A 57,671-nucleotide genomic window follows, 5' to 3' on the forward strand; every position below is an offset into this window, starting at 1 on the left:
AGCGTCGCCGTGCGGACTCGGTCGAGCACGTTCTGCCCGAGCGTCACGGGCGGCAGGACGCACGCCGAGTCGCCGGAGTGGATGCCGGCCTCCTCGATGTGCTCCATGATGCCGCCGAGATACAGGTCGCGGCCGTCGTAGAGCGCGTCGACGTCGATCTCCACGGCGTCTTCGAGGAAGCGGTCGATGAGCACGGGGTGGTCCGGCGTGATCTCGGTCGCGTTCTCGATGTAGCGGTGCAGGTTGGCCTCGTCGTAGACGATCTCCATGCCCCGGCCGCCGAGCACGTACGACGGGCGGACGAGGACCGGGTAGCCGATCTCGTCCGCGATGCGCTTCGCCTCGTCGAAGGAGACGGCTGTGCCGTTCTTGGGAGAGATGAGCCCGGCGTCGTCGAGCACCTTCGCAAAGGCGCCGCGATGCTCGGCGAGGTCGATGGCCTCGGGCGACGTGCCGAGAATCGGGACGCCCGCGTCGGCGAGCTGCTGCGCGAGCTTGAGCGGGGTCTGGCCGCCGAGCTGGACGAACACGCCCATGACGCCGCCCGTGCGCTCCTCCGCCGCGATGACCTCGAGGACGTCCTCGAGCGTGAGGGGCTCGAAGTAGAGGCGCGTCGAGACGTCGTAGTCGGTCGAAACCGTCTCGGGGTTGCAATTGACCATGACCGTCTCGAAGCCCGCCTTGCGGAGGGCCATGGAAGCGTGGACGCACGAGTAGTCGAACTCGATGCCCTGGCCGATGCGGTTCGGGCCTGAGCCGAGGATGACGATCGACGGCTTCGGGTGGAGGCCGACCTCGTCCTCCTCGTCGTAGGACGAGTAGTGGTACGGCGTGTACGCCGCGAACTCGGCCGCGCACGTGTCCACGGTCTTGTAGACCGGACGCACCCCGAGCGCCTGCCGCACGCCGCGGACGACGTCTTCGGAGTGGTGCGTGAGCGCGCCGATCTGCTCGTCAGAGAAGCCGTGCCGCTTCGCGAGCCGCAGGATGTCCTCGGTGAGCGCCGGGGCGGCCTTGATCTCCGCCGCGACCTCGTTGAGGAGCTGGAGCTGGTCGAGGAACCACGGGTCGATGCCGGTCGCGGCGTGCAGCTCTTCGACGCTCGCGCCACCGAGAAGAGCGCGCTGGACCTGCTTGAGGCGGTCCGTCGTGGGGCGCTTGGCCTTCTCGACGAGCTCGGCGACCTCCCACTCGGGCACGGGGGCGAACTCGAGCTGCGCGCCGCGCTGCTCGAGCGAGCGCAGGGCCTTCTGGAGCGCCTCGGTGAAGTTGCGCCCGAGGGCCATGGCCTCGCCCACGCTCTTCATCGTGGTCGTGAGCGTCGGATCCGCGGCCGGGAACTTCTCGAACGCGAAGCGCGGGACCTTGACGACGACGTAGTCGAGCGTCGGCTCGAAGCTCGCCGGCGTCTTCTGCGTGATGTCGTTCGGGATCTCGTCGAGCGTGTAGCCGAGGGAGAGCTTCGTCGCGATCTTCGCAATCGCGAAGCCCGTGGCCTTCGAGGCCAGCGCCGACGAGCGGGAGACGCGCGGGTTCATCTCGATGACGATGATGCGGCCCGTCTTCGGGTCGACGGCGAACTGGATGTTGCACCCGCCCGTGTCGACGCCGACCTCGCGGATGACGGCGATCGCGACGTCGCGCAGCTTCTGGTACTCGCGATCGGTGAGGGTCAGCGCGGGTGCGACCGTGATCGAGTCGCCCGTGTGGACTCCGACGGGGTCGAAGTTCTCGATCGAGCACACGACCACCACGTTGTCGTTCTTGTCGCGCATCATCTCGAGCTCGTACTCCTTCCAGCCGAGGATGCTCTCCTCGAGGAGCACCTCGGTGGTCGGGCTGTAGAGCAGGCCCTGGCCGACGATGCGGCGCAGGTCTTCCTCGGTGTACGCGAAGCCCGAGCCGAGCCCGCCCATCGTGAAGGACGGGCGGACCACGAGCGGGTAGCCAAGCGTCTCGGCGGCGGCGAGGGCTTCGTCGATGGAGTGCACGATCTCACTCCGGGCAGACTCGGCGCCGCAGCGCTCGACGACGCCCTTGAACTTCTCGCGGTCTTCGCCGAGCTCGATCGCCTCGATGTTCGCCCCGATGAGCTCGACGCCGTACTTCGCGAGGACGCCGTTCTTGTCGAGCGCGATGGCCGTGTTGAGGGCCGTCTGGCCACCCAGCGTCGGCAGGATCGCGTCGGGGCGCTCCTTCGCGATGATCTTCTCGACGACCTCGGGCGTGATCGGCTCGACATACGTCGCGTCGGCGAACTCGGGGTCGGTCATGATCGTGGCCGGGTTCGAGTTGACGAGGATGACGCGGAGTCCCTCCTCCTTGAGCACCCGGAGGGCCTGGGTGCCCGAGTAGTCGAACTCGGCGGCCTGCCCGATGACGATCGGGCCGGAGCCGATGACGAGGACGCTTGTGAGGTCTGTACGCTTCGGCATTACTTCGCTTCCTCGCTCTGAGAGGTCTTCTGGCTCTGACCGTCGCCCTCGGCGCCCGCCGAGCGCTGGCCTTCCATGAGGTCGATGAACCGATCGAACAGGTACGCGGCGTCGTGGGGGCCTGCCGCGGCTTCGGGGTGGTACTGGACCGAGAACGCCGGGATGTCGAGGCACGCGAGGCCTTCGACGACCTGGTCGTTGAGGCTCACGTGGCTCACCTCGACGCGCCCGTAATGCGCCTCGGGCGCCGTGGTCGGGCCATCGAGCGGGGCATCGACCGCGAAGCCGTGGTTCTGGCTCGTGATCTCGACCTTGCCGGTGCGGCGGTCCATGACCGGCTGGTTGATGCCACGGTGGCCGTAGCGGAGCTTGTACGTGCCGAAGCCGAGCGCCCGCCCGAGGATCTGGTTGCCGAAGCAGATGCCGAAGTACGGGATCTTCTCGTCGAGCACCGAGCGCAGGAGGCTGACCTGGGCGTCCGCCGTGGCAGGGTCGCCCGGCCCGTTCGACATGAAGAAGCCATCGGGGCTGACCGCCTTGACGTCGTCAAGCGTCGAGGTGGCCGGCAGGACGTGCACGCGCACGCCGCGCTCAGCGAAGCGCTGCGGCGTCATGGCCTTGATGCCGAGGTCGATGGCCGCGATCGAGAACCGGGGCTCGCCCTCCCAGCCGTGGTCGCTCGGCTCGACGGTGTATGCGCTCTCCACGCTCACTTCCTCGGCGAGACGCGAACCCTCCATGGGCGCGCTCGCGAGGACCTCGTCGACGAGCTCGCGGTCGGTGCGCTCGGCTGCCGGGCCCGAGAAGATGCCCGCGCGCATCGTGCGGTGCTCACGGAGGTGACGCGTGACGGCGCGCGTGTCGATTCCCTGGATGCCCACGATGCCCTGGCGGACGAGTTCCTCGTCGAGGCTGCCTTCAGCACGCCAGTTCGACGGACGACGCGCGGGGTCCCGCACAACGTATCCCGCGACCCAGATGCGGCGCGACTCGGGATCGTCGCTGTTGACGCCCGTGTTTCCGATGTGCGGCGCGGTCTGGACGACGATCTGCCGGTCGTAGGAGGGGTCGGTGAGGGTCTCCTGGTAGCCGGTCATCCCGGTTGCGAAGACGGCCTCGCCGAGCGTCGTGCCGACGGCGCCATAGGCGCGGCCGCGGAACACGCGGCCGTCCTCGAGCACGAGCACGGCCGGCGTGTTCTTCTGCGGCACCGACTTTCTGATTTCAGTCACCTTTACTCTTCTTCCTGGTCCTGCCCGGGCTCGGCGCCCCGAGGGCGCCCCACGGCAATGAGGTCTTCGATCGCTGAAACGAGGGCGTCCCGCTCGTCGGGGCGCCGTGTGCGGAAGCCCGTGTCGACGTCCTTCTCGCCGAGCTTCCAGCCGAGCACGACGAGCCCGCCCGGCTCGACGAACTTTCCGGCCATGCCGCCTTCGAGCCGCACGTCCGAGAGGTCCGCGGCGGGGACCCACAGCGGGCCCGAGCCGGACCTGTCGAACAGGACGCCGCCGTCGAACACGGCCGCGTCGGCCGGCGTCCTGAGGCCAAGCCCGTGTACGGCGATCCGGTCGAGCCAATCGCCCGCCGTCGTCGTCGTGACGTAGTGGCCCTCGGCGCGGAAGCGCTCCGCCCCCGGGTCGGCCGGGAGCGGCACGGGCACCGGGACGTCGGCCTGCCGCCGCTTGCGCCCGCGCCAGCCGACCCACAGGAGCGCGGCGATCGCGACCGCGGCGGCGAGCATGACGAGCGCCGGGAGCACGCGTTCCATCAGTTCTCCTCGGCCGAGCCTGGGTGAGGCTCGTTGAGCGCGCCGTCGAGCACCGTCGGGTGGCCGCGGAAGAACGTCGCGACGATGCGCCCCGGCAGCTCGCGGCCCGCGAAGGGCGAGTTGCGGCCCTTGGTCGCCTGGAGCGACGGGTCAACGGTCCACCGGGCCGCCGGGTCGACGAGCACGAGGTTCGCGGGCTCCCCCGCGGCGAGCGGCCGGCCCTGGTCGGCAACCCGCCCGATCAGGGCAGGGACCTCCGACATGGCGCGCGCGACGCCGCGCCAGTCGAGGAGGCCGGTCTCGACCATCGTGTGCTGGACGACGGAGAGCGCCGTCTCGAGGCCGGTCATGCCCATGGCCGCCTGCGCCCACTCGCATTCCTTGTGCTCGCTCGGGTGGGGCGCGTGGTCGGTGCCGACGACGTCGATCGTGCCGTCTGCGAGGGCGGCCCGAAGCGCCTCGACGTCCTCTTGCGTACGGAGGGGCGGGTTGACCTTGTAGACGGGGTCGTAGCTGCGCACGAGCTCGTCGGTGAGCCACAGGTGGTGCGGGGTCACCTCGGCCGTCACGGCAATGCCGCGCGACTTGGCCCATCGCACGATCTCGACCGAGCCCGCAGTCGAGACGTGGCACACATGCAGGCGGGAGCCGACGTGCTGGGCGAGCAGCACGTCCCGCGCGATGATGCTCTCCTCCGCGACCGCGGGCCAGCCGGGGAGGCCGAGGACCGCTGAGACAGCGCCCTCGTTCATCTGGGCGCCCGCGGTGAGCCGGGGCTCCTGCGCGTGCTGGGCCACGACGCCGTCGAATGCCTTGACGTATTCGAGGGCCCGCCGCATGAGGACGGGATCGTGCACGCAGATGCCGTCGTCCGAGAACATGCGCACGCGGGCCGCAGAGCCGGCCATGGCGCCGAGTTCGGCGAGCTGGGTTCCCCCAAGGCCCACGGTGACGGCACCCACCGGGCGGACGTCCACCCAGCCCGCACGGCGGCCGAGGCTGTGGACCTGCTCGACGACGCCGGCCGTGTCGGCGACGGGATTGCTGTTCGCCATCGCGTGCACCGCGGTGTAGCCGCCGAGCGCGGCGGCCCGTGACCCTGTTTCTACGGTCTCGGCGTCCTCGCGGCCCGGCTCGCGCAGATGGGTGTGAACGTCCACGAAGCCCGGGAGCGCCACTAGCCCGTCGGCGTCGATGACCTTCGCGCCATTCCCGTCGCCGAGCGCGCCGACGGCAGAGATCCGGCCGTTCTCGACGAGGATGTCCCCACGCTCGCCGCCGTAGAGGGCCGCGCCCCGGAGAAGGTACGCGGGCGCAGCGTTGGCATCGCGGGTCATGAGGCAAACTCCTTCGCAGACATGAGCAGATAGAGGACGGCCATGCGCACGGAGACGCCGTTGGCCACCTGGCGCAGAACCTGGGAACGCTCCGAGTCCGCGGCGGCCGAGGAAATCTCGAGGCCGCGGACCATGGGGCCCGGGTGCAGGATGACGGTGTCCTTGAGCTCGGGGGCGGAGAAGCGTGCGAACCGTTCGTCCCCGAGGCCCCACAGCCGCGAATACTCGGCCGTCGAGGGGAAGTAGGAGGCATTCATGCGCTCGGCCTGGACGCGCAGCATCATGACGGCATCCGGCGCGCCGGCGAGGGCGCCGTCGAGGTCGTAGCTCACGTTGCACGGCCAGTGCTCGACGCCGAACGGGAGGAGTGTGGGCGGGGCCACGAGCGTGACGTGCGCGCCGAGCGTCGTGAGGAGCCACACGTTCGAGCGCGCCACGCGCGAGTGGAGGATGTCCCCCACGATCACGACGCGGGTTCCCGCGAGGTCGGCGCCGGCCGAGTCGACGCCGGCCACCTGGGCGCGGTGGCGCCGAAGTGTGAACGCGTCGAGGAGCGCCTGCGTGGGATGCTCGTGCGTGCCGTCACCCGCGTTGACGACGGCTGCGTCGATCCAGTCCGTCGTCGCGAGCCGGTGCGGCGCGCCGGATGCGGGATGGCGGATGACGACGGCGTCCGCGCCGATCGCTTCGAGCGTCTGGGCCGTGTCTTTGAGCGACTCGCCCTTCGACACGGAGGAGCCCTTCGCGGCGAAGTTGATGACGTCGGCCGAGAGCCGCTTCGCGGCCGCCTCGAAGGAGATCCGCGTGCGCGTCGAATCCTCGAAGAACAGGTTCACGACCGTCCGGCCGCGCAGCGCCGGGAGCTTCTTGACCTCGCGGTCGTTGACGGCCGCCATCTCCTCGGCGGTGTCGAGGATCTGGATGGCCTCGGCGGCGGTCAGGTCACGCGTCGAGAGGAGGTGCTTCACGCGCGGGCTTCCTGTCCTTCGGCTGTGGCGGATGCCCGCGGCGCCTCGATCGCGACGTGGTCCTCGACGAATTCCGACCCGGGCGTTCCGTCGACTTCGGCAAGGCGCACGCGAACCTTCTCGGAGGCCGACGTCGGGAGATTCTTGCCGACGTGGTCCGCACGGATGGGCAGCTCGCGGTGGCCTCGGTCGACGAGGACGGCGAGGCGCACGATCCGCGGGCGGCCCAGATCCACGAGCGCATCGAGGGCGGCGCGGATGGTCCGGCCCGAGTAGAGGACATCGTCGACCAGGACGACGACTTTGTTGTCGATACCCTGAGGCGGGAGCTTGGTGCGTTCCGGCTGGCGCGTCGGCTGCCGCGAGAGGTCGTCGCGGAACATCGTGATGTCGAGCTGGCCGATGATCTGCTCGGCGACGACGCTCGGGTCGGCGGCCGCGAGCTTGTGAGCGAGGCGCACGGCCAGCGGATACCCGCGGCGCGGGATGCCGAGGAGGACGACGTCCTGCGGGCCCTTGTTGGCCTCGAGGATCTCGTGCGCGATGCGCGTGAGGGCGCGGTCGATATCCGCAGCGTTCAGGACGACGCGGCCAAGCGGCGCGGCGTGCGCCGAGGCGGCGGTCCCGGATGCTCCCTCGTCTGCAGTGGCGTGTGCCATGGCAGAACCCCTTCCCCGCCTCACAGGACGGAATTAAAAGGTTGAAACGGCTGAACCGCATTCCAAACTATCACAGGGGCCGGCGCTCCGATCCCGACGCCCACAAGCGGGAGCGTGCGCAGCAACGTGTCCGAGCCGCCGGTTAGCCTTGGGGCATGTCGAGCAACGCCCCCTGGCCCCCGCCGCCCCCGGGTCAGCGCCCTGGCCTTCCGCCCCAGGCGGTCTGGAACGTGCCTGTTCCGAGGCCGAGACGGCGCGAGTCCCCCGGCATCACGGCCCTCCTCCTCGGAGGCGGCGTCCTCGTCCTCGCGGGGCTCGCCCTCGTCATCCCCTTCCTGCTCTCGTCGACCGGGAGCGCGGGCTTCGCGATCGGCTTCGTGCTCTCGCTCGTCCCGCTCGCCGTCGTGCTCGGAACGGTCGCGATCGTGGACCGCTGGGAGCCCGAGCCCAAGCGGCTCCTCGCGTTCGCGCTCGCGTGGGGAGCCGTCGTCTCGATTGCCACGACGACGCTCGTGCAGCCCGCCTTCGTCGCGGTGTTCGGGCCCCACCCGGCCGGGCGGGACGCGACGCGGCTCTTCCTCGCGACGGTCGAGGCCCCCTTCGTCGAGGAGATCTCCAAGGGCCTGGGCCTGCTCGTGCTGTTCCTCGTCGCCCGCAAGTACTTCGACGGTCCGATCGACGGCGTTGTCTACGGCATGACGATCGCGGCCGGATTCGCGTTCACCGAGAACATCCTCTATTTCGGCCGCGCGTTCGACGGCGGGGACGGCTCGACGGCGGAGCTCGTCGTCGTCTTCATGCTCCGCGGAATCCTCTCGCCCTTCGCGCACGCGATGTTCACCGGCACCCTCGGCGCCGTCATGGGCTTCGCGGCGCGTCGCTGGAACGCGGCCCTCGGCATGGCCGCCTTCGTCGTCGGGCTCGTCCCGGCGATGCTCCTGCACCGGCTCTGGAACAGCTCCGGCGACCGCTTCTTCCTCGTCTATGCCGCGATCGAAGTCCCGCTGTTCGGCGTCGCGATCGCGTGCGTCTATCTCCTGCGGCGGTCCGACGCGCGGCTCACGCATCGCCGGCTCGCCGAGTACGCCGCTGCCGGGTGGTTCACGCCCCTCGAGGTGGACATGCTCGCGACGCCTCGCGGACGGAGCGCGGGTATGCGATGGGCCGTCTCGCGCGGGCGCGGCGACGCGATGCGCCGGTTCATCCGCGTCGCGACCGATCTCGCCTACACGCGCCAGAGGGCCGTGAGCGGGCGCGATGTGAGGGGGTACGTGCTGGCCGAACAAGAGCTCCTGCGCGAAGCGGGGCGGCTCAGGGAAGCCGTGGTAGCTCCCTGAACTGCCCCGCCGGGCGTTGCTTTCGGCCCGTCGTCAGGCGAGCAGCGTCGGCTTGAGCGTCTGCAGGGTGCCGAGCAGGCCGTTGACGAAGTTCGGCGAGTCGTCGGTCGACATCGTGCGCGCAAGCGCGACGGCCTCGCTCACGGCAACCCCGTCGGGCACGTCGTCGTTGTAGAGGAGCTCCCACGTGCCGATGCGCAAGATGATGCGGTCGACCGCTGGCATGCGGTCGAGCGTCCACCCGCGCGCGTAGGTGCTGATGATCTCGTCGATCTGGGACTGCTTCGAGACGACCCCGGCCACGATCTCCTCGGTGTACGGGTTGATCTGCTGTTCGGTCTTCTCGAGACGCCGCTGGATGACGTCGGAGGGCGCAGCCCCCCGCTGCTCAGCCTCGAAGAGGATATCGAGGGCCCGGCTCCGGGCCTTGCCGCGGGCGCTCACTAGTCGTTGACACGTCCCAGGTAGCTGCCGTCGCGGGTGTCGACCTTGACCTTGGTCCCGGTCTCGACGAAGAGCGGGACCTGGATCTCGTAGCCGGTTTCGAGCGTCGCGGGCTTCGTGCCTGCGGACGAGCGGTCGCCCTGGAGGCCGGGCTCGGTGTAGGTGATCTCGAGGACGACGCTCGGCGGGAGCTCGATGTAGAGCGCTTCGCCGTTGTGGAGCGCGATGAGGACCGTCTGGTTCTCGAGCATGAAGTTCGCGGCGCCGCCGACGGCCTCGGTCGAGAGGTGGATCTGGTCGTAGTCTGCCGTGTCCATGAACACGAAGTCCGCGCCGTCCTTGTACAGGTACTGGTAGTCGCGGCGGTCCACGGTCGCCGTGTCGATCTTGGCGCCCGCGTTGAACGTGCGGTCCACGACCTTGCCCGACGTGACGTTGCGAAGCTTCGTCCGGACGAACGCGCCGCCCTTGCCCGGCTTGACGTGCTGGAACTCGATGACGTTCCACAGCTGTCCGTCAATGCTGAGGACGGTGCCGTTCTTGATGTCGTTGGTCGTAGCCACGTATCCCTCTCTTCGTGCGTGCCGCGGCGCCGGCACCTGATGGGGGGCACGCGCGGAAATCCGGGGACTATTCTACCCGTGCCGCGAACGCGGTCCGGCCCGGGGCCGCCGACCGGCGGTCGGCGGCGCCGTCAGGCCGTGCCGAAGCGCTCTTCGCGGGCCCGGCCGAGCGCGACCGTACTCGAATAGATGAGGCTCGCGTCGGCGGCGTCCGCGACCCTCAGCTCAAGCGCCCTCGCGAACGCGTCCTCGGCGGCGGCGAAGTGGCCCCGCGTGAACTGGATCTTGCCGAGGTACTGCTGGGCCGTCGCCTCGCGGCGGGTCCCCTTGACCTCGGTGAGGATCTGGCGCGCGCGTTCGAGGGCTCGGTCGTTACGGTTGCCGAGGCGCAGCACGTCGAGCTCGAGGACCTTGAGGTGGAACGACTCGGGATCGGTGTACCGCGCCTCGACGATGAGCTCGGCGGCTTCGTTGACATGGCCGCGTGCGAGTTCGACGACGGCACGGTCCTCGAGCGACCCGCTCGCCTCAAGGGCGGAATGGCAGCGCTCCTCGTCGACGACGACGGCGTTGAGGGTTTCGGGGTCGACGGCGACCCCCGGAAATCCGGCGTCGGGCCATTCGCGGCGCTCGATCATCACGAGGCGATCTCCTGGTAGGCGGCGAACAGGAGCGACGTGTCAGGGACCTCGAGGATCCCGGGACGCGCGACGTCATCGAGGACAACGAAGCGAAGCAGGTCGCCGCGGGACTTCTTGTCGCGGCGCATGCCGTCGAGGAGGGCCTGCCAGCGATCGCCCCGGTAGGACGTGGGGAGGCCGAGGCCTTCGAGGATGGTCCGATGGCGGTCGGCAACGGCGTCGTCGAGCCGCCCCACGCTCCTCGCGAGCTCAGCCGCGAACATCATGCCGACGCTCACGGCCGCTCCGTGCCGCCACTGGTATCGCTCGGCCAGCTCGATCGCGTGCCCGAGGGTGTGACCGTAGTTGAGGATCTCCCGAAGTCCGCTTTCCTTGAGGTCGCTCGAGACGACGCTGGCCTTGACGGCGATGGCCCGCTCGATGAGCTCTCGCAGCGTCGCGGAGGAGGGGTCAACCGCGCCGGCGGGGTCTCGTTCGATGAGATCGAGGATGGCCGGATCCGCGATGAAGCCGCACTTCACGACCTCCGCGAGGCCCGAGACAAGTTCGTTGCGCGGGAGGGTCGCGAGGGCGTCGAGGTCCGCGAGCACAGCTGCGGGCGGGTGGAAGGACCCCACGAGGTTCTTCCCCTCCGCCGTGTTGATTCCGGTTTTCCCGCCCACGGAGGCGTCGACCATGCCGAGCAGGCTCGTCGGAAGGTGCACGACGCGCACGCCCCGGAGCCACGTAGCGGCCACGAAGCCCGCGAGATCGGTCACCGCTCCCCCGCCGACAGACACGATGGCGTCCGAGCGCGTGAAGTCGTTCTGGCCGAGCACCTGCCAGCAGAAGGCCGCCACCTGAATGTGCTTGCCCTCTTCGGCGTCGGGAATCTCGGCGGTGAGGGCCGTGAAGCCATCCCCCGCGAGCGACTCCCGCACGGCGTCGCCGGTCGCGCGCAGCGCACGGGGGTGGATCACGAGCACGCGTTTGACGCGCTCGCCCAGAATCGGCCCGAGCCGATCGAGGAGGCCGTTCCCGACGAGGACGTCGTAGTTCTCGCCGGGCTGCGATCCGGTGACCTTGATGATCGTGTCGGCGCCTGTCTGCGTGGTCTCAGTCTCGTCGCTCACGCGACAGCTCCTTCTCAACGGGTGAAAGCTCGGAGGCGACTCGGCGTGCAACGTCGTCGGCCGTCGCGTGCGCCGCCGAGACGCGGATGGTCGCCACCGATTCGTAGACCGGCCGGCGCCGTTCCATGAGCTCGCGCCAGCTACGCTCGGCCTCGCCGTGGAGCAGCGGCCGGTCCTCGCTTCCCGCGAGCCGCGGGGCGACGTCGTCCCAGTCGACCTCGAGGTACACGACATCGTGGCCCGCGAGCCGCTCACGGGTTCCTGCCCGCAGCACGGCGCCGCCGCCGAGGGCCAGGACGAGCCCCGACGGGTGGCATTCTGCGAGGGCCTCGGCGACGGCCTCCGCTTCAAGATCCCGAAACCCCTCTTCGCCGTGGGCGGCGAAGATCGCGGGGATCGGGCCGTGCTTGGAGACAATCCGCACGTCGGTGTCGACAAAATCGGCACCGAGGATCGAGGCGAGGGCCGCGCCTACCGACGACTTGCCGGACGCCATAGGGCCCATGAGCACGACGACGCGCCCGCCCTCAGGGTGCGGTGCGGGGGTCATCGGACAACCGAGTCCAAGGACGCCGGAATGCTGTCGAGGAACGAGGCGAGGTTGCGCTTCGTCTCCTCGACCGAGTCACCGCCGAACTTCTCGAGCACCGACTGGGCGAGGACGAGGGCGACCATCGCCTCGGCGACGACACCGGCGGCGGGCACGGCGCACACGTCGGAGCGCTGGTGGTGGGCCTTTGCGAGCTCCCCTGTGGCGATGTCGATCGTGCCGAGCGCGCGCGGAACGGTGGCGATGGGCTTCATCGCGGCCCGCACACGCAGGACATCGCCGATGCTCATGCCGCCCTCGATGCCGCCCGCACGGTTGGTCGAGCGGATGATCTTGCCGGACTCGTCGCGCACGATCTCGTCATGGGCCTGCGAACCCCTGCGGGCGGCAGTCCGGAACCCGTCGCCGACCTCGACCCCCTTGATGGCCTGAATGCCCATGAGCGCGCCCGCGAGGCGGGCGTCGAGCCGACGGTCCCAGTGCACGTAGCTGCCGAGGCCTGGCGGAAGCCCGTAAGCGAGCACCTCGACCACGCCGCCGAGCGTCTCGCCTTCCTTGTGGGCGGCGTCGACCTCGTCGACCATCGCCGTCGACGTCTCGGGGTGGAAACACCGCAGCGGGTCGTCGTCGAGGAGATCGACGTCGGACGGGAGCGGGAGCGGGGCGTCCTCGGGCACGGCCACGCCGGCGATCTGCGTCGTGTGGCTCACGAGCTCGATGCCGAGCTGGCGGAGGAAATTCGAGGCCACCGCACCCAGGGCCACCCGGGCGGCGGTTTCACGGGCGGACGCGCGTTCGAGCACGGGGCGCGCATCGTCGAAGCCGTACTTCTGCATGCCGGTGAAATCGGCGTGACCCGGCCGAGGGCGGGTGAGCGGGGCGTTGCGCGCGAGGCCGTCGAGCTCGAGCGGGTCGACCGGGTCCGCAGACATGACCTGTTCCCACTTGGGCCACTCGGTGTTGCCGACCTGAATCGCCACGGGGCCGCCCTGTGTGAGGCCGTGCCGCACGCCGCCGAGGAGCGTGACCTCGTCCTGCTCGAACTTCATCCGGGCGCCGCGGCCATAGCCGAGCCGGCGCCGGGCGAGGGCCCGGCGAATGTCCTCGCTCACAAGCTCCACGCCAGCGGGAAGCCCCTCGACGATTCCTACGAGTGCCGGACCATGCGACTCCCCGGCGGTCAACCAACGCAACATGCCATCCATCCTGCCACGGGGGCCAGCTACCGCGTGCGTCGCGGAAGGCCCACTGAGTCACACATCACATCTATGACTTCGCGCGAGCGCGCGTCGTCCCGTCCCGTGAAGAGGACGATTTGCTCGACGGCCTGGTAGACGAGCATCTCGAGGCCGTGCAGCACGCGCCCGCCCCGCTCCTCCCACGCGACCGCGGCCTTGCTCGGCCACGGATCGTAGGCGACATCGAGCAACACGCCTCCACCGAACGCGCCGCCGTCGTCGTCCGATCGCGGAAGGCTGGCCAGTTCGTCGGCGAGGCCGTCGGCGGCGCGCGGGGGCAGCGTGCTCACGGCGACGTCGGCCGCCGCGAGGGCCGCGGCCCCGCCCGCGATGCCTTCGAGCGCGACGGCGAGGCCCAGCCGCTCCGCGAGGCCAACAGCCTCCCCGGCGCGCGCGGGATCGCGCACGAGAAAGCGCAGCGAAGTGGCCCCGAGCTCGGCGACCGCTGCGACGGCAGCTAGCGCCGTGTTGCCTGCGCCGACGACGACGGGGCTCACCGCGCGCTCGACCCCCGCGTGGCGGAACGCCTCGACGATGCCGGCAATGTCCGTATTGTGCCCCACGAGCGTGGGACCCCCCGAGGACGAGCTCTCGAACACGACCGTGTTGAGCGCGCCGAGGCGCGCGGCGTGCCCGACGACCCTGTCGACGTGCTCGACGAGAGCCGACTTGAGCGGCATGGTCACGGACAGGCCGCACCATCCGGGCTCGCCGCGCACCCTGCGCACGAAGTCGCCGAGCTGCTCGGGGATGAGGTCGAACGAGCCGTAGTCGATGTCCTCGCCGAGCGCCGCATAGGCGGCACGGTGCAGCGCGGGCGAGCGCGAATGGCCGATCGGGTGGCCGAGCACGGCGGCCTGGCGCCGAGCAGCGGTCATTGGCACTTCCCGGCGTTCGCCGTGCACCACTGCTGGTACTGGGCGACGTTCGTCTGATGCTCGGCGTAGGTCGAGGCGAACTTCGTCTCCCCGGTGTCGAGGTTGACCGTGACCCAGAACAAGTAGCTGTTCGCGGTCGGGTGCGCTGCGGCGGCGACGGCCTTCGCGCCCGGCGAGCCGATCGGGCCCGGCGGCAGGCCCTGGTGGACATACGTGTTGTAGGGATTCCCGGCGTCGGCCTTCTGCGCGTCCGTGAGCTGGACCGTCTTGGTGCCGAGCCCGTACGTGACGGTCGCATCGGACTGGACGAGGCCACGGGTCTGGTCGTTGGGCTTGAGTCGGTTGTAGATCGCGCCCGCGACGTTGCCGTAGTCGGCCTGGCCGCCCTCTGCCTGGACGATGCTCGCGACGGTGAGCACCTCATACTGCTTCGCGGGGTCGGTGATGCCGTCCTGCTTGAGCTCGTCGAGCCGCGTGCTCACGAGCTTCGTCAGGATGTCCTTGGCCGACGTCCCCACAGGGAACTTGTACTCCCCCGGCTCGAGATAGCCTTCGAGGTTCTTCGCCTGCGTTGGCAGTCCGAACTGGGCAGGCTGGGCATTGAGCGCATCGAGATCCTTGCGGTCGATGTGTGCCGCCTTCGCGATCGCGTCGAGGGACTCGCTGATCCTGAGGCCCGCGCTGAGTGCGATGTACACGACCTTGGAGCCGTCGTCCGTGAGGATGGCAGCGGCGTCGGACGCCTTCATCTGCTTCTTGAACGTGAAGTCGCCTGGGTGGATGCTCGCATTCGTCGCGGCGAGAGCCTTGAGGAACGTGTCGACGTCCGCGATGACCCCCTGCTGCTGGAGGTCCTGTGCGACGGCGCGCGCCGCGGACCCGGGCTGGACCGTCAAGACGACCTGACCCGTTCCCGGGCCCGGGTAGTCGCTGACCTTGTCCATGCCCAGGATCGGCCGCAGGAGCGCCGCGCCCACGAAGCACGCGGTGACGATGAGCGCGAGCGCGATGCCCATCGTCACGAGGGCCTTGAACTGGCGCGAGCGCCGTGGCTTGGCCTTGACCACCTCTGCGTTCGCGAAGACCGTCTCATGCACGGTCGAGGGCTCGGGGTGTTGGGCAGCGACGTCCGGCGCGGGTTGGGCGCCCGCCGACGGGTGGGCCACGTCCGCGTGTGCGGTGAAGGCTGCCGCCGGGAGGCTCGCCGTGGCCGGGGCCTCGGTCGCGGGTTCGACGACGGCGACGGCCGCGCCGACGTGGTGGCCGAGCGCAGCGTTGCGGTGCCGGCCTTCGATCACGTCGGATGCGCCGCCGGCGAGGTCAGGTCCCGGGTCGAGCGATGTCGTGGACGCCGCGCCCTCAGCGGCTCCGCCGCGCGAGCGGGCCGAGCGGACCGCCTCCGCGCGCTTGAGCACCGAGAGGCCTGAATCGTCGGCAGGCGCCGCCCGCCGTCCGGACGCCGCAGGACCGCCAGGTCCGTAGAGGTCGAGCGCGAGGCGCTCCTCGACCTCGTAGACCGGCGCGCCCTTGACGGCGAGATGGGTCGCGGATGCCGGAAGCGGCGCAGGCCAATCGCCTGTCGCGCCGGCCCCGGCCCTGCCACCGACGGGTGTGCCGCCGTCGGTCGTTCCGGCGGGCGGTGCCGCAGAGGCGGCTCTCGCCTCGTCGGCCGCGCGGGCCGGAGTGGTCTCGCCGCCCGCCGCGGACGCTCTCGGAGGTTCCGCCGTCGCGCGCGACGACGAGGGCTTCGACGGCGAAGGTGCGGTGCGCTCGGAGGCCGAGAGCATGCGCTGCTGCGCCTCGGCCTGGGCACGCTCACGTGCCCTGAGCTCGCGTCGAGTCAGGGGTTGTTCGGGCGTGGACCGGAAATCCGTGTCCTGCGGGTCCATCCTGGCTACGTGCTCCTGTTCGGATCGTCTCGGTGGATCCCCCCATGTTCCTCCGCCGTCGGTGGCACGAGTTCTCCGACGTTGTCGTGACCTCGGCGAAGCATGGTGAGCGCGTGCTCGAGAATGCCGACGGCGGCTACTTGGTCAACCACTCTACGGTGGTCACGGGTCGAGAGGCCAGCCGAGCGGAGGCTTCGGTGCGCTTCAACGGTCGTGAGACGCTCGTCCACGAGGCGCACTTCGCACGCGATTCCGGCGTTAGCGAGACTGTCCGCGAGCCGCGCGGCGTAGCCGCGCGCGAGCTCTGCGGAGGCCGTCTCGGTGCCTTTGAGCGTTCGGGGCAGGCCGACGAACAGCTGAATCGCGTTTCGCTCCTCCGCTTCGAGGGTGATGAGGCGAATATCACGATTCTTCGCCGCGTCCCGCGAGAGCGTCCGCACGGGGCTCGCGAGGATCCCGTCGGGATCGCACGCCGCGAGGCCTACCCGCACGGCGCCGACGTCGACCCCGAGGCGGACGCCGCGCACGAAGCCCGTGGACTGCCCTTCGGGCGCAGAGGTGGTCATGGGATCGGGCTCAGCGGGTCGCGACGGCGTTCGCCACGGCGCCGAGGGCCTCGACGACCTTCGACGCGTCGGTGCCACCGCCCTGCGCGACGTCGTCCTTGCCGCCTCCCCCGCCGCCGAGCACGCCGGCCGCGATCCGCACGAGCGCGCCCGCCTTCACGCCGGCGGCGCGGGCGGCCTCGTTCGTCGCAACGAGGACGGCGGGGCGCCCGTTGGCGACACCCGCGACGGCCACCGCCGCGGCGCCCGCGGACGCGCCGTCGAGGCGCCCGCGCAGATCGAGGGCAAGGCCGCGCAGTTCGTCGGCCGAGCCGATCTGGCCGGCGTCGTGCGTGATGAGACGCACGCCGCCCACCTCCTTGGCCGAGCTGACGAGCGACGCGGCGGCCGCTGCGAGCTTCTCCTTGCGCAGCCGGTCGAGCTCCTTCTCGGCGTTCTTGAGCTTCGCGAGGGTGGCGCCGATGCGCTCGGTGAGCTGGCCCGCGGGGACCTTGAACATCTCGGTGAGCTCCGAGACGAGTGCGCGCTCGGCGGCCTGGTGGCGGAACGCATCGAGGCCGACGAACGCCTCGACGCGACGGTTGCCCGAACCGACGGACTGCTCCCCCAGGAGGGTGAGCGAGCCGATGAGTGCGGTCGTGTCGACGTGCGTCCCGCCGCAGAGTTCCATGGACCATGGGCCGTTGATCTCGACGACGCGCACGCGCGAGCCGTAGTTCTCGCCGAAGAGGGCCATGGCGCCGGCCGCCTTCGCCTCGGCGAGCGGCATCTCCGCGGTGTTGACCGTGAAGTTGTCGCGGATCGCGAGGTTCGAGACCTCCTCGATCTCGCTCTTCGCTGCGCCGCTCAGCTGCTCGCCCCACGCGAAGTCGAAGCGCAGGTAGCCCGCTTTGTTGAAGGAGCCGCGCTGCACGGCCTCGGGGCCGAGGATCTGCCGGAGGGCAGCGTGGACGAGGTGGGTCGCCGTGTGGGCCTGCTCGGCGGCGTGGCGGCGTTCGCGGTCGACGGCGGTGCGCACGAGAGCGGTCGAGGGGAGCTCGCCTTCGCGGACGATCGCCTTGTGCACGCTGAGCCCCTTGATGGGACGCTGGACGTCGAGGATCTCGACGACGAAGCCATCGCCCGTGATGAGCCCGGTGTCGGCCGCCTGGCCGCCCGCCTCCGCGTAGAACGGCGTCTCGTCCAGCACGATCTCGACCTCGGAGCCAGCCCCGGCACGATCGACCCGGGTTCCCTTCGAGAGGAGCCCGCGGACGCGCGACTCGCCCTCGAGCTCGGTGTAGCCCGTGAACACGGTCTCGCCCTGAGTCAGGAGCTCCTGGAACACGGTGAGATCGGCGTGGCCGCTCTTCTTTTCCTTCGCGTCGGCCCGCGCACGCTGGCGCTGGTCCTCCATGAGCGCGCGGAAGCCGGTCTCGTCGACCGCGACCCCGGCCTCTTCCGCCATTTCGAGCGTGAGGTCGATCGGGAACCCGTAGGTGTCGTGGAGCGTGAAGGCCTCGTCGCCCGAGAGCGCGGCGCCTTCGGCCTTCGCGACCCTGACGGCCTCGTCGAGCCGCGCCGTGCCGGCCGCGATCGTGCGGAGGAACGCCTTTTCCTCGCCGTAGGCGATGCGGCTGATGCGGTCGAAGTCCTTCTCGACCTGCGGGTAGACGCCCTTCATTGCGTCGCGCGACGCCGGGAGCAGCTCGGGCAGCACCGGCTTCTCGACGCCGAGGAGGCGCATGGCGCGCACCGCGCGGCGGATGAGGCGGCGGAGCACGTAGCCGCGGCCTTCGTTGGACGGCGTCACGCCGTCGGTGATGAGCATGAGGGCCGAGCGCACGTGGTCGGCCACGACGCGCATGCGCACGTCGTCGGCGTGGTGCGGGTCGTCGTCGGTCTCTGCGGACGTGTACTCCTTGCCCGAGAGCTCGGCGGCCTTGTCGATGACCGGACGCACCTGGTCGGTCTCGTACATGTTCTCGACGCCCTGGAGGATCATCGCGAGGCGCTCCATGCCGAGGCCCGTGTCGATGTTCTTCTTCGGCAGCTCGCCGACGATGTCGAAGTCGACCTTCGAGCGCACATTTTCGATCTGGTACTGCATGAACACGAGGTTCCAGATCTCGATGTAGCGGTTGTCGTCCACCGCCGGCCCACCCTCGACGCCGTAGGCGGGGCCGCGGTCGTAGTAGATCTCGGAGCACGGGCCGGCCGGACCGGGCTGCCCCGTCGACCAGTAGTTGTCGCTCTTGCCCATGCGCTGGATCCGCGAAGCGGGGATCGACGTGTTCGCGAGCCACAGGCGCTCGGCCTCGTCGTCCTCCTCGTAGACCGTGACCCACAGCCGCTCGGCAGGAAGTCCGTAGCCGCCGTCGTCCACGCCCTTGGTGAGCAGATCGAACGCGAACCTGATCGCGTCCTCTTTGAAGTAGTCCCCGAAGGAGAAGTTGCCGCACATCTGGAAGAACGTCCCGTGGCGGGCGGTCTTGCCGACCTCGTCGATGTCGCCGGTACGGATGCACTTCTGGACGCTCGTCGCGCGCGGGAACGGCGGCTCCTCGCGGGCCGTGAGGTAGGGGATGAACGGCACCATGCCGGCCACGGTGAAGAGCAGCGAGGGGTCGCTCGAGACCAGCGACGCCGACGGCACGGCCGTGTGCCCCTTGCTGACGAAGTAGTCGACCCAGCGTCGGGTGATCTCGTGCGACTTCATAGCCTGTGCTTCTACCTTCCGAGAATCCTGTCGTTGCCGCGCTCGCGCGGTTCCGGCCGCCGGCGCGCCGTACGCACACCGCGACGTTCTATTCTGCCCTGAGTCTGCCCTGAACGGAGCACTCTCCGCGAACGGCACGGGCCCTACACGTCGAGCCCGAGGCCCTTTCGCAGCTCGGCCTCGCGTTCTGCCATCGCGATCCTGACGTGGTCGGCGAACCGGGCCGTCGAGTCGGCGACCCCGTTGAGCGCCCGATTGAGCCCGCCTTCGGCCGGAGCCGCCCTCAGCTGCTGGACCTTGCGGTAGGCGATCGCACCGACGACGCCGCCGAATGCGAGCCAGAACAGCGGTTTCACGAGTTGCCACCTTCTGTGGATGCCTTCATGGGCTGCGTCCTAGCGGCTCCGCCGGCCCGAGGGCCTCGAGGAATCCTCACGCTGGGACCATGCGGTGCGGACCCCGTACGTGAAGGATGCGACCTTGACGAGGGGAGAGCCGATCGTCGCCGCGACGAGGGACGAGAGCGCGGAGACGTTCGCGGTGGCGTCCGAGACGTTGGCCGCGATCCCGTCCACCCTCTTGAGCTGCTCGTGCGTCGTGGACACCGTCGAGGTAACCTCGTCCATGAGCGGCGTCGCGCCGTCGGAGAGGGTCCGGATCGAGCTGCGCAGCTCGTCGAACACCCGCCCGAGCTTCACGATCGGGACGGCGAGCAGTGCCACGAGCACGGCGAACACGCCTGCCGCGATCAGGCCGGCGATGTCGGAGCCGGACACATTCCCTCCTCACGGGCATCGCTGCGCACGACGCCCCTTGGCTACCTTACAGGCGACGGCGGACGCGCGCTCACGTGCTGCTCCGGCCTCTCTGGGCACGGGAGACGGCCGGAGGTCGCCGAAAGCACGGAAGCCCGCGGCACGAGGCCGCGGGCTTCCGTGATGACGGCCCGGAGAGGCCGCCTGGGTCAGCGAGCGTAGTACTCGACGACGAGCTGCTCTTCGCAGGTCACGGGGACCTCGGAGCGCTTCGGGCGGCGCACGAGGCGGGCCTGAAGGGACTCGAGCTTCACGTCGAGGTACGCCGGGACGGCCGGGAGCACGTCGCGGTGGGCACCGGCGGCGGCAACCTGGAACGGCGCCATCGTCTCGGACCGCTCGTGAACGCCGATGAGCTGGCCCTCGGAGACGCGGAACGACGGGCGGTCGACGCGCGCGCCGTCCACGGTGATGTGGCGGTGCACGACGAGCTGGCGGGCCTGGGCGATGGTCCGGGCGAAGCCGGCGCGGAGCACGAGGGCGTCAAGGCGCATCTCGAGGAGCTCGATGAGGTTCTCGCCGGTCAGGCCCTTGGTGCGCTTGGCCTCTTCGAACGCGCGGGCCATCTGAGCCTCGCGGATGCCGTACTGCGCGCGGAGGCGCTGCTTCTCGCGAAGGCGGACGGCGTAGTCCGAGTCCTGCTTCTTGCGGGCGCGACCGTGCTCACCGGGGCCGTACGGGCGGCGCTCCATGTACTTGGCGGCCTTCGGGGTGAGCGCGAGGCCGAGAGAGCGCGAGAGGCGCGTCTGACGGCGGGCACGAATGCTCGACACGTGGGTCCTTTCATAGTGCGGCGGTTCGGTAGATCCTGGCCTCCAGGTGGGAGAGCTTCGGCCCGCTGCTGCCATCAGCTGCCGTCCGGTTCCGCTCGCGCCCGGCCCAGAGGTGCCTGGGCATGGACGAGCGTCCGGGACGTGCCAGACGGTCATCTAGCCTACCACGTGCTGAGCGTGCTCAGGTTCCCCTGATGATCGAACGCAGCCGCTCGAGCCGCGCGGCGATATCCCGCTCCGCCCCGTTTCCGGTCGGAACGTAATAGTCGCGGCCCACGAGGTCGTCGGGCGGGTACTGCTGCTGGGCCACCGAGTGCGGAGCGTCATGTGAATAGACGTAGCCTGCGCCATGGCCGAGCCTTCCTGCGCCCGCGTAGTGCGAATCGCGCAGGTGGGCGGGAACACCGGTTCCGAGGCCGGCCCGCACGTCCGCGATCGCGGCGTTGATGCCCATGTACGACGCGTTGGACTTGGGCGCCGTCGCAAGGTGCACCACGGCTTCCGCGAGCACGATGCGCCCCTCGGGCATGCCGATGAGCTGGACCGCCTGGGCCGCGGCGACGGCGGTCTGGAGCGCCGTCGGATCCGCCATGCCGATGTCCTCGGCCGCCGAGATGATGATGCGGCGGGCGATGAACCGCGGGTCCTCCCCCGCCTCGATCATCTTCGCAAGGTAGTGCAGGGCCGCGTCGACGTCGGAGCCGCGGATCGACTTGATGAACGCGCTGATGACGTCGTAGTGCATGTCGCCCTGGCGGTCGTAGCGGACGGCATGCACGTCGAGGGCCTTCTCGGCGTGCCGCACCTCCACAGTGACGGGCGCGCCGTCGTCCTCCGTGCCGTCCGCCTCCTCGGCCTCCGGGGACTCGGAAGCCCGCACTGCCTCGTCGAGGGCGACGGCGGCGGCCGCCTCGAGCGCCGTGAGGGCGCGGCGCGCGTCCCCGCCCGCGAGGCGCACGAGGTGATCGGCGGCGTCGTCGGAAAGGGCGACGGCGTCTCCCAGCCCGCGCGGATCGGTCACCGCGCGCACGAGGAGCCCGCGGATGTCGTCCTCGGTGAGGGGCTGAAGCGTCAGGAGGAGCGATCGCGAGAGGAGCGGCGAGACGACCGAGAACGAGGGATTCTCCGTCGTGGCTGCGACGAGCACGACCCAGCGATTCTCGACGCCGGGCAGGAGCGCGTCCTGCTGGGCTTTCGTGAACCGGTGGATCTCGTCGAGGAAGAGAACGGTCGTGATGCGGTGGAGGTCCCGCGCCGTGAGCGCTTCGTCCATGACACGCCGAACGTCCTTGACTCCCGCGGTGATCGCCGAGAGCTCGACGAACTTGCGCCCGGGGCCGCGCGCGACGACATGCGCGAGGGTCGTCTTGCCAGTCCCGGGCGGCCCCCAGAGGATGACGGAGCTAGGCCCCGTCGGACCGTCCGACGCCCCCGCCGCGAGCTGGCGCAGGGGCGATCCGCGGCCGAGCAGATGCTGCTGGCCGACCACCTCGTCGAGGGACCGCGGCCGCATGCGCACGGCGAGGGGGCTCCGCTGGGCATCGCGCGCCGCCCGAGCGGCCCTCGCCGCCGCGTCGTTCGCCTGCGCTCTCGCGGGGGACGACCCGGCATCCTCCGGCACGTCGTCCGAGGCCTCGAGTCCGAACAGATCTTCCATCGCCCTCTACGCTACCGCCGTACAGTCTAGATTTAGTATTGGCAACCGAATTGTAGTGAAGGGACAGTGGTATCGGAACGACAACTGCGAGGAATCAACGTGAAACTCATACACGCGCCTCTGTTTCAAGTGGCAGGCTTTCAAGATCTCTCTGCCGTCTTGCGGCCGACTCTGCAACCCGCTGATCCCATTCGAAAATCCTTCGCCTAATGTTGTTTACGCGGTCGTCCGAGTAACGAGCCTTTCCAACAATTACACGCGCAACGTCCATTCCGAGCGAAGTGAGACGCAATACGGGCTCATCCGCCCAACCGACTTGCACGCGTCGAATCAATTGCAGCTTGCCAAGTTCCGAGGCATTATTTACTGAGAAAAGGCCTATTCTACCGCCTGATTCGGCCCGTTCCGCCTCAGCTTGATCATTCGCCAAATGCCGCATCGATGACAACTCGATGTCTTCGAGTTTGTCCGCAATTTCGATCGCCTCCTCCAGTCGGTCAGAGGGAATTGCAGCGTCAAGGAAGCTATCGAGTTCTGGCTCGTGCAATGACCGGGGGTGGGGCACCCGCTCGGCTGCGGCCGTTGCCCGCACCGATGATCGGAATATTTCTTTCGCCCGGGCCGTGAGTTCTTCGGAAAAGCTGCTATCTGGCTCAGCAGCGGTGGCCATCTGCGCCTCGGGAATAGCTTTGCTGATCACCATATCGATCAACTTCTCGCTGATGAGACCTACGGCTTCCCTGGTGCCTTCAGCCTTCTCCTCGATAGCAGTCAGCGCGCGCAGCGTTCGCGAATATATTTCGGCTGAATTGGCCGCCTGCTTCGCCGCCGCATCGCCCTGGACAATAAATACGATAATTTGTACAACAAATGCGATGATAGCCAGCGCGAGAGCAACTACAGAAAGGGTATCTGCATCTCGCAAAGTCGCGACAACAGCTAGACCCACGAGTCCCGTCAGCGCCAACACAGAAGCTGCCCCTGCGATTGTGCGCCATGAGACGTTCATAGAAGCTGAGTTGTGTTCGGCCATTGTTCCCCTCGTCGAGAAAGCGCCCAAGGGCGACATCCGAATTCTAATGCGCTGGCACTTTCATGCCGTCACCCGCGTTGGTCTCCCGGGGTCAGGCGTTCGCAGCCCGGCCCGCGTCCTTGCCCGGCTCCGGCTTCGCATCCACGCCGGCCTCCTTGCGCTGCTCGGCCGTGATCGGCGCGGGCGCAGCCGTGAGCGGGTCGTACCCGTTGCCCGTCTTCGGGAACGCGATGACCTCGCGGATCGAGTCGACACCCGCGAGCAGCGCGACGACGCGGTCCCAGCCGAACGCGATGCCGCCGTGCGGCGGGGCGCCGTACTTGAACCCCTCGAGCAGGAAGCCGAACTTCTCCTGCGCGGCCTCGTGGTCGATGCCCATGACCTTGAAGACGCGTTCCTGCACGTCGCGGCGGTGGATACGGATCGAACCGCCTCCGATCTCGTTGCCGTTGCACACGATGTCGTACGCGTAGGCGAGGGCGCTCGCCGGGTCGATGTCGAACGAGTCCATGAACTCCGGCTTGGGCGACGTGAAGGCGTGGTGCACGGCCGTCCACGCCGAGTAGCCGAGCGCGACGTCGCCAGCGGCCTTGACCGCCTCGGCCGGCTCGAAGAGCGGTGCGTCGACGACCCACACGAAGGCCCATCCGTTCGGATCGATGAGGCCTGTCCGGTGGCCGATCTCGACGCGGGCCGCGCCGAGCAGCGCGCGGGACGCACCGACCTCGCCCGCGGCGAAGAAGATGCAGTCGCCGGGCTGGGCGCCGACTGCTGCCGCGAGCCCCTCGCGCTCGGCCTCGGTGAGGTTCTTCGCAACCGGGCCTGCGAGCTCGCCGTCCTCCTTGTAGAGCACGTAGGCGAGTCCCTTCGCGCCGCGCTGCTTGGCCCATTCCTGCCACGCGTCGAGCGTGCGCCGGGGCTGAGACGCGCCGCCGGGCATGACGACGGCGCCGACGTAATCCGCCTTGAAGACGCCGAACGTCGTGTCCTTGAAGTACTCCGTCAGGTCCGTGAGCTCGAGGCCGAACCGCAGATCCGGCTTGTCCGAGCCGTACTTTGCCATCGCCTCGGCGTAGGTCATGCGACGGATCGGGGTCTCCACCTCGACGCCCGCGAGCTTCCACACGGCGGCGACGATCCGCTCGCCGAGGGCGATGATGTCGTCCTGCTCGACGAAGCTCGCCTCGATGTCGAGCTGCGTGAACTCAGGCTGCCGGTCGGCGCGGAAATCCTCGTCGCGGTAGCAGCGTGCGATCTGGAAGTACTTCTCGATCCCGCCCACCTGGAGGAGCTGCTTGAACAGCTGCGGCGACTGCGGGAGCGCGTACCACGAGCCTGGGGCGAGGCGGGCGGGCACGACGAAGTCGCGGGCGCCTTCCGGAGTCGACCGCGTGAGCGTCGGCGTCTCGACCTCGGTGAAGCCCTCGTCGTGGAGCAGCTCGCGGGCCACGCGGTTCGCCTCGGAGCGGAGGCGCATCGCGCGGGCCGGGCCCGGGCGGCGCAGATCGAGGTAGCGGTGGCGCAGGCGCGCCTCCTCGCCGACCTCGACGTGCTCGTCGACCTGGAACGGGAGCGGCTCCGCCGTGTTGAGGACGGTCACTTTCTGCGCGATGACCTCAATCTCGCCCGTCGCGAGATGCGGGTTCTCATTGCCCTCAGGACGCTTCTCGACCGTCCCTTCGATCTGCAGAACGTATTCGTTGCGGAGACCGTGGAAGACCTCCTCCTCGCGCACGACCACCTGCGCGACGCCAGACGCATCACGCAGGTCGACGAACGCAACGCCGCCATGGTCGCGGCGGCGGGCCACCCAGCCGGCGAGGGTGACGGTCTGTCCAATGTGCTCGGAACGGAGCGAACCGAGGTCATGTGTGCGCAGCACAGCGCTCCTCTTCAAATTCGGGCCAAGAACGTGCCGGCCGTCGATAGGATCGGATCGGCCAGCCGTCCGCGGAGCCGTGCCCCCACGGCGGGCGCCGATCCCGGACAGGCTCGACCTGTCGGATATCCCTGAAAGTCTACCCGCCGCGGAGCACCTCTCCCGGATCGGCCCGAGGAGGACTATGACCGCCCAAGGAGGCCTGCGCCGCGAGCTCGGCACGTTCGACGCGACGGCGATCGGGCTCGGGTCGATGCTCGGCGCGGGCGTCTTCGCCGCCTTCGGACCTGCCGCGGCGCTCGCGGGGCCATGGCTTCTCGTGTCGCTCGTCCTCGCGGGGGCCGTCGCGTACTGCAACGCGGTTGCCTCTGCCGCGCTCGCCGCCCGGTATCCGCACAGCGGCGGGGCGTATCTCTACGGACGCCGCGAGCTCGGCGAGTGGGCGGGATTCCTCGCCGGCTGGGGGTTTGTGACAGGGAAGTCGGCCTCGTGCGCGGCCATGGCGCTCACCTTCGCGCGGTACGTCGCGCCCGAGGCTGCGGTTCCCGTGGCGATCGCCGCTGTCGCGGGCCTTACCGCAGTCAATCTGTTCGGCGTCGCGCGCACGGCATTCGCGACCAAGGTGCTCGTCGCCGTCGTGCTCGTAGTGCTTGCCTTCGCGACGGCAGCGGGGCTCAGCGTCCATGTGGCCCCCGCAACGACGGCCGACGACGGCGCAGGGCCGCCTTGGCCGGGCACGCTGAGCGCCGCCGGGGTGCTGTTCTTTGCCTTCGCCGGGTATGCGCGCATCGCGACCCTCGGCGAGGAGGTCCGCGATCCGCGGCGGACGATCCCGCGCGCCATCCTCGGCGCCCTCGCCGGCGCGCTTGCCGTCTACGCCGTGCTCGCCGTCGTCCTCCTGCGCGGCCTCGGACCCGCCCAGCTAGCCGGCTCTGCCGCGCCTCTCGCCGATCTCGTGGCGCCGCTCGGCGGATGGGCCCGGGCTCTCGTCGGCTTCGGCGCCGCGTGCGCGTGCCTCGGGGCTCTGCTCGCCCTCGTGGCGGGAATTGGCCGGACGTCGCTCGCGATGGCGCGGGAGGGAGATCTGCCGCGCCCGCTCGCGTCGATCGGGGCACGCCACTCGGTCCCGTGGGTCGCCGAACTCGCGGCGGCCGCCGTCGTCGTCGTCGTCCTTGTCGCGACGTCGGACCTTCTCACCGTCGTGAGCTTCTCGGGCTTCGGCGTGCTCGTCTACTACGCGGTCGCGAACGCTGCGGCGTTCCGCCTCGGCGCTCGGCCCGGCTATGCGCCGCGCTGGCTCGCGGCAACAGGCTTCGCAGGCTGCGTCATCCTCACGGTGACGCTCCCGTGGCGCTCGGTGCTCGCGATGGCAGCGGTCCTCGCAGCGGGACTCCTTGCCCGGGCCGCGGTGCTCGCGTTGAGGCGCCGCCGCGGCTGACCGCCGTCAGCCTGCTGTCGTCGCGCTGGCGCCTGCGGGGCGGATCTGGGGCACAACGTCCTCGGCCGGCGGCATCCATGTGGCCGGATCCGCGGGAAGCTGCTCGCCCGAGCGGATGTCCTTGACCTCGTGGCGCCCGTCGTGGTGGGTGAACCATACGAACGGAATCCCCCGGCGGTCGGCGTACTTGATCTGCTTGCCGAACTTCTCCGCGGTCGCCGCGACCTCGGTCGAGATGCCGCGCGAGCGGAGCTCCGAGGCGACGGCCTGGGCGGCTCCCCACGAGTCGTCGTCCGTGAGGGTCACGAGCACGGCAGTGGGCACCGAGCGGCTCGCGGCGGCGAGCTCGGCGCCGAGCATCCGGCTCACGAGGCGCGTGACGCCGACCGAGAGTCCGACGCCGGGGAACTTGCGGGTGCCCTTCGTCGCGAGCGCGTCGTAGCGGCCGCCCGAGCAGATCGAGCCGAGGTGCTCGTGGCCCACGAGGACTGTCTCGTAGACGGTTCCCGTGTAGTAGTCGAGGCCGCGTGCGATGCTCAGATCCGCGACGACGGTACCCGGAGCGGCGGCCGACGCCGCGGCGATGACCTGCTCGAGCTCGGCGAGGCCCTCGTCGAGCAGCTCGTCTTCGACCCCGAGATCGCGCACCCGCTGCACGAAGGACGCATCCTCCGTCCGGATCGACGCAAGCTCGAGGGCGGCCTTCGCCTGCTCGGCGCTCGCGCCCAGCTCCTCGTGCAGCAGCTCGGCCACGCGCTCGGGCCCGACCTTTTCGAGCTTGTCGATGCTCCGGAGCACGCCCGCCGTGTCCGTGAGGCCGATACCCCGGTAGAAGCCCTCGGCGAGCTTGCGATTGTTGACGCGGAGGCGGAACGGCGGGATCGGAAGCGCCGAGAGCGCCTCGACGATCACGAGGGCCAGTTCGACGTCGTAGCGGAAGGGAAGGCTGCCGTCCCCGACGACGTCGATATCGGCCTGGGTGAACTCGCGGGCACGGCCTTCCTGGGGCCGCTCCCCGCGCCACACTTTCTGGATCTGGTACCGGCGGAACGGGAAGGCGAGATAGCCCGCGTTCTCGACGACATAGCGGGCGAACGGCACCGTGAGGTCGAAATGGAGGGCCAGGGCGTTGGCGTCAGTCCTGCTCGCGGAATCCTCGTCGTCCTGCAGCCGGCTGAGTCCGTAGACCTCCTTGTCGATCTCGCCCTTCCGCAGGAGCTGGCCCACCGTCTCGACCGCGCGCGTCTCGATCGACGAGAAGCCGTGGAGCTCGAACGTGCGGCGGAGCGTATCCAGCACGTGAAGCTCCACGAGACGCTCCTGCGGAAGCCACTCGGGGAATCCGGACAGGGAGGCAGTACGTGCCATGGGGTGCTTGCTCCTTGAATGCGTTCGCGTGCGTAGACTGACCGATGACCCAGTCTATGCGGTAGCCAGGGAGGTCAATCCGCGTGTCCAAGCGCAACGCCCAGGAGGCGCGCCGTCGCGTGCAGCTCATGGAAGCCAAGCAGTCGCTCCGTCGCGGCCAGGAGTCCCGGCGTCGGCGAGACAACCTCATCGCGTCGGCCGCGGTAGTACTCGCGGTCGCCGTCGCGGGGGTCCTGCAGGGGACCGTGTTCGCGTCCAATCCGACGGCCGCCGAGTACGAGGCCGTCAAGGCCGGGCTCCAGACGCCCTCCACGAGCCCCAGCGCTTCGCCGTCGAACGGTCCGGGCGTGCCCGCCGCAAGCACCGCCGCGGGCAAGACATTCTCGGGAAGCCTCGTGCTCAACGGCGCGAGCGTCGGCGTCTCGATTGACGGGACGAAGGCGCCGCAGGCCGCGGCGGTCTTCAAGGCCATCGCGGATCAGGGGCTGTACAAGGGGCGCGCGTGCCACCGCCTCACGACGGGCCAGACGGCGTCCATCCTCCAGTGCGGCGCGGAAGACGCCTCGGGCAAGGCTGATCCGAGCTACACGTGGGGCCCCCTCGAGAACACGCCCGCCGATCAGAAGTACCCCGCCGGGACGATCGCTGTGGCCCGCACGTCGAACAACGCGTACGGGAACGGCCAGCAGCTGTTCATCGCGTACAAGGACTCGACGTTCCCGAACGATTCGGCTGGCGGCTACACGGTGGTCGGCCACGTCACGTCGGGGCTCGACGTCATTGCCAAGATTGGCGCCGCGGGTGTCGCGCCCGGCGGATCGACCACGGATGACGGGGCCCCGGTGACGCCTGTCACGATAGACTCGTTCACGTTGAACTAGCCGCGGGCGATGGCCCGTACCCACGTACATTCCAAGCGAAAGACTTCTAGCGGTGACCGAAAGTCAGAAACCCGACGACACCGCAGCCCCCGAGGCTGCATCCACACCTTCCGTGCCTTCTCCCGCCGCGTTCGCGAAGGCCAAGCCCGGGCCTGTGGTCCCGGTGCAGCCCCCGGCTGCGCCGGCGGCGCTCGTGCCGGTCAACCTCGACGAGGCCCGCAAGTGGGGCCGTGTCGAGGGTGACGGCCACGTCTTCCTGACGGTCGACGGCGAAGAGCACTCCGTGGGCCAGTACCCCGGGGTCTCCGAGGATGAGGCCCTCGCGTACTTCGCGCGGAAGTTCGAAGACGTCCAGGCCCAGATCGCCCTCCTCGAGCAGCGCGTCGCCTCCCACGCGGCCGCGAGCGACGTGCGCAAGGCCGTCGGCCATCTGCGGGCGCAGCTCGCCGAGCGCGCCATGGTGGGCGACATCCGCGGAGCCGAGGGGCGCCTCGACGCACTCGATGCCGCGCTGACCACGGCCGAGGCCGAGCAGAAGGCAGCCCATGAGCAGGCGCGCGCGGAAGAGCTCGCGAACCGCGAGGCCATCGTCGCCGAGGCCGAGGCGATCGCCGCGCAGGATCCGCAGCGCACGCAGTGGAAGTCGAGCGGCGCGCGGATGAACGAGCTCTTCGACGCATGGAAGAACTCGCAGAAGTCGGGACTCCGGCTCGGGCGCACGGCGGAAGACACCCTGTGGAAGCGCTTCAGGGCGGCGCGCACCCAGTTCGACCGCCATCGCCGGGCCTACTTCTCGCAGCTCGACAACGCCAACGCCGCGGCGAAGGCGGTCAAGGAGCGGCTCATCGAGGAGGCCGAGGCCCTGCAGACCTCGACCGATTGGGGCTTCGCGGCTGGCGAGTACCGCCGGCTCATGGACGAGTGGAAGTCGGCTCCCCGCGCCAACCGCAAGGACGACGACGCGCTGTGGACTCGCTTCCGCGCTGCCCAGAACGTCTTCTTCGAGGCGCGTCAGGCTGCCAACGCGGCGATTGACCTTGAGTTCTCCGCGAACCTCCAAGTCAAGGAGGCCCTCCTCGCTGAGGCACAGAAGCTCCTCCCCATCACGGATGCCGTGGCGGCCAAGCGCGCGTTCCAGTCGATCCGCGACCGCTGGGAGGACGCCGGCAAGGTGCCCCGGGCGGACATGGGCCGGATCGAAGGCGCGCTCCGCAAGGTCGAGGACGCTATCCAGCAGGCCGAACACGAGACGTGGCGCCGCACGGATCCCGAGATCCAGGCCCGCACCGACTCGGCCCTCTCCCAGCTCGAGACCTCGATCGCGGGGCTCCGCGAAGATCTCGAGCGAGCCGAGCGTGCGGGGAACGCCCGCGAGGCGGCCAAGGCGCGCGACGCGCTCGCCGCCCGTGAGGCGTGGCTCGAAACGCTCCGGAAGTCGGCAAGCGAGCTCGGCTGATCCCGCCCGAGGAGGCCCCGCCAGCGTCCCCCCCCGGACGCCAGGCGGGGCCTCGGTCGTTCTCGGGCTGAGTTATCCACAACGGCGCGATCGCGGTCGCGGGTGCCCAGCGCTCCACGGCAGAATGCTGGAATGCACAGCACGCCCCCGCCACGCGGCAGTGTCCGGCCCCCGTCGCCGCCCGATGCGATCCTGACTCCCGGGCTGCCCTTCACCCATGCCGAGCTGAGGGCGATGGCGATCGACGGCGTCGTCCGCCGCGTCGTGGGCACCGCGTACGTGCCCTCCGCGCACGAGGAGACGGCTGCCCTGCGGGCGGCCGCGCTCCGGGCGACTCTTGACGGCGCCGTCGCGTCGAAGACCGTGGTGGGGAGGCTGTCCGCGGCGTGGATCTACGGGTGCTCCTCCGCGCCTGAGGCCCCGGTCCTGCTCGTGCCCTCACCCCGGCGCCTCTCGTCCGCCAAGGGGTCCGGAATCCTGCTTCACGAGGTCGCGCTCGGCGATTTCGACGTCGTCGACCTGGGGTCGGTCCACGTCACGAGTCCGCTGCGCACCGCCGTCGACGTCGCTGTGCACTCCGAGGCGAGGTTCGCCCTCCCCGTGCTGCGCCGGCTGTTGGCCCGTCCCGGCCTCGGGCTCACGCTCTCGCTCATCACGAGGGCCCTCGAGTCACTCCCCCGGCAGCCGCACAAACGCCGAGGGCGGGATGTGCTCCGGCGGCTCGAGGTGGGCTCGGCCGGTACGGCCTGAGGTCACGTGCGGCGGCGGTTGCCCGTTGTCCGGTACACGTCGAAGACGCCGTCGATCCGCCGGACGGCGCTCAGGACGTGGCTGAGATACTTCGGATCGCCCATCTCGAACGCGAATCGCGAAAGGGCGAGACGGTCGCTCGACGTGTTGACGTGGGCCGAGAGGATGTTCACGTGGTTCTCGGCGAGGACCCGCGTGACGTCGGAGAGGAGGCTCTTGCGGTCGAGGGCCTCGACTTGGATCTCGACGAGGAAGACGCTCGACTGCGTCGGCGCCCACTCGACCTCGACGATCCGATCGGGCTGGGCGCGCAGGCTCGCGGCATTCGTGCAGTCGACTCGGTGCACCGAGACTCCCGAGCCGCGGGTCACGAAGCCGAGAATCGGATCGGGCGGAACCGGAGTGCAACATCGGGCGAGCTTGACCCACAGGTCGTCGACGCCGCGCACGATGATGCCCGAATCGGAGTACCGCGGGGGGGCTGGTGTTGTGGGCGCGATGGTCTCGGCGATGTCCTCGGCCGTCCCCGCGGCGCCGCCGAGGCTGTCGACGAGCTTCTCGACGACGGACTGGGCCGATGCGTGGCCGTCGCCGATGCCCGCGTACAGGCCCGCGATGTCCTGGTACCGGAACTCCTGTGCGATGGCGAGGAGTGCGTCGTGGCTCAGGAGGCGCTGGAGCGGCAGATTCTGCTTGCGCATCGCGCGCGTGAGCAGCTCCTTGCCCTTGTCGATGGCCTCTTCGCGCCGCTCCTTGCTGAACCACTGGCGGATCTTGTTGCGGGCGCGGGCGCTCTTGACGAAGTTCTGCCAGTCCTGGCTCGGGCCGGCTCCTTCGGCCTTCGAGGTGAAGATCTCGACGACGTCGCCGTGGTTGAGCTCGCTGTTGAGCGGGACGAGCTTGCCGTTCACGCGCGCGCCGATCGTGCGGTGCCCCACCTCAGTGTGGATCGCATAGGCGAAGTCGACCGGCGTCGAGCCGGCCGGGAGCGCCATGACCTCGCCCTTCGGCGTGAAGACGAAGACCTCCCGCGCGTTGATCTCGAAACGCAGGGAGTCGAGGAACTCCCCCGGATCCGACGTCTCCTGCTGCCAGTCGACGAGCGACCGCAGCCAGCCCATCTCGGCGGCCTTGCCGTTCGGCGTGTGGGCGTTCCGGTTGGGCTGGTCCTTGTACTTCCAGTGCGCGGCCACGCCGTACTCGGCCCGGCGGTGCATCTCGTGCGTGCGGATCTGGATCTCGACCGGCCGCCCGTTCGGACCGATCACGGTCGTGTGGAGCGACTGGTACATGTTGAACTTCGGCATCGCGATGTAGTCCTTGAACCGGCCCGGGAGCGGGTTCCAGCGAGCGTGCATCGCCCCGAGCACGGCATAGCAGTCCCTCACGGAGTCCACGAGGATGCGGACGCCCATGAGGTCGTTGATGTCGTCGAACTCCTTCTGGCGGACGATCATCTTCTGGTAGATCGAGTAGTAGTGCTTGGGGCGCCCGGTCACCTCGGCCCGGATCTTGGCCGCCCGGAGGTCCTCGACGATCTGGTCACGGATGACGCCCAGCTGCTTCTCGCGTTCGGGGGTCCGTGCGCCGACCATGCGTACGATTTCCTCGTACACCTTCGGGTACAGGGCCGCGAACGAGAGGTCCTCAAGCTCCCACTTGATCGTGTTCATGCCGAGCCGGTGGGCGAGCGGGGCGAAGATCTCGAGCGTCTCGCGGGCCTTGCGGGCCGAGGATTCCGGCGAGACGAAGCGCCACGTGCGAGCGTTGTGGAGGCGGTCGGCGAGCTTGATGACGAGGACCCGGATGTCCTTCGCCATCGCGACGACCATCTTCCGGACCGTCTCTGCCTGCGCGGCGTCGCCGAACTGTACCTTGTCGAGCTTCGTGACACCGTCGACGAGCATCGCGACCTCGGGGCCGAAGTCCTTGCGGAGCTGCTCGAGCGTGTACGACGTGTCCTCGACCGTATCGTGGAGCAAGGCTGCGGCGAGCGTCGTCCCCGTCATGCCCAGCTCGGCGAGGATCGTCGCGACCGCGACGGGATGCGTGATGTAGGGATCGCCGCTCTTGCGCTTCTGGCCCTGGTGGCTGCGCTCCGCGACCTCGTACGCGCGCGTGATGAGCTCGAAGTCCTCGCGCGGGTTGTTGGCGCGCACGGTGCGGAGAAGCGGTTCGAGGATCGGCGAGTGCGCGCTCACGCCTCGGCCTGTGAGCCGGGCCAGCCGCGAGAACGTGCGGTCACGCCTGCCGAGCAGCGGCCGCTCGAGCAGGCTGTTGGCCCCCTGGGGCGGCTCGGACGACGTCACGAGCGGCGAACCCGACGCCCCCTGTGCTAGGGCCGGGCCGGGAGCGGGCGACGACGGCGACGCGCCGCCCGCGGCCATCTGGCTTTGAGCACTCGAAGGCTCCGGCTGGGCACTGCCGGCTGCCTCCGCGGGACGCGGGGCACCAGAGTGAGCCGGAACAGGCGTCGGGCGCTCCTCCACGCTAGCCTCCTGAACGGTCTGAGGATTCATTCAGTCTATGCCCGGGTAGAACGCACGGAGCAATCCCCGCCATTCCCCCGGCCGCCGCGTGTTCGGCGACGGCGCCGCCCGGATCCCGCGGACCCGGGCGGCTGGGCCCGTGCGGGCGTCTCAGACTGCGGCCTCGGCCCGTCGCGACGCGACCTTTTCCGCCTGCTTCGAGAGCGCGGGCTCGCCCTCGCGGAGCCACGCGTACATCGGAGCAGCGATGAAGAGCGTCGCCGCGGTTCCCGCGAGGATGCCCACAAAGAGCGCGAGCGAGAGGTCGCGAAGCGTGCCGGCGCCGAGGAGCCCGGCACCGATGAAGAGGATCGCGGCGACGGGCAGCACGGCGACCATCATTGTGTTGATCGACCGGACGAGCGTCTGGTTGACGGCGAGGTTGACCTCTTCCGCGAACGTGCGCCGCGACGATGTTGTGATATCCGCCGTGTTCTCGCGAATCTTGTCGAACACCACAACGGTGTCATACAGCGAATAGCTCAGGATCGTGAGGAAGCCGATGATCGCCGACGGCGTGATCTCGAAGTCGCTGATCGCGTACACGCCCTCAGTCACGAAGATCGTGACGATCATGCCCGTGAGGGCAGAGAGCGACATCTTCCACGTTCGGAAGTAGAGCGCCATAAGGACGGCCGCGAGGCCGACGAACACGACGAAGCCGATGAGCGCCTGATTGGTCACGTCAGCGCCCCACGTCGGGCCGATGAAGGTCGAGGTCACGTCGTTGGGCGTCACGCCGTACGCGGCCGCGAGCTTCTCCTTGACCTGGAGTGTCTGCGTATCAGAGAGCTGGTCGGTCTGGACCTGCATCGTGCTTCCGGCGACGTTCGTGACGCGCGGCGTGCTCGCAGGAACGATCGAGTGCACGGCGTTCTGGCCGATCACGGTGTCGTTGGACTTCGCCTGCGAGACCGTGAACTGGGAGCCGCCGCGGAAGTCGATGCCGAGGTTGAAGCCTCCCCTCAGAACCGGAACCACGATGGCGATGAGGACGGCGATCCCGGCAATGAGGAACCAGAGCCTCTTCTTGCCCACGAAGTCGTAGGAACGCTTGCCGGAGTAGAGCTCATTGCCGAAGCGGGCGAGGGCGGTCGTCGACATCAGTTCTCCTTCTGCGAACGCTCGGCCCGCTGACCGGACTTCGTGGCACCTGCGAGGTCTGTCTGCTCGGCCTCTGCAGCGCGGCGCTCTGCGATCGTCATGCGGCGTCCCGCCTCGCGTGCGGCCGCGGTGTTCTTCGGCTTGAGGGAGCCGCGCGCGGCCTCGGACGCCTCGCGGAGGCGGCCAGCGCCGCGGTAGAGCGGGACGGCGCCGAGCTGGACGGGATCGAGTCCCGAGAAGCGGTGGCCCTCGCCGAAGAACTTCGTGCGCGCGATGAGCTGAAGCGTCGGGTGGGTGAACATGAACACGATGATGAGGTCCGCGATGGCTGTCAGGCCGAGCGTGAAGGCGAAGCCGCGGACGTTGCCGACGGCCACGAAGTAGAGCACAACGGAGGCCAGGAGGTTGACGGCCTTCGAGGCGAGCACCGTGCGCTTGGCACGCCGCCACCCGTTCTCCACGGCCGAGACGAGGCCACGTCCCTCGCGCAGTTCGTCGCGGATGCGCTCGAAGTACACGATGAATGAGTCCGCGGTCTGGCCGATGGCCACGATGAGGCCCGCGACGCCCGCGAGCGAGAGGCGGTAGTTCTGAGTCCATCCGAGGATCGTGATGGACAGGTACGTCATGAGGCCCGCCACGACGAGCGACGCGATCGTGACGAAGCCGAGCGCGCGGTACTGGAACAGCGAGTACACGACGACGAGGAGCAGGCCGATGATGCCCGCGAGGAGGCCCATTTGGAGCTGCTGCGTGCCAAGCGTCGCTGAGACCTGTTCTTCGCTCTGGATGTCGAAGCTGATCGGCAGCGCGCCGAAGCGCAGCTGGTCCGAAAGCGTGCGCGCAGTCGTCTGCGTGAAGCTGCCCGTGATCTGCGGGCGGCCGTCGGTGATGACGGCCAGGGCCCGCGGCGCCGAGAGCACCTTGTCGTCGAGAACGATCGCGAACTGCGCCCGCGCGTCGTTGCCGTTCTCGCCGCCGGCCTGGACGTAGAAGCCGTTGAGCCGCTGCGTGACGTCCTTGAAGATCTTGGTGCCGTCACCGTTGAACTGGATGTTGACGGCCCACTGGTTCGTCACGGCGCCCTGCTGGCCTTGGACGAGCTGGTAGGTCGACCCGGAGATGTCCGTGCCCGGAATCTCGACGGGACCCAGGATGTACTTCACCGCCGGGGTGCCGTTGGCCGCGGGCTGGCACGTGACGAGCGGCTTCTTCGGGTCAGAGCGCTGCGTCGTCTCGGCCTGAGGCTGCGTGCAGTCGAGAGCCTCGAACTGCTTGTAGACGTCAGCCGTGACCCAGTTCGTGTCGCTCGCATTCGCCGGAGCGGCCGTCGGCTTCGGCAGCTGGTCGTCGGGGACGAGCTTGTCCTTCGCGACGGCCGCCGGATCCCCCGCCGCGAGCACCGGGCGGAAGTTCATGTCCGCCGACGCCTGGATGAGCTGGCGCGTTTCGGCCGACGGGACGCCGGGAAGGCTCACGACGACGTTGCGGCTCGACTGGGTGCTGATCTCCGCCTCGGAAACGCCGGATCCGTCGACGCGCTGGCGAATGATCTCGACCGCCTGGTTGAGCTGGTCCTGCGTCACCGCCCCGCCCCCCGTGACCTTCGGCGCAAGGATCATCTGGGTTCCGCCCTCGAGGTCGAGCGCGAGCTTGGGCGCCCACGACGCCTGGGCTGCGAGGACTCCGCCGCCAAGCGTGGCGACGAGCGCGGCGAACAGGGCGGTGAGCCAGACGAGGGTCCTGAGTCCCGGCCGCTTCATGCGGGATCGAGCCATGGGTTCCTTACTCCTGATGGGACGGCCTTGCGCGCGAGCGAGCCGTGCGCGGGGCGGGCATGGGGGTGGGGAGCTACTTGCCTTCGCCGTTGAGGCGCTTGAGGGTCTCCTCAGGGGTCTCGCCCGGACGAGCCTCGGCGTTCGTCGGGGAGGACTCGCCCGACGGCATGTTCGGCTGCACGTCGGCTGCCGGCTCGTCTTCGACGGTCGCCTCGGAAGCGGCCTCGACCGGCGTCTCGACGACCTTCGAGATGGCCTGCTTGTGGACCGTCGCCGTCGCCCCCGGGGAAAGCTCGAGAACAACCTTGTTCTCGTTTTCGTCGACGGACACGATGCGCCCGAAGAGCCCGAAGCTCGTCATGACCTCGACACCGGGGACGAACTTCGAACGCATCTCGGCCTGCTGGGCCTGGGTCTTCTTGTTCCGCCGGAACATCGTGAAGATGAAGAACGCAAAGACGACGAGCAGGAGGATGGTTATCGGATCGAAGGGCATGGTGAATCCAATCTCTTGGGATGGCGCGCTACTGGGGACACGCGCCAGACCCGGATCGTTCCGGGCACGGCATGTCGGCCCGCCGGAGGCAGGTTCTCCCCTTCAGTCTACGGGCAACGAGACACAAGAGTTCCCGACGGCGCGCCCCGTGGGTGGCGGGGCGTTCACCGCCATTCGGCGAGGACGTCGTCGTCGCCCGCCTCGTCCGCGGGAGCAGACCCCGGCCCGAAGAGCGTCGAGCTGTAGGCGAACGGAGCATCGGGCGGCACCGGCAAGCCCAGATGCTCGTACGCGGCGGGCGTCACGATGCGCCCGCGCGGAGTACGGCCCATGAGGCCCTCGCGCACGAGATATGGCTCCGCCACGGTCTCGACCGTCTCGGGCTCCTCGCCCACAGCGATCGCCAGGGTCGAGAGGCCCACGGGCCCCCCGCCGAACTTCGTGGCAAGCGCCGTGAGGACGGCCCGGTCGAGCCGGTCGAGACCCCGCGCGTCGACCTCGTACATATCGAGCGCGGCGGCCGCGGCCCGCGCGTCGATGCGCTCGATCCGGTGCACGAGGGCCCAGTCGCGCACCCGCCGGAGCAGGCGGTTGGCGATGCGCGGAGTGCCGCGCGATCGCCCCGCGACCTCGGTGAAGCCCGCTGACGTCACGCGGAGGTCGAGGAGCCCCGCCGAACGGCGCAGCACGAGCTCGAGCTCTTCGACCGAGTAGAACTCGAGATGGCCCGTGAAGCCGAAGCGGTCGCGAAGCGGACCCGGCAGGAGACCCGCGCGCGTCGTCGCCCCGACCAGCGTGAACGGCGGGAGATCGAGCGGGATCGCCGTCGCGCCCGCGCCCTTGCCCACCACGATGTCGACCCGGAAATCCTCCATCGCCATGTAGAGCATTTCCTCGGCAGGCCGCGACATGCGGTGAATCTCGTCGAGGAAGAGGACTTCGCCTTCGGACAGCGAGGAGAGGATCGCGGCGAGATCGCCCGCATGCTGAATCGCCGGCCCCGAAGAGATCCTGAGCGGAGCGTTCATCTCCGCCGCGATGATCATCGCAAGAGTGGTCTTGCCGAGCCCCGGCGGGCCCGAGAGGAGCACATGGTCCGCGCTGCGCCCCCGCAGGCGCGAGGCCTCGAGCACGAGCGAGAGCTGGCGCCGGACGCGCTGCTGCCCCACGAAGTCGTCGAGGTGCTTGGGCCGGAGCGCGGCCTCGATAGCCCTCTCCTCCGGCTCCTCGCCCGTCGAGACGAGCGACGGCTCAGCCACGCGATCCCGCCTTCACGGGGGTCCGCGGCCCTTGGCCGAGCCAGCGCAGCGTCGCACGCAGGATCTCCGGGACGTTCCCCGCGTCCGACAAGTCGGGCCGGTCCTCGAGGGCGCGCCCGATGCTCGACTCTGCATCCTTCTCCGACCAGCCGAGGGAAGTCATGGCCTCGATCACCTGCGGCTTCCACGCCGCTTCCGCGGGAACGGCGGACGACGGCGCGAGGCCCCCCGGCGTGCCCAGCGGCACGAGCTTGCCCTTGAGCTCAAGGACGAGGCGCGCGCCGACCTTCGGCCCGATCCCCGGAACCTTCGTGAACGCCTTGGCGTCCTCGGAATGGGCCGCGACGCGCACCGCCTCAGGGCTGTGGACTGCCAAGACGGCCAGGGCCAGCCGCGGCCCGACACCCGCGACGCCGAGCAGGACCTCGAACACCTCGCGCTCGTCGACCGACGCGAAGCCGTACAGCGTGAGGGAGTCCTCGCGCACCACCATGAGCGTGTGCACCGTGCCGACCTCGCCGGTGCGGAGACCGCCCAGCGTCTGTGGCGTCGCGGCGAAGGACATGCCAACGCCGCCCACATCGATCACCGCCGACGAGAGCCCAACATGCGCCACCACGCCGCGGAGGAAACTGATCATCGCGGAGCGCTCCTTCTGCCGTCCGAACACATCTACGAATAACTTAGCGTGCACGGCCGACAGAACGCCTCAGCGCTTACGGCGCGCCCTGGACTCCGCTGCTGGCCATTCTTCCGCACGCTCGGGCTGGCTCAGCGCTTATGGCGCGCCCTGGACTCCGCTGCTGGCCATTCTTCCGCACGCTCGGGCTGGCTCAGCGCTTACGGCGCGCCTTCGACTCCGCTGCTGGCCATTCTTCCGCACGCTCGGGCTGGCTCAGCGCTTACGGCGCGCCTTCGACTCCGCTTCCACCCACACCCGCTGGGCCTCCGTCATCGCCGAGGCGCTCGTCGTCGTCCGTCCCACGGCGGACGGCGAGCCGGGTGCCGCGCCACGCCACGCGTGGGCGAGGGCGAGCGCGAGCGCGTCCGCGGCGTCGGCCGGTCGCGGCGAGGCGTCGAGGCGCAGAATCTTGGTGACCATGCGGGTCACCGCGTCCTTGTCGGCGCGTCCGCTCCCCGTCACGGCCGCCTTGACCTCCGACGGCGTGTGAAGTGCGACCGGGATGCCGCGCCGGGCAGCGGCCGCGATCACGACGCCCGAGGCCTGCGCAACGCCCATGACCGTGCTCACGTTCAATTGCGAGAAGACGCGCTCGACGGCGACGACCTCAGGCTCGTAGCGGTCGAGCCACTCGTCGATCGCCGTCGCGATGACGAGGAGGCGCGCGTCGAGCGGCTGGTCCGCCGACGTGCCGACGACCCCGACGCCCACAAGCGACGCCCGGCGATCCTTCGCCACGTCGACGACGCCCAGGCCGCACCGGGTGAGGCCCGGGTCGACGCCGAGCACGCGGAGGCTGGCGGAGGCGGTCACGGCGCGGGTCACTCGGCCTCGAGGGCCGCCATGACCTCCTCGCTCATGTCCGCGTTCGTGTAGACGTTCTGGACGTCGTCGAGATCCTCGAGCGCGTCCACGAGGCGCACGAACTTGCGGGCGCCGTCGGCGTCGAGCTCGACCTCCATGGACGGCACGAACTCGGCCTCGTCGGTGTCGTACTCGATCCCCGCGTCCTTGAGCGCGTCGCGGAGGCCCTGGAGGTCGTTCGGCTCCGAGTAGACCACCCAGTTCTCGCCCGCGTCCTTGACCTCTTCGGCGCCGGCTTCAAGGACGGCCATGAGGACGTCGTCCTCCGAGAGCCCGTTCTTGGGCAGGCTCACGACGCCCTTGCGCGTGAAGAGGTAGCTCACGGACCCCTGGTCTGCCATCGACCCGCCGTTGCGCGTCACGGCGAGGCGCACGTCCGCGGCCGCGCGATTGCGGTTCTCGGTGAGGCACTCGATGAGGAGCGCCGAGCCCTGGGGACCGCGGGCCTCATACATGATCTCGGTGTACTCGATGGCCTCGCCGGTGAGGCCGGCGCCGCGCTTGATCGCGCGGTCGATGTTGTCATTCGGGACCGAGTTCTTCTTGGCCTTCGAGACGGCAAGGTCGAGGGCGGGGTTGCCGGACAGGTCAGGCCCGCCGAGGCGCGCCGCGACCTCGATCGTCTTGATGTACTTGGCGAACGCCTTGGCGCGCTTGGCGTCGATGACCGCCTTCTTGTGCTTCGTGGTAGCCCATTTGGAGTGGCCGGACATGCCTACGCTTCTCCCTTGATCATGCGGATGAAAAGTTCATGGACTCGCCGCTCGCCTGTCACTTCCGGGTGGAAGGATGTCGCGAGCAGGTTTCCCGAACGGACTGCGACAATTCTAGACTGGCCGCCCAGCGTCGCCGTGTGGGACGCGTGCTGGGGGTCGACCTCTGCGAGCACTTCGACGGACTCCCCCACGCGCTCGACCCACGGGCCGCGGATGAAGACAGCATGCACGGGCCCGCCCGACTGGTCGATGTCCTTGAAGTCGAGATCGGTCTCGAAGGATTCACGCTGGCGTCCGAACGCATTGCGCCGCACTGTGATGTCGAGGCCCCCGAACGACTCCTGCGGCCGCCCCGCGAGGTCCTCAGTGGGATCCGCGATCTCGTCGGCGAGAAGGATCATGCCCGCGCACGAACCGTAGACCGGGAACCCTTCCGCGATCTTGCGCCTGAGCGGCTCGGACACGCCGAAAGCGCGCGCGAGCTTGTCGATCGCCGTCGACTCGCCGCCCGGGATGACGAGCCCGTCGAGGCCCTCGAGTTCCTCGGGCCGCCGCACTTTCACAGCCTCCGCGCCGAGGGATTCGAGCGCGGCGACGTGCTCTCGCACGTCCCCCTGGAGGGCGAGCACGCCGACGCGCAGCGCGGGCGGCTCGGACCGAGGGGCGGGCGGGAGGGACGAAGTCCGATCGGCGCGGGAATTCACCCATCCAGTCTAGTCGGGGCCAAGAGGCCACATGCGAACGCCCGCTCACGTCCCAGGCGCGCCCCCGGGCGTGGAGGCCGCACCGGTAGCATGGACGCCGGACCGTGTTCGACGACAGATTGAGGATTGCCCGATGTGCGGTATCGCCGGCTACTACGGTTTCGGTCAGGATCGGGCGCTGCTCGAGACGATGAACAGCTGCATCCAGCACCGAGGCCCGGACGGCGAGGGCTACTACCTTTCTGAGTCCACCAGTGCAGATTCCAACTCCGTGGGGTCCGTGGGCCTCGCCCACCGGCGCCTCGCGATCGTGGACCGCGCCCATGGCCAGGAGCCCATGGTCAGCGCCGACGGCCAGACGATCCTCATCTACAACGGAGAGGTCTACAACTACAGGGAGCTCCGCGCCGAGCTCGAGGGACTCGGGCGCGCGTTCACGACGGTCTCGGACACCGAGGTGGTGCTCCAGGCCTATGAGGAATGGGGCACGGACGCATTCGACCGGTTCAACGGCATGTTCGGCCTCGCCATCCTCGACCGCGCGAAGGGACGCCTCGTCCTCGCACGCGACCACTTCGGCATCAAGCCGCTCTACTGGGCCAACGCCGGCTCGGAGCATGAGCCCCAGCTCCTCTTCGCGTCCGAGATCAAGCCCATCCTCGCGACGGGGAAGATCGAGGCCAAGCCGAACGAGCGGATCCTCTACCGCTACCTCCGGTACCGCATCCACGACGACACGGCCGAAACGTTCTTCGAGGGCGTCAACAAGCTCCTTCCCGGCGAGATGATGACTGTCGATCTCGGGACGGGGCGCTTCCGCATCTCGAGCTTCACCCGGCTGCGCGAGGAACTCGAGGAGCTTTCCAAGGTCGGCACGCCCTACACGCCCGACGTCGTCGACGAATACCGCCGCCGCTTCACCGAGGCCATCCGCCTCCGCCTCAACTCCGAAGTACCCGTGGGAAGCGCGCTCTCGGGCGGCCTCGACTCGTCCGCGGTCGTCGTGACGATCAATCGGCTCATGCAGGAAAAGGCAGAGGGCCTCGAGGCGGTCGGCGCGAAGCAGAACACGTTCAGCGCCGTCTTCCCCAACGCGATCAACGACGAAGAGGCGTACGCCGACGCCGCGATCGCGGTCTGCGAGGACATCGAAGCCCACAAGATCAAGCCCACGCCCGAGAGCTTCGACGCGGACCTCGAGGACTTCGTGCGCACCATGGAGGAGCCCATCATCTCCTCCGGTCCGTATGCGCAGTACTGCGTCATGCGCGAGGCGGCCAAGCACGTCACCGTCCTGCTCGACGGCCAGGGGGCGGACGAGATGATGGCGGGGTACATCCCGTATTACTTCGCGTACCTTCGCCAGCTCAAGGACGACGGCGACGTCGCGACGCTCGCGCGGGAGTCGTCGTCGAGCCTTGACATCTTCTACCGGCTCGGCCGCTTCCGCCTCAAAGGCATGGCGAGCGGCAAGAAGGCCGTCTCGATGGCCACGCTCCTCAAGCGCGACTGGGCGCAGAAGTTCAGCGGCGAGTCCTTCGGGAACATCCCCGCGAACCTCAAGCTGCGCCTCATCGACGACCTCTTCGCCAAGTCCCTCCCCTCGCTTCTGCGCTACGAGGACAAGAACACGATGCGCTTCTCGCTCGAGGGCCGCGTGCCGTTCCTCGACAAGGAAGTGGTCAAGTACCTCTTCAGCCTCTCGGATGAGGCGATCATCAAGGAGGGCTGGAACAAGCGCGTCCTCCGCGACGCGACCCGCGGGCTGCTGCCCGAGATGATCAGCAACCGCCGCAACAAGATCGGCTTCACGACGCCCGAGGCGGAGTGGTTCAAGCTCATGAAGGAGCGGATCTACAAGATCTTCATGTCGAACTCCTTCTACAGCCGCCCGTACTGGGACCGCGAGCAGGTTCTCACGGCGTTCGAGGAATACCTCAACGGGAAGAACGACGCGGACACGATGATCTTCTGGCGGCTCCTCAACGTCGAACTCTGGTTCCGCGAATTCATCGACAAGAACGAGGCGCCGGCGGACGTCAAGGCGGGCAAGAGCGACTACGAGGCCAACCCGGGCAAGGAGCTCGACATCGTCTCCGGCGGGGTGAGGTTCCGCCGCTACCCCCTCCAGACCGATGTGTTCGCCCGGAGCACCGAGCTCGCGCCGGCCGTGTCGGCCTACGTCGAGCGGTTCTTCTCAGGACTCCCGGAGGCGCCCGAAGAGGCCCGCAAGGCCGTCGAGGGCCACCCCTGGTATCTGCTCGTGAGCGAGAAGATCGTCGCGATCACGCAGGGCCGCTCGTTCCCGGTGTGGGAGATTGAGGTCTCCCCCGCCGCGCGCGTCCTGAGCAAGTTCGTGACCCGCACGCCCGCGGGCATCGGGCTCGGGAGCCCGTGGTCGATGCAGATCGCGATCAACGAGGTGGGCCTCCCGCTCATCGTCAAGGCGGCTGCGGCATCCGTGGTCGGCAAGTTCCAGGGCAAGAGCGGCGTCTTCTACGACGTCGTGGGGCACAACATCAATGCGATCGACGGCGCGACGCCGTACAGCCTGGGCGCCGCGAGCAATTCCGTGAAGCTCGCGCCCAAGGATCCCGACGTCGTCGCCCGCTCCCTCAGTGCCGCTGTCCGGGCGCTGCTGCCCGCTGACGTGACGGCGACGTTCGGCGGCACGGCGATCATGGACGCGAACGATCTCGGCGTCGTCGTCATGGGCCACGACACGGCTCTGCCGAAGGAGACTATTGCCGGCATGTTCAAGGACAACCCGCAGGGCCAGGGCTCGCAGGCCACGCCCATGTCGCTCGTCTTCGCCCAGGACGCTCCGGCCGAATAACCCGGGCGAAGAACGCGGCCGAAGAACGCGGCGCGCGCCCCGCAGCCCGGATCCTTGCCCGGGGCTGCGGTGCGTGAAAGGCTCCTTTCATGGCCAACCCGCTCCTCACCCGCAGCACCCTCCCGTACGCCCTCCCGCCGTTTGCCGAGATCCGCGACGAGCACTATCCCGAGGCGATCGACGCCGGAATCGCTGCCCATCTGAGGGACATCGATGCCATCGTCGAATCGCCCGAAGCCCCAGACTTCGAGAACACGGTCGAGGCCATCGAACGCAGCGGGGCGCTGCTCAACCGCGCGGTCGCGGCTTTCATGACGATGGTCTCCTCGCACGGCACGGATTCCATCCGCGCGCTCGAAACGCAGATCACGCCCAAGCTCAGCGCCCATCAGGACGCGATCCTCCTCAATCGCCGCCTGAGGGACCGCTTCTCGGCGGTCGACACCACCGAGCTCGACGACGAAGCCGCGCGGCTTGTCGACGAATGGCTCAACGACTTCCGCCGGGCCGGAGCAGATCTCGACGACGACGGGCAGCGCAGGCTCCGCGAGATCAACGCCGAGCTCTCGCGCCTTGGGACCGAATACGGCCAACGGGTCGCCAAGGCCATCAATGAGGCGGCCGTCCTCGTGACCGACGAAGCCGAGCTCGCTGGCCTCCCCGACGACGACCGCGCGAGCGCAGCCCAGGCCGCTCGGGAGGCGGGGCACGAGTCGGGGTGGCTCCTCACCTTCGTCCAGCCGACGGGCCAGCCGGTGCTCGCGGTCCTCGAGAACCGCGAGCTGCGCCGTCGGGTGTTCGAACGCTCGGTCGCGCGCGGCAGCTCGGGCGGGGACACCGACGTTCGGGGCCTCGTGCTCGACATGGCACGCCTCCGCGCCGAGAAGGCCGCGCTCCTCGGCTACGCGAACTACGCCGAACTCGCGGTCGACGACCAGACGGCGCCGTCCGCCGACGCTGTTCGCGACATGCTCGGGCGGCTGGCCCCGGCCGCGGTGGGCAACGCCGAGACCGAAGCACAGGCCCTCGCGGAGGCCGCCGGGCATGAGCTTGAGCCCTGGGATTGGGCGTTCTATTCGGCCATGGTGCGGCGCGACAAATACGCGGTCGACGAGAAGGCTCTGCGCCCCTACTTCGAGCTGGACCGGGTGCTCCGCGACGGCGTCTTCTTCGCCGCGGGCCAGCTCTACGGCCTCCGCTTCGAGGAGCGCCCAGACCTGCCCGGCTATCACGAGGACGTTCGCGTGTGGGAGGTCTTCGACGCCGATGGCTCCGAGCTCGGCCTGTTTCTCGGCGACTACTTCGCGCGGCCGACCAAGCGCGGCGGTGCGTGGATGAACTCGCTCGTCGAGCAGTCGCGGCTCCTCGGCGAGCGGCCGGTCGTCGTCAACAACCTCAACATCCCGAAGCCCGCTCCGGGCGAGCCCGCGCTCCTCACCCTCGATGAGGCGCGCACGGCGTTCCACGAGTTCGGCCACGCGCTCCACGCACTCCTCTCCGATGTCGAGTACCCGAAGTTCTCCGGCACCAACGTTCCGCGGGACTTCGTCGAGTACCCCTCGCAGGTCAACGAGATGTGGCTCCTCTGGCCTGAAGTCGTCGCGAACTACGCAAGGCACGTCGAGACCGGTCAAGCACTCCCCCAGCAGCAGATCGACGCGCTCGACGCGGCGAGGCAGTGGGGCGAGGGCTTCGCCACGACCGAGTATCTGGGGGCTTCGCTCCTCGACCTGGCCTGGCACAGCCTCGCCGCGGACGAGCAGCCCGGAGACGCGCTCGAATTCGAGGCGCAAGCCCTCAAGGACGCCCACGTGGATGTGGCGCTCGTCCCGCCGCGGTACCGAACCGGGTATTTCCAGCACATCTTCGCCGGGGGCTGGTATGCCGCCGGATACTGGTCGTACATCTGGAGCGAGGTCCTCGACGCGGACACCGTCGAGTGGTTCAAGGAGAACGGGGGCCTCTCGCGGGAGAACGGCGACACGTTCCGCGCCGAACTCCTCTCCAGGGGCTTCTCACGCGACCCGCTCGCGTCCTTCCGCGCCTTCCGGGGACGGGACGCCGACGTCGCGCCCCTCCTCGCGCGCCGCGGGCTCGGCTGACTACTCGCGTGCTGCTCATTCTCGTCGGCCGCAGTCCCCTTGTCGTTCGGAAAGGTCACCTCAAGAGGACTTTTCGAACGTTAGGGTGACTCGGCAGCGACGAGGCTCCGCAGGCCTAGCCTGACGGACGTCCTGCACCATCGATTGCTCCGTAGCTGTCGTTTTGGCCCCTCATAACGACAGTTGTGCAGCAATGGATGTGAGAACGACGGCGGCCGGCCACTCGAAGGTGACCGGCCGCCGTCGTGCATTGCCTGAAGGCTTACCAGCCGCGCTCGGCGAGGCGGTGTGGCTGGGGGATGTCGTCGACGTTGATGCCGACCATGGCCTCGCCGAGGCCCCGGGAGACCTTGGCGATCATGTCCGGGTCGTCGAAGAACGTCGTGGCCTTGACGACGGCGGCCGCGCGCTGGGCGGGGTTGCCGGACTTGAAGATGCCCGAGCCGACGAACACGCCGTCCGCGCCAAGCTGCATCATCATGGCCGCGTCCGCGGGAGTCGCGATGCCGCCCGCGGTGAAGAGCACGACCGGGAGCTTGCCGGTCTCCGCGATCTCGCGCACGAGGGCGTACGGGGCCTGGAGCTCCTTGGCCGCGACGTAGAGCTCGTCCTCGGCCATCGTGGTGAGCCGGCGGATCTCGGCGCGGATCTTGCGCATGTGGGTCGTGGCATTGGAGACGTCGCCGGTGCCGGCCTCGCCCTTGGAGCGAATCATCGCCGCGCCCTCGTTGATGCGGCGGAGAGCCTCGCCGAGGTTGGTCGCGCCGCACACGAACGGGACGGTGAACTGCCACTTGTCGATGTGGTTCTCGTAGTCGGCCGGGGTCAGGACCTCGGACTCGTCGATGTAGTCCACGCCGAGGGACTGCAGGACCTGCGCCTCGACGAAGTGGCCGATGCGGGCCTTGGCCATGACCGGGATCGAGACCGCGCCGATGATCTGGTCGATCATGTCCGGATCAGACATGCGGGACACACCGCCCTGGGCACGGATGTCCGCCGGGACGCGCTCGAGGGCCATCACGGCAACGGCGCCGGCGTCCTCGGCGATCTTCGCCTGCTCGACGTTGACGACGTCCATGATGACGCCGCCTTTGAGCATCTCCGCCATGCCGCGCTTGACGCGGTCGCTGCCAGTGGTCGGAGCCGAGGAGTTTGCTTCAGTAGACACGTGATTCGTCTTTCTCTTGACTACTTGTCAGGACATGGTCCTGCAGGAAGAACGCTGAAAATCCTTGGGGAGAACCCCAGTCTATCGCCGCGCATGCCACCCTGTGAGCGGTGCGGTACACCAAGAGCCTAAGGGCCGTCATGGGCGAGTGCACAGGTGAACGCCGAGACCTCGTCAGCTCGGGCTGGACTCTTCGCGGGCTTGGCCCCGCACCGCGAGAATCCTCTGGATCACCGTCACGACGCTTGCGACGGCGAGCACCACGAAGGTCCAGAACAGGAACGGCGTGGGCAGCCCGAGCCCGCACAGCCCGGCGACGACGAGGACCGAGACGAGCCGTTCGGCCCGTTCGGCGATGCCGACATTGGCGGTGTAGCCGAGCGATTCCGCCTTCGCCCGCGCGTACGAGACGAGATTCCCCAGGAGGATGCAGACGACGGCGAGCGACCCGGTCTCCGGGGAGTGCCCGCCGCCGTAGAACCACAGGGCGAGCCCAAGGAAGATCGCATTGTCCTGCACCCTGTCGAAGGTCGAGTCGAGGAAGCTCCCCCACCGGCCCTTGCGGTCTGCGAGGCGCGCCATGATGCCGTCGACGACGTCGGAGAACACGAAGAGCGTGATGGCGACGACGCCCCAGAAGAGCTGGCCCAGGGGGAACAGGATCAGGGCGGCGAGGCTTACCCCGGCCGTTCCCGCGAGCGTCACCGCATCCGGCGACACGCCGAGCTTGAGGAGCACGCGGGCGAAAGGCGTGAAGAGCCGCGAGAAGAACTCGCGGGCGTGTCTATTGAGCACCCGCTGCCTTTCCGCCGTCCCGCGCGAGCGCACTCTCGCCGTCGTCCGCCGCGCCGTTGTCCGCCGCACCATCGTGCGGCCATGCCTCGGCGAGGAGCCCGCGCGTCTCGTCGAGCGTCTGCGTGATCTGCTTCGTCTGGGCGATGATCGGCAGGAAGTTCCCGTCCCCGCCCCACCGCGGGACGACGTGCTGGTGGAGGTGCGCCGCGATGCCCGCTCCCCCGGCGTCCCCCTGATTGATGCCCACGTTGAAGCCGTGCGGGCCCGCGACCTTCCGGATCACGCGCATCGCGGTCTGCGTGATCTCGGCCATCTCGGCGGTCTCCTCGGGCGTGATGTCCGTGTAGTCGGCCACGTGGCGGTACGGGCACACGAGGAGGTGGCCCGGGTTGTACGGGAAGAGATTGAGCACCGCGTAGCACGTGCGCCCGCGATGCACGATGAGCGAATCCTCGTCGCTGCGGGACGGGGCCACGCAGAACGGGCAGTCCTCCTGCTTGCGGAACTGGCCTTGGCCTCCCTTGACGTAGGCCATCCGGTGCGGAGTCCACAGGCGCCCGAAGGCATCCGGGGCGCCGGGCAGCTCGAAACCGTCCGTCACCTCGCTGTCCGGACCGCCGCCGGCGGGCGACGACTGGGCGTCCGTGGACTCCGCCATGTCAGAGGGCCCTCGTCCGAACGGCCTCGACGATGCGCTTCACGGCCTCGTCGACGGGCACGCCATTGTCCTGGCCGCCGTCGCGGAAGCGGAACGAGACCGCACCGGCCTCGGCGTCCTCGCCGCCCGCGATCAGCACGAATGGGATCTTGTCCTTGCTCGCCGTGCGGATCTTCTTCGGGAAGCGGTCGCTCGAGGCGTCAACCTCCGCACGGATGCCCTCGCGCTTGAGGCGGGCGACGACGTCGTACATGTAGTCGTTGAACGCCTCGGCGACGGGGATGCCGACCACCTGGACCGGTGCGAGCCACGCCGGGAAGGCTCCCGCGTAGTGCTCGGTGAGCACGCCAAGGAAGCGCTCGACGGAGCCGAAGAGGGCACGGTGAATCATGACCGGCCGCTGACGCGTGCCGTCCGCGGCCTGGTACTCGAGTTCGAACCGCTCCGGCAGGTTGAAGTCGAGCTGGATCGTCGACATCTGCCAGGTCCGTCCGATCGCGTCCCGCGCCTGGACGGAGATCTTGGGCCCGTAGAACGCGGCCCCGCCGGGGTCCGGGACCAGCTCGAGACCCGACGCCTCGGCGACCTCCGCGAGCGTCTGCGTGGCCTCGTCCCACGCGTCGTCGGAGCCGACGTACTTCTCCGGATCCTTCGTGGACAGCTCGAGGTAGAAGTCGTCGAGGCCGTAGTCCTTGAGCAGGTTGAGGACGAAGTTCAGCGTATTGGTGAGCTCGTCCTTCATCTGCTCGCGCGTGCAATAGATGTGCGCATCGTCCTGGGTCATGCCACGCACGCGGGTGAGGCCGTGCACGACGCCGGACTTCTCGTAGCGGTAGACCGAGCCGAACTCAAACAGGCGCAGCGGCAGCTCGCGATACGAGCGCCCGCGCGAGCGGAAGATGAGGTTGTGCATGGGGCAGTTCATGGGCTTGAGGTAGTAGTCCTGCCCGGGCTTGCGGACGGTGCCGTCCTCGGCCAGTTCCGCGTCGACGTGCATCGCCGGGAACATGCTTTCCTTGTACCAGCCGAGGTGCCCGGAGATCTCGTACAGGTGCCCCTTCGTGATGTGCGGGGTGTAGACGAACTCGTAACCGGCTTCGGTGTGCCGCTGGCGCGAATAGTCCTCCATGGCCTTGCGGATGATGCCGCCCTTGGGGTGGAAGACCGGAAGGCCCGAGCCGAGCTCGTCGGGGAACGAGAACAGGTCGAGTTCCGCGCCGAGCTTGCGGTGGTCGCGGCGCTCGGCCTCGGCGATGCGGTCCTGGTACTCCTTGAGCGCTTCCTTCGTGGGCCACGCGGTGCCGTAGATGCGCTGGAGCTGGTCGTTCTTCTCGCTCCCGAGCCAGTAGGCCGCGGCCGAGCGGGTGAGCGCAAACGCGTTCGAGATGAGCTTCGTGTTGGGCAGGTGCGGGCCGCGGCACAGGTCATGCCACACGGCCTCGCCGCTCTTGCGGTCGATGTTGTCGTAGATCGTGATCTCGCCGGAGCCGACCTCGATGTTCGCGCCTTCTTTCGTGGCGCCCTCGGACTGGTGATCCTTCGCGCCGAGCAGCACGAGCTTGTACGGCTCGTGCTTCATGGCCTCGATCGCCTCGCCCTCGGACACGCTGCGGCGCTTGAAGATCTGGTTCTGGTTGACGATCTTGAGCATCATCTTCTCGAGGGAGCGCAGATCGTCCGGCGTGAACGGCTCCTCGACGTCGAAGTCGAAGTAGAAGCCGTCCTTGATGTAGGGGCCGATGCCGAGCTTCGCGTCCGGGCGGAGCTGCTGGACCGCCTGGGCCATGACGTGCGCGGTCGAGTGTCGCAGGACATTGAGCCCGTCCTCCGAGGCGACATCGACGCCCTCGACGACGGCGCCCGCCGGGATGGGCTGGTCGAGGTCCTTGAGCACGCCGTCCACGCGGGCGACGACGATCTCCCGCCGACCCTCGAAGAGGTCTCCTCCCGTAGTGCCCTGGGTGACCGTCTGCTCCTCGCCGTCGACGGTAATGGTGATCTGCTGGGCATCTGACACGGGCGTCTCCTCTTCATCTGTCGGCTTCATAGCTTGTGGCATACGGGGACCACAGCCAGCCACCGACAAGACTAGCGGAAACGCCCGGCTGCCAAGCCCACACTCCACGCCACCCGGTCTAGTCAAAGGGACCGACGCGAGGTGAATAATGAGCAGCATGTGCGGGAGATATGTCATGGCGCGGGACGTCGGCGACCTCGTGGCCGAGTTCGACGTCGACGAGACCTACGTGGACGAACTCGAAGCCTCCTACAACATCGCCCCCACGGACCCCGTGCCGCTCGTCCTCGACCGCAAGGACAAGGAGAGCGGCGACGTGTCGCGGAAGCTCGTGACGGCCCGCTGGGGGCTCGTGCCCTCGTGGTCGAAGGACGCCAAGGGAGCGGCCAGGCTCATCAACGCGCGGCGCGAGACGATCACCGAGAAGCCCTCGTTCCGCAAGGCGGCCGCGCAGCGGCGGGCCCTCGTGCCCGCGGATGGCTACTACGAGTGGCAGCAGGAGCTTGTGGACGGCAAGATCCAGAAGATTCCGACCTATCTCCACGGCGCGGAGGGCGGCATGCTCGCGTTCGCGGCACTGTTCGAGAACTGGCCGGACCCGTCCCTTCCGCCGGACGACCCCGGCCGCTGGCTCCGCACGTGCACGATCATCACGGCCCCCGCGGCGGATTCAATCGGGCACATCCACGACCGCACCCCGCTCATCGTGCCCCGAGACCTGTGGGCGGACTGGCTCGACCCCGAGACCACGTCCGAAGCCGACGTCCGCAGCCTCGTCGATTCGATGCCGGAGCCACACCTCGTGCCGCGCGCCGTCGGCAGCCTCGTCAACAGCGTGAGGAACAACGGCCCGGAACTCATCGAAGCCGTGTAGCCTCCGCCGAGCGAGCCTTCCGGTAGTAGTCGCGCCAGATGAGCCGGTGGATCGGAATGAGCCGCGGGATGGACCGAAGGCCCGGGATGAAGGGCAGGAACATGAGGGCGAGCGTGAGCACGACCATGATCCCGCTGATGACGAGATCCGCGTTGGAGAGCGAGTTGAACGGCGGGACCTGGTACCAGAACGAGAACAGCCACAGCCACGACTGGCCCGGGTAGTTCCCGGTCTCGTTCATCATGCCCCACTGGTCTCCGGTGAGGTGCTCGCTGTCGGCGAGGTTCCGGAAGTAGGTGCCGTCGCCGAGGAAGAGCACCGTGCGCGTGTGGTTGAGGGTCGTGGCGGCGTTTCCGTCGAGCACGCTGTCGAGGGTGCCTTTCTGCGCCATGGCGAGCAAGGCGTTGTCCAAGCCGGGGACGGGCCCGTAGTCTCCGGGCGCAACCTTGGCTGGGTCGCCGTCGGGCGCCTTGGAGAGCGCGTCGGCGTAGGCACTCGCCCACTGCCCGCGCTGCGCATCGCTCGCCGCGTCCCACGCAGCAAGGTCAGCGGGCGGCTGCGGGAGCATTCCGAGGGGCCCGATCACGAAGTCCTGGGCGGTGTCGATGGGCAGGCGAACGCCAGAGAGGCTCTGCAGATCGATCGGGCCGAGCGTCTGGCTCGCACCCGGCGTCGCGTTGTAGGGCGGGCCGTACCCGGCAGTGTCGCTCGTCCCGCCGAGCTCGGCGGTTGCGGTGGCGACGAAGTCAGAGGGCGCCGCGCTTGCCCACTGCTTGAGGGTCACGGGAGGCTCGTCGGGAGAGCCGACGACGGCGGCGAGCCCCACCGTGAGCAGGCCCACGACGATGAGGGCGTAGACGAGCTCCTTGACGAGGTCGTACTCGCGCAGTGAGCCAGCCCAGGGACGGCGGTCGAGATCCCGCCCGCGATGGCTGCGAGGCCCGGCCGCGGGTCGGCTCGCGGTGGCGGTCATTGATCGTCGCCTCCTTCGCGTTCTCCCGCGCGATCGGGCGACGGCGCGCGGAGCTGGGGATCGCTTTCGGCGGCCTCGAGGGGCGGGACGACGCCTCGCGCCCGCACGAGCAGGACGTGGAGGACGACGACGGCGCCCACCGCGAGCGGGAGCAGCACGATGTGCCACATGAGGAGCTGCCCGAGATCCGCCACGTTGAACCACGCGCCCACGCCAACCGCATTGAGGGCGTCCTTGGCCTGGAACGCGATCCACTGGGAGTCGAAGTTCGTCTGGATGAGGTAGCCGGTGAAGGCCGTGACCAGCGAGACGACGAAGGCGATCACCCCGGTGATCCACGTCAGAGCTCGGCCTCCCCGCCACGACGCCATCCAGAACTTCCCCCACAGATGGATGACCATGAACATGAAGAAGAGCTCGACGCCCCACAGATGCGTGCTGTTGACGAACCGGCCGAACGCCGAGACGTGGTACCAGGCGGGCCCGTTGAGGGCGAGGATGAAGCCGGAGGCGAGCACGTACACGAGCGCTGCGATGGTTGCCATGCCGAAGACGTAGATCCACGATGCGACATAGCTCGGCTGGGTCTCGGGGAGGAGCTTCTCGGGCGGAAGCTTCTGCAGGGACCACCCGCGGAACCGACCGGTCCACGAAACGATGCGGCTTCCCGGCGCCGGGCCCTGCGCGGCGGTGTCGCGTGGGACGCTCATCTGCGGTCCCTCCCGCCTGGGAACGGCAGGAAAAGCGCGATCGCGAACAGGACGAGCATCGCGACGATGACGAGAAGATTGCCGAGCTGGATCGTGAAAGATCCCCAGCCGAGGTAGATTCCATCGGCCGCGAGGCGGGCTGCAGAGGCCAGGGCTGACGCTGACGTTTCCACGTCATCAGGGTCAGGCGACCCGGCGCACCCGACTAGAGACCTTTGTCCCGAATGCTGCCATGCGTCACCCGCGAAGCGTCAGGGACCATGGCCCTTCTTCCGCGGGGCCGAGTGCGCCACACTGTTCGCATGGTGGCCGAGATGATGGTCGCGCGCTGAGCCCGGCGCCCTGACATGGATGCCTGGACCGCGCTGCTCTTCGGGCTTGTCCCGATCGTCGCCGCAGACTCCTTCTTCCCGTCGGTCCCGGCCGAGGTGGCCGTGGCGACGGGCGGTTCGCTCGCGTCGGAGGGGCGGGGGAACCTCGCCCTCGTGATCCTCCTCTCGGCCGTGGGCTCCTGGCTCGGCGACGCGGCGCTGTACCTACTCGTCAAGCACAGCCTCAGCCCGCTCGTGGACCGCTGGCGCTGGGGCCGACGGCTGCACAGCATGACGCGCGAGGGCCTCGAAGAGCTGGGACGGTCCGGCGCGTTCATCATGGTGCTGGGCGCGCGCTTCCTTCCGGGAGGACGCCTCGCCTCGTGCGTCACCGCCGGGATCACGCGGATGCCGACGCGCGCCTATCTGGCGAGCGACGCGATCGGCGGCGTCCTCTGGTCAGCGTGGATGGCAGGAATCGGGTTCGTCGCGCACACCGCGACGGATCTGCCCTTCTGGGAGTCCGCCTTCATCGGGGCAGGGATCAGCACCGCTCTCGCGCTCGCAGTCGGTGGCGTCCTCTCCCGCCGCGCGCGCCGCCGCCGCGCGGCTCTGCACGCGGAATCCACCACGTCTGCCGACGGAAGATGATGCCGACGCGGCACACTTTTCGCTGCTATGGCACACCCTGCCTAACGGCGCCCTGTCTAGCGGCGCCCGGCCGCCACGCCGTGGCCGGGTGCCCTCCGCACCTTCGGCCTTCCCGTGTGCACGACGAATGGGGCGGCACGACGGTGGACTCGGCCGTGAGAGGCATGGACCGCGGCGGGCGGGATGGCCGCGGGAGCGGCCTCGCGCGCGGCCTGCTCGCGTGCCGCGCGAGCGTCGGCCGCGCGATAGAAGAAGTGCTTCGCGGCCTCGACGAGCACGAGATAGAGCACGACCATCCCGGCGAGCGCAAGGAAGAACGGCAGCGGCAGGGGCCGGAAGCCGATGAGGGCGCCGAACGGCGTGTACGGGATGACGGCGCCGGCAGCCACGATCGCGAGCACGCTCGCCGTGAGGGCCGCCGAGGCGCGGCTCCGGAAGAACGGGATACGCCGGGTGCGGATCGCAAAGACGATGAGGGTCTGCGTGGCGAGGGACTCGACGAACCAGCCGGCCCTGAACTCCTCGGGGGCCGCGCTGAACACCCCGAGCATGAGGGCGAAGGTCCCGAAGTCGAAGAGCGAGGAGATCGGTCCGAACGTGACCATGAATCGTCGGATCCCCCTGATGTCCCAATGGGCGGGCTTCCGGAGCTGGTCCTGGTCCACCTTGTCGGTGGGAATCGCGAGCTGGCTCGTGTCGTACAGCAGGTTGTTGAGCAGGATCTGGCCGGGCAGCATGGGCAGGAACGCGAGGAACGCGCTTGCGGCCGCGGCGGAGAACATGTTGCCGAAATTGCTGCTCGTGCCCATGAGCAGGTACTTGATCGTGTTGGCGAAGATGCGCCGGCCGCCCACGACCCCGTCCGCGAGCACGCCGAGATCCTTCTTGAGCAGGACGACGTCGGCCGCGTCCTTGGCGACGTCCGTGGCACTCTCGACTGAGATCCCCACGTCGGCCTGGTTGAGGGCGAGGGCGTCGTTCACGCCGTCGCCGAGGAACCCGACGGCATGCGCCCGGCGCAGCACCGTGACGATGCGCGCCTTCTGCTTCGGGGAGACGCGCGCGAAGACCCGGGCGCCCTTCGCCGCGGAGGCGAGTTCGCCGTCGTCCATCGCGGCGATCTGAGCCCCGGTGAGGACCGCACCCCCGGGCATGCCCAGCACCGAGATCACGTGCTCCGCGACGAGGGCGTTGTCGCCCGTCGCGATCTTGACGTCGACCCCGAGCTCCGCGAGCCGCGCAAGCGAAACGTGCGCGTCCTCCTTCGGCTTGTCGATGAAGCTCAGGAAGCCCTCGAGGGACAGCAAGGCGCCATCACTGGACCCCGATCCGCTGGCGACAGCGACGACCCGGGCTCCCCGACGGAACAGCGCATCGAGCCTTGCGCGGTCGTCGTCGGTCACGCCGTCACACCGGTCCAGGACGGCCTCGGGGGCGCCCTTGAGGATGCGTCGCGGTTCCCCGACGCGCTCGGCGTCGCGGTCCAGCCCAGTCACGACAGTCTCCATCGTGCACGTCTCATGGTCGAAGGGGCGCAGCTCGAGGCGCCGCGAGCCGGCCAGCTGCGCGGGCAGCTCCGGGAACGCCTCCCAGAGCGCGGCGTCGACCGGGTTCTGACCCTCGCCGGACGCGCCCGGTTCGGCCGGATCGACCTCGCAGCACAGGAGCGCGAGCTCGGACAGCCGGCCCGCCCCGTCGGCGCGGGCTGCCGCCGGCAGGACCTCCTCGAGCCCGATGCGCCCTTCGGTGAGCGTGCCGGTCTTATCTGTAACGAGGACGTCGAGGTTCCCCAGATCCTCGATCGCGAGGAGCCGCTTGACCAGCACCCCGTGCTGGGCCAGGAGCCGCGTCCCCGCGGCGAGGCTCGTGCTGACGACGGCGGGAAGCAGCTGGGGCGTGATGCCGACGGCAATGGCGAGGGAGAACAGCGCCGAGTCGAGGAACGGTCTGGCCAGGAGCAGGTTGATCACGAGGATCCCCGCCGTGAGGGCGAGCCCGACCCACAGGAGCATGAGCGAGAACTCCTTGAGACCGCGCTGGAAGGTCGTCTCGGGGAGGCCCTGGGCGAGCCCCGCCGCGATAAGGCCGAATTCGGTCGTTGGGCCCGTCGCGGTGACGATGGCGCGCGCCGCTCCCGCGTGCACCACCGTCCCCATGAGCAGGCAGTCCGAGAGCTCCGCGAGACTGGCCCCTTCGGCGACGGGCTCCTCCGACTTCTCCACCGCGGCGGACTCGCCGGTGAGCACCGCCTCGTCGGTCTCGAGCCCTGCGGCCTCGAGCACTCGTGCGTCCGCAGGGACGATGTTCCCAAGGCCGATCCGGATGACGTCCCCCGGCACGAGTTCGCGCACCGGCACGGCGCGCTCCTCGCCGCCGCGGACGACGACGACCGTGTGGCTGATGCGCCGATGCAGGTCGGCTGCCGTGCGCTCGGCCCGGTACTCGTTGACGAAGCCGAGCAGGGCGCTTCCCAGCAGGATCGCGAGGATGATCGTGGCGTTGAGCTGGTCCCCGGTGGCGAAGGAGAGGAGCGCGGCCGCGACGAGCAACGCCTGCAGGGGGCTCGCGAACTGGCGCACAAGCACGTGGGGCCAGCTGACGCGCCGCGCCTCGAGCACGTTGGCGCCGAGGGCGAGGCGGCGTGCCGCTTCCGCCTCGGTCAGTCCGTCGGGCCCGGATCCCACGGCCTCGAGAACGTCCGCGGCCGGCATCGAAGCGGCCTGGGCCACGGGTAGCTGGACGAGCTGCGGCTGGATCTGGACGCTCACGAGCCAACTCTACGGCGGCCACGGTGTGCCGACGCCGCGGCCAGGCCGAGAGCGCCTCGCCGCGCGGCCGTGCGCGTGGCTATTCCTCGAAGCGGTAGCCCAACCCGGCCTCGGTAATCAGGTGCTTCGGGCGCGCCGGGTCCGTTTCGAGCTTGCGCCGCAATTGGGCCATATAGACACGCAGGTACTGGGATTCTTCGCTATAGGCTGGCCCCCACACAGTCTGAAGGAGCTGGCGCTGGGTCACAAGATTCCCCCGGTTGGCCACGAGCATCTGCAGGACTCCCCATTCGCGGGGCGTGAGGTGCACTCGCTCGCCGTCGCGGGTCACGGTCGCGGCGCCGAGGTTGATCAGGAGGCCGCCCGCATCGACCACGCCGCCTAGTGGGATGTGCGCGGACCTGCGCTCGACGGCACGGAGGCGCGCGAGGAGCTCGTCGAGCCCGAAGGGCTTGGTCACGTAATCGTCGGCACCCGCGTCGAGCGCCTCGACCTTGTCCGTCGACCCGTGCCGGGCAGAGAGGACGACGATCGGCATCTC

50 protein-coding genes (2 of these 50 cut by a window edge) are annotated in these 57,671 nt (G+C 69.2%); 9 read left to right on the forward strand and 41 right to left on the reverse strand.

What is annotated here, in order from left to right:
- The 6 genes in view from carB to pyrR are tightly spaced (at most 2 nt apart) and all read right to left on the reverse strand, a layout consistent with a single transcriptional unit that may run on beyond the window.
- Window positions 1-2,435, reverse strand: partial view of a carbamoyl-phosphate synthase large subunit gene (gene carB, locus SPF06_RS11515; RefSeq protein WP_323279203.1) — the 5' portion only. Its footprint begins 946 nt before the window's first position; the window shows 2,435 of its 3,381 coding nt (coding positions 1-2,435); the start codon lies at window positions 2,433-2,435; its stop codon lies off the left edge, out of view.
- Complete coding sequence (gene carA / locus SPF06_RS11520) at window positions 2,435-3,667, reverse strand: glutamine-hydrolyzing carbamoyl-phosphate synthase small subunit (protein WP_323279204.1); 1,233 nt, start codon at window positions 3,665-3,667, stop codon at window positions 2,435-2,437. The genes carB and carA overlap by 1 nt, the downstream gene beginning before the upstream one ends.
- Window positions 3,668-3,669: 2 nt before the next feature.
- Window positions 3,670-4,203, reverse strand: coding sequence for a PH-like domain-containing protein (locus SPF06_RS11525; RefSeq protein ID WP_323279205.1), 534 nt, complete (start codon window positions 4,201-4,203; stop codon window positions 3,670-3,672).
- The gene (locus tag SPF06_RS11530) at window positions 4,203-5,540 is read right to left on the reverse strand and encodes a dihydroorotase (RefSeq protein WP_323279206.1); all 1,338 of its coding nucleotides are present in this window, start codon (window positions 5,538-5,540) and stop codon (window positions 4,203-4,205) included. The genes SPF06_RS11525 and SPF06_RS11530 overlap by 1 nt, the downstream gene beginning before the upstream one ends.
- A complete protein-coding gene (locus tag SPF06_RS11535) occupies window positions 5,537-6,508 on the reverse strand; it encodes an aspartate carbamoyltransferase catalytic subunit (protein ID WP_323279207.1) in 972 nt (323 codons plus the stop codon). The genes SPF06_RS11530 and SPF06_RS11535 overlap by 4 nt, the downstream gene beginning before the upstream one ends.
- Window positions 6,505-7,167 carry a bifunctional pyr operon transcriptional regulator/uracil phosphoribosyltransferase PyrR gene (gene pyrR / locus SPF06_RS11540; RefSeq protein ID WP_323279208.1) on the reverse strand — a complete coding sequence of 221 codons (663 nt, stop codon included), beginning with the start codon at window positions 7,165-7,167 and terminating at the stop codon, window positions 6,505-6,507. The genes SPF06_RS11535 and pyrR overlap by 4 nt, the downstream gene beginning before the upstream one ends.
- Before the next feature lie 155 nt (window positions 7,168-7,322).
- Here pyrR and SPF06_RS11545 point away from each other — a divergent pair, with 155 nt between their 5' ends.
- On the forward strand, window positions 7,323-8,504 hold the full coding sequence (locus tag SPF06_RS11545; RefSeq protein WP_323279209.1) for a PrsW family intramembrane metalloprotease: 1,182 nt from the start codon (window positions 7,323-7,325) through the stop codon (window positions 8,502-8,504).
- Window positions 8,505-8,537: 33 nt separating this feature from the next.
- Here SPF06_RS11545 and nusB read toward each other — a convergent pair whose 3' ends face one another.
- The 16 genes from nusB to aspS form a co-directional block, all read right to left on the reverse strand.
- Window positions 8,538-8,948 carry a transcription antitermination factor NusB gene (nusB, locus tag SPF06_RS11550; protein ID WP_323279210.1) on the reverse strand — a complete coding sequence of 137 codons (411 nt, stop codon included), beginning with the start codon at window positions 8,946-8,948 and terminating at the stop codon, window positions 8,538-8,540.
- The gene (gene efp / locus SPF06_RS11555; protein ID WP_323279211.1) at window positions 8,948-9,511 is read right to left on the reverse strand and encodes an elongation factor P; all 564 of its coding nucleotides are present in this window, start codon (window positions 9,509-9,511) and stop codon (window positions 8,948-8,950) included. Before efp ends, nusB begins: the two co-directional genes overlap by 1 nt.
- A 131-nt stretch (window positions 9,512-9,642) precedes the next feature.
- The gene (locus SPF06_RS11560; RefSeq protein WP_323279326.1) at window positions 9,643-10,149 is read right to left on the reverse strand and encodes a tetratricopeptide repeat protein; all 507 of its coding nucleotides are present in this window, start codon (window positions 10,147-10,149) and stop codon (window positions 9,643-9,645) included.
- Window positions 10,149-11,264 carry a 3-dehydroquinate synthase gene (gene aroB, locus SPF06_RS11565; protein ID WP_323279212.1) on the reverse strand — a complete coding sequence of 372 codons (1,116 nt, stop codon included), beginning with the start codon at window positions 11,262-11,264 and terminating at the stop codon, window positions 10,149-10,151. Before aroB ends, SPF06_RS11560 begins: the two co-directional genes overlap by 1 nt.
- Window positions 11,248-11,814, reverse strand: a complete 567-nt coding sequence (locus SPF06_RS11570; protein WP_323279213.1) for a shikimate kinase — start codon at window positions 11,812-11,814, stop codon at window positions 11,248-11,250. Before SPF06_RS11570 ends, aroB begins: the two co-directional genes overlap by 17 nt.
- Complete coding sequence (aroC, locus tag SPF06_RS11575) at window positions 11,811-13,010, reverse strand: chorismate synthase (protein ID WP_323279214.1); 1,200 nt, start codon at window positions 13,008-13,010, stop codon at window positions 11,811-11,813. The genes SPF06_RS11570 and aroC overlap by 4 nt, the downstream gene beginning before the upstream one ends.
- 26 nt (window positions 13,011-13,036) lie before the next feature.
- Complete coding sequence (locus tag SPF06_RS11580) at window positions 13,037-13,930, reverse strand: shikimate dehydrogenase family protein (protein WP_323279215.1); 894 nt, start codon at window positions 13,928-13,930, stop codon at window positions 13,037-13,039.
- Window positions 13,927-15,819 (reverse strand): endolytic transglycosylase MltG, encoded by a 1,893-nt coding sequence (mltG, locus tag SPF06_RS11585; protein WP_323279216.1) that lies wholly within the window; start codon window positions 15,817-15,819, stop codon window positions 13,927-13,929. The genes SPF06_RS11580 and mltG overlap by 4 nt, the downstream gene beginning before the upstream one ends.
- Window positions 15,820-15,824: 5 nt before the next feature.
- Window positions 15,825-16,385, reverse strand: a complete 561-nt coding sequence (ruvX, locus tag SPF06_RS11590; protein WP_323279217.1) for a Holliday junction resolvase RuvX — start codon at window positions 16,383-16,385, stop codon at window positions 15,825-15,827.
- Window positions 16,386-16,395: 10 nt separating this feature from the next.
- The gene (gene alaS / locus SPF06_RS11595) at window positions 16,396-19,083 is read right to left on the reverse strand and encodes an alanine--tRNA ligase (protein WP_323279218.1); all 2,688 of its coding nucleotides are present in this window, start codon (window positions 19,081-19,083) and stop codon (window positions 16,396-16,398) included.
- Between the two features lie 143 nt (window positions 19,084-19,226).
- On the reverse strand, window positions 19,227-19,439 hold the full coding sequence (locus SPF06_RS11600; RefSeq protein WP_323279219.1) for a hypothetical protein: 213 nt from the start codon (window positions 19,437-19,439) through the stop codon (window positions 19,227-19,229).
- A 39-nt stretch (window positions 19,440-19,478) separates the two neighbouring features.
- On the reverse strand, window positions 19,479-19,859 hold the full coding sequence (locus tag SPF06_RS11605; RefSeq protein WP_323279220.1) for a DUF948 domain-containing protein: 381 nt from the start codon (window positions 19,857-19,859) through the stop codon (window positions 19,479-19,481).
- 188 nt (window positions 19,860-20,047) lie between these two features.
- Window positions 20,048-20,671, reverse strand: a complete 624-nt coding sequence (gene rpsD, locus SPF06_RS11610) for a 30S ribosomal protein S4 (protein ID WP_323279221.1) — start codon at window positions 20,669-20,671, stop codon at window positions 20,048-20,050.
- A 181-nt stretch (window positions 20,672-20,852) separates the two neighbouring features.
- A complete protein-coding gene (locus SPF06_RS11615) occupies window positions 20,853-22,184 on the reverse strand; it encodes a replication-associated recombination protein A (protein WP_428985755.1) in 1,332 nt (443 codons plus the stop codon).
- A gap of 250 nt (window positions 22,185-22,434) precedes the next feature.
- Window positions 22,435-23,361 (reverse strand): hypothetical protein, encoded by a 927-nt coding sequence (locus tag SPF06_RS11620; protein ID WP_323279223.1) that lies wholly within the window; start codon window positions 23,359-23,361, stop codon window positions 22,435-22,437.
- Between the two features lie 91 nt (window positions 23,362-23,452).
- On the reverse strand, window positions 23,453-25,243 hold the full coding sequence (gene aspS, locus SPF06_RS11625; RefSeq protein ID WP_323279224.1) for an aspartate--tRNA ligase: 1,791 nt from the start codon (window positions 25,241-25,243) through the stop codon (window positions 23,453-23,455).
- A gap of 181 nt (window positions 25,244-25,424) precedes the next feature.
- Between aspS and SPF06_RS11630 the strand changes: the two genes are divergently transcribed.
- Window positions 25,425-26,678, forward strand: a complete 1,254-nt coding sequence (locus SPF06_RS11630) for an APC family permease (protein WP_323279225.1) — start codon at window positions 25,425-25,427, stop codon at window positions 26,676-26,678.
- 6 nt (window positions 26,679-26,684) lie between these two features.
- On the opposite strand, the gene hisS is transcribed toward SPF06_RS11630, so the two are convergent.
- Window positions 26,685-28,046: a histidine--tRNA ligase gene (gene hisS, locus SPF06_RS11635; RefSeq protein WP_323279226.1), complete on the reverse strand. Its 1,362-nt coding sequence runs from the start codon at window positions 28,044-28,046 to the stop codon at window positions 26,685-26,687.
- Between the two features lie 77 nt (window positions 28,047-28,123).
- On the opposite strand from hisS, the gene SPF06_RS11640 reads away from it, so the two are divergent.
- The 3 genes from SPF06_RS11640 (at window position 28,124) to SPF06_RS11650 (ending at window position 31,133) form a co-directional block, all read left to right on the forward strand.
- The gene (locus tag SPF06_RS11640; protein WP_323279327.1) at window positions 28,124-28,927 is read left to right on the forward strand and encodes a peptidylprolyl isomerase; all 804 of its coding nucleotides are present in this window, start codon (window positions 28,124-28,126) and stop codon (window positions 28,925-28,927) included.
- A 28-nt stretch (window positions 28,928-28,955) separates the two neighbouring features.
- Complete coding sequence (locus SPF06_RS11645) at window positions 28,956-30,383, forward strand: DUF349 domain-containing protein (protein WP_428985756.1); 1,428 nt, start codon at window positions 28,956-28,958, stop codon at window positions 30,381-30,383.
- A 132-nt stretch (window positions 30,384-30,515) separates the two neighbouring features.
- Entirely contained in the window at window positions 30,516-31,133 is a 618-nt protein-coding gene (locus SPF06_RS11650; RefSeq protein WP_323279228.1) for a type IV toxin-antitoxin system AbiEi family antitoxin, read from the forward strand.
- A gap of 2 nt (window positions 31,134-31,135) precedes the next feature.
- Here SPF06_RS11650 and SPF06_RS11655 read toward each other — a convergent pair whose 3' ends face one another.
- The 9 genes from SPF06_RS11655 to pdxT all read right to left on the reverse strand — a co-directional run bounded on the left by SPF06_RS11655 (window position 31,136) and on the right by pdxT (window position 41,201).
- On the reverse strand, window positions 31,136-33,520 hold the full coding sequence (locus SPF06_RS11655; protein WP_323279328.1) for a RelA/SpoT family protein: 2,385 nt from the start codon (window positions 33,518-33,520) through the stop codon (window positions 31,136-31,138).
- 252 nt (window positions 33,521-33,772) lie between these two features.
- Window positions 33,773-34,765 (reverse strand): protein translocase subunit SecF, encoded by a 993-nt coding sequence (gene secF / locus SPF06_RS11660; RefSeq protein WP_323279229.1) that lies wholly within the window; start codon window positions 34,763-34,765, stop codon window positions 33,773-33,775.
- A complete protein-coding gene (gene secD, locus SPF06_RS11665) occupies window positions 34,765-36,543 on the reverse strand; it encodes a protein translocase subunit SecD (protein WP_323279230.1) in 1,779 nt (592 codons plus the stop codon). The genes secF and secD overlap by 1 nt, the downstream gene beginning before the upstream one ends.
- Before the next feature lie 73 nt (window positions 36,544-36,616).
- Window positions 36,617-37,039 carry a preprotein translocase subunit YajC gene (yajC, locus tag SPF06_RS11670; protein WP_323279231.1) on the reverse strand — a complete coding sequence of 141 codons (423 nt, stop codon included), beginning with the start codon at window positions 37,037-37,039 and terminating at the stop codon, window positions 36,617-36,619.
- Between the two features lie 164 nt (window positions 37,040-37,203).
- The gene (ruvB, locus tag SPF06_RS11675; protein ID WP_323279232.1) at window positions 37,204-38,298 is read right to left on the reverse strand and encodes a Holliday junction branch migration DNA helicase RuvB; all 1,095 of its coding nucleotides are present in this window, start codon (window positions 38,296-38,298) and stop codon (window positions 37,204-37,206) included.
- Window positions 38,291-38,938: a Holliday junction branch migration protein RuvA gene (ruvA, locus tag SPF06_RS11680; protein ID WP_323279233.1), complete on the reverse strand. Its 648-nt coding sequence runs from the start codon at window positions 38,936-38,938 to the stop codon at window positions 38,291-38,293. Before ruvA ends, ruvB begins: the two co-directional genes overlap by 8 nt.
- 255 nt (window positions 38,939-39,193) lie before the next feature.
- Window positions 39,194-39,793 carry a crossover junction endodeoxyribonuclease RuvC gene (ruvC, locus tag SPF06_RS11685; RefSeq protein WP_323279234.1) on the reverse strand — a complete coding sequence of 200 codons (600 nt, stop codon included), beginning with the start codon at window positions 39,791-39,793 and terminating at the stop codon, window positions 39,194-39,196.
- An 8-nt stretch (window positions 39,794-39,801) separates the two neighbouring features.
- Window positions 39,802-40,557: a YebC/PmpR family DNA-binding transcriptional regulator gene (locus SPF06_RS11690; protein WP_323279235.1), complete on the reverse strand. Its 756-nt coding sequence runs from the start codon at window positions 40,555-40,557 to the stop codon at window positions 39,802-39,804.
- 2 nt (window positions 40,558-40,559) lie between these two features.
- On the reverse strand, window positions 40,560-41,201 hold the full coding sequence (gene pdxT / locus SPF06_RS11695) for a pyridoxal 5'-phosphate synthase glutaminase subunit PdxT (RefSeq protein WP_323279329.1): 642 nt from the start codon (window positions 41,199-41,201) through the stop codon (window positions 40,560-40,562).
- A gap of 196 nt (window positions 41,202-41,397) precedes the next feature.
- On the opposite strand from pdxT, the gene asnB reads away from it, so the two are divergent.
- Both asnB and SPF06_RS11705 read left to right on the forward strand, forming a co-directional pair.
- Window positions 41,398-44,100, forward strand: a complete 2,703-nt coding sequence (asnB, locus tag SPF06_RS11700; protein ID WP_323279236.1) for an asparagine synthase (glutamine-hydrolyzing) — start codon at window positions 41,398-41,400, stop codon at window positions 44,098-44,100.
- 89 nt (window positions 44,101-44,189) lie between these two features.
- The gene (locus tag SPF06_RS11705) at window positions 44,190-46,202 is read left to right on the forward strand and encodes a M3 family metallopeptidase (protein ID WP_323279237.1); all 2,013 of its coding nucleotides are present in this window, start codon (window positions 44,190-44,192) and stop codon (window positions 46,200-46,202) included.
- A 262-nt stretch (window positions 46,203-46,464) separates the two neighbouring features.
- Here SPF06_RS11705 and pdxS read toward each other — a convergent pair whose 3' ends face one another.
- The 4 genes from pdxS to thrS all read right to left on the reverse strand — a co-directional run bounded on the left by pdxS (window position 46,465) and on the right by thrS (window position 50,843).
- The gene (gene pdxS / locus SPF06_RS11710) at window positions 46,465-47,373 is read right to left on the reverse strand and encodes a pyridoxal 5'-phosphate synthase lyase subunit PdxS (RefSeq protein ID WP_323279238.1); all 909 of its coding nucleotides are present in this window, start codon (window positions 47,371-47,373) and stop codon (window positions 46,465-46,467) included.
- Between the two features lie 174 nt (window positions 47,374-47,547).
- Window positions 47,548-48,168 (reverse strand): phosphatidylinositol phosphate synthase, encoded by a 621-nt coding sequence (gene pgsA / locus SPF06_RS11715; protein ID WP_323279239.1) that lies wholly within the window; start codon window positions 48,166-48,168, stop codon window positions 47,548-47,550.
- Window positions 48,158-48,826 carry an HIT family protein gene (locus tag SPF06_RS11720; RefSeq protein ID WP_323279240.1) on the reverse strand — a complete coding sequence of 223 codons (669 nt, stop codon included), beginning with the start codon at window positions 48,824-48,826 and terminating at the stop codon, window positions 48,158-48,160. The genes pgsA and SPF06_RS11720 overlap by 11 nt, the downstream gene beginning before the upstream one ends.
- A gap of 1 nt (window position 48,827) precedes the next feature.
- Window positions 48,828-50,843, reverse strand: coding sequence for a threonine--tRNA ligase (gene thrS, locus SPF06_RS11725; protein WP_323279241.1), 2,016 nt, complete (start codon window positions 50,841-50,843; stop codon window positions 48,828-48,830).
- A gap of 148 nt (window positions 50,844-50,991) precedes the next feature.
- Here thrS and SPF06_RS11730 point away from each other — a divergent pair, with 148 nt between their 5' ends.
- A complete protein-coding gene (locus SPF06_RS11730) occupies window positions 50,992-51,717 on the forward strand; it encodes an SOS response-associated peptidase (RefSeq protein WP_323279242.1) in 726 nt (241 codons plus the stop codon).
- Here SPF06_RS11730 and SPF06_RS11735 read toward each other — a convergent pair.
- The 3 genes from SPF06_RS11735 to SPF06_RS11745 are packed head-to-tail and all read right to left on the reverse strand — an operon-like array spanning window position 51,701 to window position 53,573.
- Entirely contained in the window at window positions 51,701-52,690 is a 990-nt protein-coding gene (locus SPF06_RS11735) for a hypothetical protein (protein WP_323279243.1), read from the reverse strand. The two genes, SPF06_RS11730 and SPF06_RS11735, sit on opposite strands and share 17 nt — an antisense overlap.
- Complete coding sequence (locus tag SPF06_RS11740) at window positions 52,687-53,400, reverse strand: cytochrome b N-terminal domain-containing protein (protein ID WP_323279244.1); 714 nt, start codon at window positions 53,398-53,400, stop codon at window positions 52,687-52,689. The genes SPF06_RS11735 and SPF06_RS11740 overlap by 4 nt, the downstream gene beginning before the upstream one ends.
- Window positions 53,397-53,573, reverse strand: coding sequence for a hypothetical protein (locus SPF06_RS11745; protein ID WP_323279245.1), 177 nt, complete (start codon window positions 53,571-53,573; stop codon window positions 53,397-53,399). The genes SPF06_RS11740 and SPF06_RS11745 overlap by 4 nt, the downstream gene beginning before the upstream one ends.
- A gap of 174 nt (window positions 53,574-53,747) precedes the next feature.
- On the opposite strand from SPF06_RS11745, the gene SPF06_RS11750 reads away from it, so the two are divergent.
- A complete protein-coding gene (locus SPF06_RS11750; RefSeq protein WP_323279246.1) occupies window positions 53,748-54,362 on the forward strand; it encodes a DedA family protein in 615 nt (204 codons plus the stop codon).
- A 56-nt stretch (window positions 54,363-54,418) separates the two neighbouring features.
- On the opposite strand, the gene mgtA is transcribed toward SPF06_RS11750, so the two are convergent.
- Both mgtA and SPF06_RS11760 read right to left on the reverse strand, forming a co-directional pair.
- A complete protein-coding gene (mgtA, locus tag SPF06_RS11755) occupies window positions 54,419-57,130 on the reverse strand; it encodes a magnesium-translocating P-type ATPase (RefSeq protein ID WP_323279247.1) in 2,712 nt (903 codons plus the stop codon).
- Between the two features lie 79 nt (window positions 57,131-57,209).
- Window positions 57,210-57,671, reverse strand: partial view of a response regulator gene (locus SPF06_RS11760; RefSeq protein ID WP_323279248.1) — the 3' portion only. Its footprint extends 213 nt past the window's final position; 462 of the gene's 675 nt are visible here — the last part of the coding sequence; the start codon falls outside the window, past its right edge — the gene reads right to left on this strand; the stop codon is at window positions 57,210-57,212.

The sequence above is a fragment of the Sinomonas terricola genome (genome assembly GCF_034931225.1).
Classification (GTDB): Bacteria; Actinomycetota; Actinomycetes; order Actinomycetales; family Micrococcaceae; genus Sinomonas; species Sinomonas terricola.

Excerpts from the sequence above, each read along its gene's own strand:
- secF (WP_323279229.1), bottom strand. The coding sequence starts at position 34,765 with ATGTCGACGACCGCCCTCGCCCGCTTCGGCAATGAGCTCTACTCCGGC.
- SPF06_RS11545 (WP_323279209.1), top strand. The coding sequence starts at position 7,323 with ATGTCGAGCAACGCCCCCTGGCCCCCGCCGCCCCCGGGTCAGCGCCCT.
- SPF06_RS11730 (WP_323279242.1), top strand. The coding sequence starts at position 50,992 with ATGAGCAGCATGTGCGGGAGATATGTCATGGCGCGGGACGTCGGCGAC.
- yajC (WP_323279231.1), bottom strand. The coding sequence starts at position 37,039 with ATGCCCTTCGATCCGATAACCATCCTCCTGCTCGTCGTCTTTGCGTTC.
- mltG (WP_323279216.1), bottom strand. The coding sequence starts at position 15,819 with ATGGACCCGCAGGACACGGATTTCCGGTCCACGCCCGAACAACCCCTG.
- SPF06_RS11570 (WP_323279213.1), bottom strand. The coding sequence starts at position 11,814 with ATGACCCCCGCACCGCACCCTGAGGGCGGGCGCGTCGTCGTGCTCATG.
- SPF06_RS11750 (WP_323279246.1), top strand. The coding sequence starts at position 53,748 with ATGGATGCCTGGACCGCGCTGCTCTTCGGGCTTGTCCCGATCGTCGCC.
- SPF06_RS11530 (WP_323279206.1), bottom strand. The coding sequence starts at position 5,540 with ATGACCCGCGATGCCAACGCTGCGCCCGCGTACCTTCTCCGGGGCGCG.
- SPF06_RS11650 (WP_323279228.1), top strand. The coding sequence starts at position 30,516 with ATGCACAGCACGCCCCCGCCACGCGGCAGTGTCCGGCCCCCGTCGCCG.
- SPF06_RS11705 (WP_323279237.1), top strand. The coding sequence starts at position 44,190 with ATGGCCAACCCGCTCCTCACCCGCAGCACCCTCCCGTACGCCCTCCCG.
- SPF06_RS11690 (WP_323279235.1), bottom strand. The coding sequence starts at position 40,557 with ATGTCCGGCCACTCCAAATGGGCTACCACGAAGCACAAGAAGGCGGTC.
- pyrR (WP_323279208.1), bottom strand. The coding sequence starts at position 7,167 with ATGGCACACGCCACTGCAGACGAGGGAGCATCCGGGACCGCCGCCTCG.
- ruvX (WP_323279217.1), bottom strand. The coding sequence starts at position 16,385 with ATGACCACCTCTGCGCCCGAAGGGCAGTCCACGGGCTTCGTGCGCGGC.
- SPF06_RS11560 (WP_323279326.1), bottom strand. The coding sequence starts at position 10,149 with ATGATCGAGCGCCGCGAATGGCCCGACGCCGGATTTCCGGGGGTCGCC.
- aroC (WP_323279214.1), bottom strand. The coding sequence starts at position 13,010 with ATGTTGCGTTGGTTGACCGCCGGGGAGTCGCATGGTCCGGCACTCGTA.
- SPF06_RS11720 (WP_323279240.1), bottom strand. The coding sequence starts at position 48,826 with ATGGCGGAGTCCACGGACGCCCAGTCGTCGCCCGCCGGCGGCGGTCCG.
- SPF06_RS11615 (WP_428985755.1), bottom strand. The coding sequence starts at position 22,184 with ATGCGGCCGCGGTCCCTCGACGAGGTGGTCGGCCAGCAGCATCTGCTC.
- SPF06_RS11735 (WP_323279243.1), bottom strand. The coding sequence starts at position 52,690 with ATGACCGCCACCGCGAGCCGACCCGCGGCCGGGCCTCGCAGCCATCGC.
- secD (WP_323279230.1), bottom strand. The coding sequence starts at position 36,543 with ATGGCTCGATCCCGCATGAAGCGGCCGGGACTCAGGACCCTCGTCTGG.
- asnB (WP_323279236.1), top strand. The coding sequence starts at position 41,398 with ATGTGCGGTATCGCCGGCTACTACGGTTTCGGTCAGGATCGGGCGCTG.
- alaS (WP_323279218.1), bottom strand. The coding sequence starts at position 19,083 with ATGAAGTCGCACGAGATCACCCGACGCTGGGTCGACTACTTCGTCAGC.
- SPF06_RS11580 (WP_323279215.1), bottom strand. The coding sequence starts at position 13,930 with ATGACCGCTGCTCGGCGCCAGGCCGCCGTGCTCGGCCACCCGATCGGC.
- SPF06_RS11740 (WP_323279244.1), bottom strand. The coding sequence starts at position 53,400 with ATGAGCGTCCCACGCGACACCGCCGCGCAGGGCCCGGCGCCGGGAAGC.
- hisS (WP_323279226.1), bottom strand. The coding sequence starts at position 28,046 with ATGGCACGTACTGCCTCCCTGTCCGGATTCCCCGAGTGGCTTCCGCAG.
- SPF06_RS11630 (WP_323279225.1), top strand. The coding sequence starts at position 25,425 with ATGACCGCCCAAGGAGGCCTGCGCCGCGAGCTCGGCACGTTCGACGCG.
- SPF06_RS11655 (WP_323279328.1), bottom strand. The coding sequence starts at position 33,520 with ATGGCCGCGGGCGGCGCGTCGCCGTCGTCGCCCGCTCCCGGCCCGGCC.
- SPF06_RS11620 (WP_323279223.1), bottom strand. The coding sequence starts at position 23,361 with ATGGCCGAACACAACTCAGCTTCTATGAACGTCTCATGGCGCACAATC.
- ruvA (WP_323279233.1), bottom strand. The coding sequence starts at position 38,938 with ATGATCAGTTTCCTCCGCGGCGTGGTGGCGCATGTTGGGCTCTCGTCG.
- SPF06_RS11525 (WP_323279205.1), bottom strand. The coding sequence starts at position 4,203 with ATGGAACGCGTGCTCCCGGCGCTCGTCATGCTCGCCGCCGCGGTCGCG.